The sequence below is a fragment of the Streptomyces sp. NPDC058000 genome, assembly GCF_042886435.1.
Lineage (GTDB): Bacteria > Actinomycetota > Actinomycetes > Streptomycetales > Streptomycetaceae > Streptomyces.
Genome location: NZ_JBHVQS010000013.1, coordinates 111410 through 160421 on the forward strand (window position 1 = coordinate 111410; position 49012 = coordinate 160421).

Below are 49012 nucleotides of genomic sequence, written 5' to 3' on the forward strand. Positions count from 1 at the left end.
CCGCGTTGTCCCAGTCCAGCAGCACCGGGCCGGCCGGCGAGAGCAGGACGTTGTTCAGCAGCGCGTCGCCGTGGCAGAACTGGCCCTGGGTGTGCGCGAGGCCGTGCAGCAGCTTCTGCAGGTCACCCAGATCGCGGTCGGTGAGCAGCCCCAGGCCGTGGTACCGCCCGATCCGGCCCGCGTAGTCCAGCGGGGCGTCGAACAGCCCGGCGGGGGGGCGCCAGGCGTTGACCCGGCAGATCGCCCCGAGCGCGGCCCGCACGTCGGCCCGCGGCGGCGCCTCGGAGGGGTGCCGCGTCAGGGCCGCCACCCGGCCCGGCATGCGCTCCACCACCAGCGTGCAGTTGTCGGGGTCTGCCGCCACCAGCCGCGGCACCCGAACCGGCGGACGGTGCCGGACGAATGCGCGGTATGCGCTTATTTCCTGCCGGAAGCTGTCGGCCCACGCGGGGGAGTGGTCCAGTAAACACTTCGCGACCGCGCTCATCCGACCGGTCGTCCCCAGGAGCAGTACGGACTTCCCGCCGCGGCGCAGCACCTGGACCGGGTTGAACTCCGGACAGATGCGGTGCACCGAGGCGACCGCGGCGCGCAGCTGGGCGCCCTGGGGGCCGGACAAGTCGAGTCTCCCGCTGAGCGGTTGGGTGCCCATCCCCTGTGCCCGCCGGTTCCGGCCGCCGGGGAGACCGGTCACCGCCCCCGCGGAAGGGGAGGGATCGAGATACGGCCCGCTGCCGGCAGGATGCGGGCGGTACGTCCGGGTGGGGGCGGTCACGGCGGACGATGCTGCATACATGGGTGAGACAGATCCCTTCGTGCGCCGACGAGTTGCGTGCGCTCCCGGCCCGGTGGCGGGAACCCGTGAACGGGCCCCGTACAGGCGGCCGATCCTCAGGTCCCCGTGCAGGGCACGCACCCTGGGGAATGCGGTCCCGCCACCGGGCCGGGGGCTGCACACCTACCGAACACGCGGCTGCGGGTGGCAGACCATCTGGCGCACCCTGGCGAACCCTGGCGAATGCTCGCAGCGCATGTCACCGGCCGTTACTGTCAACTCAGTCGAGGAACCTGGGGGCTTGACGTGAGCAGGGAGCCGAACACCCGTCTCGCGGACCTTTTCGGCCTGGCCGGCTGGTCCAAGGGAGAACTCGCGAGGCTGGTCAACCGGCAGGCGGCGGCCATGGGTCATCCGCAGCTGGCGACCGACACCTCGCGGGTCCGGCGCTGGATCGACATGGGCGAGACGCCCCGGGACCCGGTGCCCAAGGTCCTCGCCTCCCTCTTCACCGAGCGCCTCGGCCGTGTCGTAACCATCGAGGACCTCGGGTTCGCCCGGACCGGTCGCGCGGGGAAGCGGCAGGCCATGGACGGTCTGCCGTGGGCGCCCGAGCGGACCGCAGCGGTCCTCACGGAATTCACGGGAATGGACCTCATGCTCAATCGACGCGGCTTGGTGGGGGCGGGCGCGGCGCTCGCCGCGGGCTCCGCACTCACCGGCGCCATGCACGACTGGCTGCACACCGACCCCGCCCCGATCGCCCTCCGCCACGACGATCCGCTCGCCCACGAATCCCTGCACGAACTCGACCAGATCGGCCTCGACCGCTACGAGGCGGCCCCCGTGGGGTCACAGGAGATCGACGCCCTGGAGCACTCCGTCGACGTGTTCCGCCGATGGGACGCGGCCCGCGGCGGCGGCCTCCAGCGCAAGGCCGTGGTGGGCCAGCTCAACGAGGTCGGCGGGATGCTCGCCTACCGCCACCCCGACCACCTCCAGCGCCGACTCTGGGGCGTGGCCGCCAACCTCGCGGTGCTGGCCGGCTGGATGTCCCACGACGTGGGCCTGGAGCCCACCGCGCAGAAGTACTTCATCATCGCCGCCCATGCGGCCCGCGAGGGCGGCGACCGCCCGCGTGCCGGCGAGGCACTCTCCCGCGCCGCCCGCCAGATGGTCCACCTGGGCCGCCCGGACGACGCCCTCGACCTGATGAAGCTGGCCCAGTCCGGTTCCGGCCAGGAGACCCTGCCGCGCACCCGCGCCATGCTGCACACCATCGAGGCATGGGCCCACGCGTCGAAGGGGCACGGCCAGGCGATGCGTCGCACCCTCGGCGAGGCCGAGGACCTGTTCGTCTCCGACAAGGGCGACGTGCCGCCGCCAGCCTGGATGCAGATGTTCGACGAGGCGGATCTGCACGGCATGGAGGCGCTGGCGTTCCGCACCCTCGCCGAGCACGACCCGTCCGCCGCCAAGATCGCCCAGGGCCACGCCAAGCAGGCGCTGCAACTCCGCAAGAGCGGTCAGCAGCGGTCCCAGATCTTCGACTACATCTCGATGGCCTCGGCCTGTTTCCTCGGTGACGAACCCGAACAGGCAGACCGCTACGCCCGGCTGGCGCTGGTCTCCATCGGGGAGAACTCCTCGCACCGCACCTGGGACCGGCTACGGGAGATGTTCCGGCTCACCGGCCAGTACGCCGGGTGCGGCAAGATCCAGGACCTCCGCGAGGAGCTCCAGCAGGTCCTGCCGAAGCCGAGGCCCAAGGGGAAGGGAACGGCCTTGGGGCCGGGCCTCGGGCCGGATCTGGGGCCGAACTTCTCGGTCTGAGGGCCGTCCCGGCGCCCCCGCGTCCCGCCGGGACGGACCCACGCCCGCGAGCACGGCGACGACGGTGCGCCCGCACCTTCGATCGACCGAGCGCCGAACCGGCCCCGCCCATCGATGCCGACAGTCACTGCCCAACCCTCGATGCCCAGTGGAACACCCTGCCGACATGCCCGCCAACTGACCTCCATCAGCCGACATATGACATCCCGTCAGTAAATCCCGAGTCGCCGGGGTGGCCGGCGCCCCCGCAGCCGGTCCGCCCTCGACGGTCGCGCCGTGCGTCAGTCGCCGACCTTGGCGATCAGCACACAGGCGTCGTCCTCCCGCTCGGTGGCACCGAACTCCTCGACCACGATACGGACACTCTCCTGAGCACTGCGGGCCGCGCCGAACCGCGGCGCCAGGGCCAGGAGGCGCTCGGTGCCCTCATGGGCGCTGTCCGGGCCGTGGGTGCGGCGCGGGACCAGTCCATCGGTGTGCAGCACCAGCAGGTCGCCCGGCTCCAGCCGCTCGGCGTGCTGGCCGTAGCTGGCGCCCGTCGTGGCGCCGAGCAGCACGCCCGCCGGCGGGTCCAGGGCGCGCCCCGTGCCGCCGCGGAACAGCAGCGGTGCGGGGTGCCCGGCCTGGGCCCACTCCAGCGCCCGCGTCGCCGGATCGAACTGGCAGCACACCGCACTGCCCAGCGCTGGCTGGGTGGCGCTGTCCAGCAGCTGATTGAGGAAACCCATCAGCTGCCCGGGTCGGTGTCCCGCCACGGCCATTCCGCGCAGCGCGCCGAGCACCATCGCCATACCGGACGTCGCCGCGACGCCGTGCCCGGTGAGGTCGCCGACGCTCAACAGCGTGCGCCCGTCGGGGAGTTGGAGTGCGTCGTACCAGTCGCCGCCGATCAGGGCGGAGGTGCCGGCCGGCAGATAGCGCCCGGCCAGGTCCAGGGTGACCGGGCCGCCCTCGGGGAAGCGCAACGAGCCGCGCCAGGGCGGGAGTACGGCCTCTTGCAGCTCGACCGCGAGCCGGTGCTCGGTCTGCGCGAGGTGTCGCTGGCGCTGGAGCGAGTCACCGGTCTCGCGCACCGCCATCTGGCTGCGGCGCAGCTCGCTGACGTCGCGGAGGACGGCCCACATGCAGGCGGTGCTGCCGTCGGCGTCGAGCACTGGCTCGCCGACCATGTGGACCGTGCGGACGACGGAGTCGGCGCGCACGATGCGGAACTCGCCGTCGATCGGTCGGCCGTCCACCAGGCAGTCGGTGACCATCACGGCGAGCTTCTCCTGGTCGTCGGCGTGCACCAGGGACGGCAGCTCGTCCAGGGTCAGCGGGCCGTCGGCCGGCTCCCGGCCGAACATCGCGAAGAGCTCGTCGGACCAGGTCGCGTCGTCGGTGAGCAGATTCCACTCGGCGCTGCCCACCCGGCGCAGCAGCGCACCCCGCTCGGGCGCCTCAGGGCCGGGCGGGGCCACCGGCAGCTCGACGTGCGGCTCCGGGCCCTCGGCGAGCTCGGCGGGCAGGCCCTCTCTGAGCTGGTCGAGGTGACCGCCGAGGTCGTCCAGGTGGTGGACGGCGAGGTCGCACAGCGCCCGCTGCCAGCGCAGCTGCGGGTCGGCGGCGAGGTCACCGGCCACCGAGGACTCTCTGCGTACTGCGTCGAGACCACCGCGCAGGGTGCGGGCCTGCGAGATGAGTGCCTCGACCGTGTCACGCTCGGGGGTCCGATCGGCTGGGTGATCCGCGAAGAGAGGGGGCGGCATGACGTACTCCGTGATCAGGCGGCGCCGGAACGTATGGGCCGGTTACGACTCTTGCACAGGCTGCGACGGTGCGTAAGGGATTTGGCACTACCCGATACGGTGGTGCACCTGTCATATGCCATCGGCCTCCTTGTGGGAACCGGGCCCGAATCGGCGGAATCAAGGGTTCCACGCTAGGCTGCGGCCGCCGTACAGCTGTCTACCCCACCGATCCATGGTGGGAACGACGCATAGGGCCCGCGGTCACCGGCAAGAATGCCGGTCGGCGGAAATCCCGTTGCCAGCCTGTCCCCCGCACCGGATGCTGACCTCATGTTCGATCCAGACATAGCGCCCAGTGGCACCCTGCTCGGCCTCCTCCAGCGAGGCCGCGGCGACGGGACCCTGCATGCCCTCGCGGCGCCGCGGGCCGAGGCGCTCGCGGCACTCAATGACAGTGTGCTGCGCGATGCGCGCCGGGACTGGCAGGTGGAGAACCGCTCGCTCTACTACGCGCGCCTCTACATGCAGCTCGACGGCGGCCTGGAGGAGATCGAACGACACCTCTTCCACCCCGACGACCTCACCGACACCAGCGAGGAGCGCACCGGCCTCGCCCTCTCCGTCCTCGGCCACCTCGCCGCGTACGGCAGGGACGCCGCCCGGCTGCTGCTGCGCAGCTACGCCGCGGTCGGCAGCAACTGGCGCTGGGCCCTAGACGAGCTCGCGCTGCGTGACGACGATGCCGGGCTGATCGGCCTGGCGCCCGCCGTCCTGGCCCGCTTCCCCGAGACCCCGGAGGGCGACGCCCTGCTCGCCGCCACCGTGCGCGACGCCTTCGAGCCCCGGCCCTGGCGGCTGTGGGCCGAGGACGACCGTTACGGCACGCGGCTGGCCGCCGCCGACGAGCAGGGTTCCTTCGACCGCTGGCAGCGGCAGCTTCGACCGCGCGGCCCGCGCCCCGGTTGGAGTGTGGCCGAGGTGCTGGACTGGGCCCAACAGGAGCTCGAACCGCGTCCCGGGGAGCACCGTTACATCGCCGCCGCCCGCTGCCTGAGCGCCGTCGCCGGTCCCGAGGACCGCGCCGAGCTGCTGCGGGCCGGTCACGGCGGACCCGACGCGGCGCGCGCCGCGGTCCTGCACCATCTCGCCGAGCGCGGCGACCCGGAGGTCCTCGACCTCATCGAGGCCGCCGCCACCGACCCGCTCTCCGGCGAGCCGCTGGTCGCCGCCGGGCTCTCCGCCTACGAGCGGATGCGCAGCGTGGCAGCCGTCGAGCGGGCCCGGATCTGGGCCGCGCGCGCCGACCGGCTGGGGGCGTCCGCCGCCGCGGTGCTGGCCCGGCGCGGCGCCCGCCGCGACGCCGACCTGGTACTGGCCGCGCTGCGCCGCACCGTGCGGGAAGAGGGGCCGGACGCCTGCGCCCTCTGGGAGCTGGCGGACGGCGCCGGCCGCCTCGGGATCACCTGTGCCGCCCCCGTGCTGCGCCACCTCTATCGCGAGACCTCCTCGTCCCACCTGCGCGGACGGGCCGCCGCCGCGCTCGCCGCCACCGACCCCGGGTTCGCGGCCGGCTTCGCCGTCGAGTGCCTGTGGGACTGCGAGGAGACCACCCGGGAACTGGCCGCCCGGCACGCGGCCACCGGCGACGACCGGGTCGTCGAACAGCTCCGCCGCCTCGCCGCCGACCCGGCCGAGGAGGCCGAGGTACAGACCGCCGTACGCGCCCGCTTCGGACCGGACGCCTCGGCCGTATGAGGCCGCCCGGGCCCGCCTGACCGGGCGGATGGGCGAACGCTCATGGGACGTTCGCCGGTTGGAAAGATCCCTTTGGCCCGGTCCACGCTCGGTACGCCGACAACAGCGGTATGCGTGTCGCCCTCGTCACCGAGTCCTTCCCGCCCGACGTCAACGGCGTCGCGCACTGCGCCCTGGAGACCGCCCGCCACCTCGTCCGGCGCGGGCACGAACCACTGGTCATCGCACCGCTTGCGAACTCCGCACCGGCCGCCGCCCCACATGCGCAGGAGAGCCCGTGCCCGGTGGTGCGGGTGCCCTCGATGCCGTTGCCCGGATACCCGCAGGTGCGGATCGCGCTGCCCGGGCGGCGGCTGTCCGCGGCGCTGGACGGGCACCGGCCCGATCTCGTGCACCTGGCCAGCCCGTTCGTCCTCGGGGCGCGGGGCATGGCGGCCGCGGCCCGGCGGGGGGTGCCGGCGGTCGCGGTCTACCAGACCGATATGGCGCGGTACGCGCGCACCTACCTGGGGCGCGGCGGAGCGGCGGCCTGGCGGCGGATCCGGGCGGTGCACGCCGCCGCCGACCTCACCCTGGCCCCGTCGAGTGCGGCGCTGCTGGACCTGACCGACCACGGGGTACCGCGGGTGCGGCTGTGGCCGCGCGGGGTCGACTCGGCGCGGTTCCACCCGGGGCGGCGGGACGCGGTGCTGCGCAGCTCATTGCTGGCGGGGCGGGAGTTGCTGGTGGGCTATGTGGGGCGGCTGGCGCCGGAGAAGGACGTGCGGCTGCTGGCCGCGACCTCCCGGCTCCCCGGGGTCCGCACCGTGGTCATCGGGGAGGGACCCAGCGCCGCCGCCCTACGGGCGCAGCTGCCGGAGGCGCGGTTCCTGGGCCGGCGGACCGGCGATGAACTGGCGCGCCTGTACGCCTCGTTGGACGTGTTCGTGCACACCGGGCCGCACGAGACCTTCTGCCAGACCGTGCAGGAGGCGATGGCGGCCGGCGTCCCGGTGGTCGCGCCGGCCGCCGGTGGGCCGCTGGACCTCGTCGACCACGGACGGACCGGGCTGCTGGTCCCGCCCGGCGACGGCAGCGCGCTCCGGGACGCGGTCAAGATGCTGGGCGGCGATGCGGAGCTGCGGGTGCGGTACGGCGCCGCCGGGCGGCAGGCGGTCGTGACCCGCACCTGGGAGGCGGTCGGCGACCAACTACTGGGCTACTACGAGGACGTGCTGGCCGACCGGACGGCGGTGGCGGTGTGACCGCCCGCCGGATCCGGGACGCCCGGACGGGACTGCGGATCGTCCGGATCGCCAACTTCGTCACGCCGGCCTCCGGTGGGCTGCGCACCGCACTGCGCGAGCTCGGCGCCGGCTACCGGGCCGCCGGCCACGAGCCGGTGCTCGTCGTGCCGGGCCCGCCGGACGCGGTGGGCCCGCGCGGCATCCGGGACGAGGAGACCGCACAGGGCCGGGTGCTCACCCTCCCCGGGCCGCTGGTGCCCGGCACCGGCGGCTACCGGGTGCTGACCGACCGCCGCCGGCTGCAACGACTGCTGGCCGAACTGGCCCCGGACCGGCTGGAGGTCTCGGACCGGACGACGCTGCGCTGGACGGGGGAGTGGGCGCGTCGGGCCCGGGTCCCGGCGGTGATGGTGTCGCACGAGAGCGTGGACGCGGTGCTGCGCACCTGGGGCGTGCCGCGCCCGTTGGCCCGCACGGTCGCCGACCGGGCCAACGCCCGTACCGCGTACGCCTACAGCCGGGTGGTGTGCACCACCGAATGGGCGGCCGGGGAGTTTCTCCGGGCCGGGGCGCGGAACGTGGTGCGGGCGCCGCTCGGGGTCGATCTCGCCGCCCGGCACCCGGGCCTGCGGAGCGCCGACCTGCGCGGCCGGTACGCCGGACGGGCAGCCGTCCTGCTGCTGATGTGCTCCCGGCTGTCGACCGAGAAGCGGCCCGGCCGGGCCCTGGACGCGCTCGTCGAGCTGCGCCGGCGGGGCGTCGACGCGGCGCTGGTGGTGGCCGGCGACGGGCCGCTGCGGGCCCGGCTGGAGAGCCGGGCGCGGGCCGCGCGGCTGCCGGTGACGTTCCTCGGGCACCTCGCCGACCGGACCGGGCTGGCGGCGCTCCAGGCCGGCGCCGACCTGGTGCTGGCGCCCGGCCCGGCCGAGACGTTCGGGCTCGCCGCACTGGAGGCGCTGGCCTGCGGCACCCCGGTGGTCGCCAGTGCAGCCTCGGCGCTGGCCGGGCTGGTGGACGACGGCGGGGACACCGCCCTCGACGACGGCCTGTCCTTCGCGGACGCGGTGCAGCGGGTGCTGGCCCGGCCCGAGCCGGTCCGCCGGGCCGCCGCCCGGCGGCGCGCCGAGGGGTACGGCTGGCAGCCGGCGGTGGCCGCGTTCCTGGCGGCCCACGACGCACCCAGGCCGGCCGGTGGGCGGCGGCCGCTCACCGTGGCCGAGCCGCGGGCGGTGGGCCCCTGGAGCCGGCGGTGACGCCCCTGTTCGTGGCCCTCGGGGACTCGCTCACCGAAGGGCTCGGCGACCCGGTGGCGGGCGGCGGCTGGCGGGGCTGGGCGCCGCTGCTGGCCGACGCGCTGGGGGAACGGCCGGGGGACGTCCCCCTGGTGAACCTGGCGCGCAGCGGGGCGCTGGCGGCCGAGGTGGCGCAGGAGCAACTGCCGCGGGCCCGGGCGCTCGCCCCGCGCTTCGCGTCCGTCCTGGTCGGGGCCAACGACACGCTGCGCGCCGCGTTCGCCGTCGAGCGGGTGGCCGCGGCACTGGACCGGACGCACGGCACCCTGAGCGCCGGCGGGACGGTGGTGCTGACGGCGTGTCTGCCCGACCCCGGCCGGATGCTGGGGCTGCCGGCGCCACTGGCCCGCCCGTTGGCCCGCCGGATGCGCGCCGTCAACACCGTCGTGCACGCGGTCTCCGCGCGCTACGACGGCGTCCACGTCCATCTTGCCGACCACCCCTGGGTGGCCGACCGGGCCACCTGGAGCGTGGACCGGCTGCACCCCAGCGAGCGCGGCCACCGGCTGCTCGCCCGCGGCTTCCACACCGCGCTCGCCGCCCGCGGACTGACCGCCGGGCCGCCGCCCCCGCTCACCCTCGACGGCCCGCCGCCGACCCGGACCGGCTCGCTGATGTGGATGGCGACCCGCGGCACCCGGTGGGTGGCCGACCGGTGCACCGACCTGTTGCCGGGCCTGCTGGCGCTGGCCGTACAGGAGTGCCGGTACGGCCTGGCCGGGTCCGGGCGGCTGTTGGACGCCGCCGCCGAACGGGCCACCCGTAGCGCCCTCGCGGCCCTGTCGGAACCGGGCGGCGCTGCCACAATGGCGGGATGACCGGGCGCTGGGAGTTCTGGATCGACCGCGGCGGCACCTTCACCGATGTGGTGGGCAGACGGCCGGACGGGCGCCTGGTCACCGGCAAGCTGCTCTCCCACCACCCCGAGCGCTACCGGGACGCCGCGGTCGCCGGGATCCGGATGATGCTCGGGCTCGGCCCGGACGAACCGGTGCCCGCCGAGCGGGTCTCGGTCGTCCGGATGGGCACCACCGTCGCCACCAACGCCCTCCTGGAGCGCACGGGCGAGCCGACGGTGCTGCTGATCACCGAAGGGTTCCGGGACGCGCTACGGATCGCGTACCAGAACCGGCCGCGGATCTTCGACCGGCGGATCCTGCTGCCCGAGGCGCTCTACGACTGGGTGATCGAGGTGCCGGAACGGGTCGGCGCCCACGGTGAGCCGGTCCGGCCGCTCGACCGGGAGCCCGTCCGGCGGGAGCTGCGGCGGGCCCGCGCGGACGGCCTGCGCAGCGCCGCCGTGGTGCTGCTGCACGGCTACCGGCACACCGCGCACGAACGGGCGGTCGCCGAGCTGGCCGAGGAGGCGGGCTTCACCCAGGTCAGCTGCTCGCACGAGGTCAGTCCGCTGATGAAGTTGGTGCCGCGCGGGGACACCACGGTCGTCGACGCGTACCTCTCGCCGATCCTGCGACGGTACGTCGACGAGATCGCGGCCCAACTTCCCGGGATCCGGCTGCTGTTCATGCAGTCCAACGGCGGGCTGCGGGAGGCCACCCACTTCCGGGGCAAGGACGCGGTGCTGTCCGGTCCGGCGGGCGGGGTGGTCGGCATGGTGCGGACGGCCGCGGAGGCCGGTGGGCCGGGTCCGGACGGCGGCGCGGGCCGGGTGATCGGCTTCGACATGGGCGGCACCTCCACCGACGTGTCGCACTACGCGGGCGAGTTCGAGCGGATCTACGGCAGCGAGGTCGCCGGTGTGCGGATGCGCGCCCCGATGATGAACATCCACACCGTCGCGGCCGGCGGCGGCTCCGTGCTGCACTTCGACGGCCGCCGCTACCGGGTCGGCCCCGACTCGGCCGGCGCGGACCCCGGACCGGCCTGCTACCGCCGCGGCGGCCCGCTCACCGTCACCGATGCCAATGTGATGCTCGGCCGGATCCAACCGGACCACTTCCCGGCGGTGTTCGGGCCGGCCGGCGACCAGGGGCTGGACGCCGCCACGGTCCGCACCCGGTTCGCGGAGCTGGCCGCGCGGGCCGCCGCCGCGACCGGGGACGACCGCGGTCCCGAGGACGTCGCCGCCGGCTTCCTGGACATCGCGGTGCTCAACATGGCCAACGCGGTCAAGAAGATCTCCGTCCAGCGCGGTCGGGACGTCACCCGCTACGCCCTGGTCGGCTTCGGCGGTGCGGGCGGCCAGCACGCCTGCGCGGTCGCCGACGCCCTGGGCGTCGCCACCGTCGTGGTCCCGCCGCTGGCCGGGGTGCTCTCCGCATACGGCATCGGGGTCGCCGACGCCACCGCGATGCGGGAACAGGCCGTCGAGGAGCGGTTCGAGGAACCGGGGGCGGTGGACCGGGTCCACGCGGTGTGCGACGGCCTCGCCGTTCAGACCCGGCAGGAACTCCTGGACGACGGTGTGCCGGCGGCCTCGCTCACCACCCGCGCCCGGGTCCTGGTCCGCTACGCCGGGACCGACGCCACCCTCGGCGTCCCGCTCGCCGACGCCGCCACCATGGCCGCGGAGTTCGTCCGGGCGCACCGCGAACGGTACGCGTTCACCATGGACAAGCCGTTGGTCGCGGAGGCGGTGTCGGTGGAGGCGCGCGGTGCGGCCGGCGGTGCGGCCGACTATTCCGTTCAACTCGCCGAAAAGGAAGGGGAGTTGGCGGCGGTGGCGACCGTCCGGATGTACACCGGTGGGCGCTGGCGGGACACCGCGTTGTACCGCCGCACCGACCTGCGGCCGGGCGACACCGTCACCGGTCCGGCGATCATCGCCGAGGACGACGCCACGACCGTCCTCGACCCCGACTGGCGGGCCGCCGTCGGTGCGCGCGGCCACCTGCTGCTCACCCGGGCCCGGCCGCGCACCGGGCGGACCGCCGTCGGCACCGCGGCGGACCCGGTCATGCTGGAGGTCTTCAACAGCCTCTTCATGGCCATCGCCGAGCAGATGGGCGTCCGGCTGGAGAACACCGCGCACTCCGTCAACATCAAGGAGCGGCTGGACTTCTCCTGTGCGCTGTTCGACGCCGAGGGCAATCTGATCGCCAACGCACCGCACATTCCCGTGCACCTGGGCTCGATGGGGGAGTCCATCAAAGAGGTGTTGCGGCGGCGCGGTGACGCTCTGCGGCCGGGCGACGTGTACGCGATCAACGACCCGTACCACGGGGGGACGCATCTGCCGGACATCACCGTCGTCACCCCGGTGTTCGATCCCGACGGGCGCGAGCTGCTGTTCCTCGTCGCGTCCCGTGGGCACCACGCCGAGATCGGCGGCATCACGCCGGGCTCGATGCCCGCGTTCAGCCGCACCATCCAGGAGGAGGGCGTGCTCTTCGACAACTGGCTGCTGGTGCGCGACGGCCGGCTGCGCGAGCGGGAGACCCGCGACCTGCTCACCTCCGGGCCGTACCCGTCCCGTGCCCCGGACGCCAACCTCGCCGATCTGCGCGCCCAGATCGCCGCGAACGAGAAGGGCATCCACGAACTACGGCGGATGACCGGGCAGTTCGGGCTGGACGTCGTCCGGGCGTACATGCGCCACGTCCAGGACAACGCCGAGGAGTCGGTGCGGCGGATCCTCGGCCGGCTGTCGGACGGGAGCTACCGCTACGAGACGGACAGCGGGGCACAGATCCGGGTCGCGCTGACCGTCGACCGGGCGGCCCGCAGCGCCGTACTGGACTTCGCCGGCACGTCACCGCAGCAGCCCGGCAACACCAACGCGCCCAGTTCGGTGGTGATGGCGGCGGTGCTGTACGTGCTGCGGACCCTGGTCGCCGAGGACATCCCGCTCAACAGCGGCTGCCTCAAGCCCGTCGAGGTCCGCATTCCGGAGGGCTCGATGCTGGCGCCCGTCTACCCGGCGGCCACCGTCGCGGGCAACGTGGAGACCTCCCAGGCGGTCACCGGGGCGCTCTACGCGGCGCTGGGCATCCAGGCCGAGGGCTCGGGCACGATGAACAACCTCACCTTCGGCAACGAGCGGGTGCAGTACTACGAGACGGTCGCCAGCGGCTCGGGCGCCGGCGACGGCTTCGACGGGGCGGACGCCGTGCAGACCCACATGACCAACTCCCGGCTGACCGACCCCGAAGTCCTGGAATGGCGCTATCCCGTCCGGGTCGACGGTTTCGCCCTCCGTGACGGCAGCGGGGGGACCGGCCGCTGGCACGGGGGCCGCGGGGTGGAGCGCCGACTGCGGTTCCTGGAGCCGATGACGATCGCCCTGCTCTCCCACCACCGGCGGGTCGCCCCGTACGGCATGGCCGGCGGCGGGCCGGGCGCGCTCGGCGTCAACTTCCTTGAGCGGTCCGATGGTTCGCGGGAGCAGCTGCGGGGCTGTGACGCGGCGGAGGTCGGGGTGGACGACGTGCTGGTGATCCGGACGCCGGGGGGTGGGGGGTACGGGGTGGCGTAGCCGGCCGGCGCCCGGCCGGGGACACCGCTGTGTCCACGACCGGGCGTATCGGGCGCGGTGCGCCGCTACTTCTGCGCCGCGCGGCGGCACGCCTCGGCGGCGACCGTCGCCGGGACATAGTCCTGCCGCAGCTCGAAGTAGCAGGCCCGGAAGCTCTCCTGGCCGCCCTCGGCCCCGAGCTGACACGCCTGTTCGACCACTTCCGGACTGGCTTCGGGGTGCTTCTCCAGGACGGTGTAGAAGCATGCCTGCGGGGTGGCGTGGGCCGCCGGGGCAAGGGCGACGACGCCGCCGAGGGCGAGGGCGAGACCGCTGAGCGCGGCGGTGAGGCGCGGGGCGAGACGCATGGTGGTCACGGTTCCTTCCGTGCGGGAGCCCGAGCGGGTCGCTCGGCGCGGTTGATCCGCTACGGACTGTGCCCAACCGTGTTGTCGGCGACGCGGGGGTGGTCGAGGCGCCGGGCGTGAACGGCCGGCGCGTGGGGCGCACTTCGGGCGGTGGTGCGCGCCGCCGTCACCGGGCGGGTGCCGACCGGCCCGACCGCCGGCCGATGCGTACGAACCGGACCGGAGTCCCCGGTACCGCCTGCGCCGCCTGGGCCAGGAAGCGCTCCGGGACCACGCCGACGACCGGGTAGCCGCCGGTGGTGGGGTGGTCGTGCAGGAACAGCACCGGCAGGCCGTTCGGCGGGACCTGGAGGGCGCCCAACGGCATCCCCTCACTGGGGAGTTCACCGTCCAGGGCGCGCTCCAGGGCCGGTCCCTCGGTGCGCAGCCCGATCCGGTTGGACGCCGCGGAGACCCGGAACCGGCCGGTGGTCAGGGTGCGCAGCCCGTCGGCGGTGAACCAGGCGTCGCGCGGACCGGGCAGGAACGGCAACACCAACTCGGCCGCCGGCCCGGCGTGCGGGACCGCGTCGGCGCCCACCGACGGCCCGTACGGGGACCCCAGGGGGAGCACCGCGTGGTCCGCGAGCGGGTCCGGGCCGAGGCCGGAGAGCAGGTCGGCGGCGCGGCTGCCGAGCACCGGCTCGGTGGCGACACCGCCGGCGAAGGCGAGGTAGCAGCGCACTCCGTGGGTGGCCGGACCGGCCTCCAGCACGGCACCGGCCGGCACGTGCAGCGGGGCGCCCCAGGGGACGGGGCGGCCGTCCACCGTCACCGGGCAGGCGGCGCCGGTGACCGCGACGGCGGTGGCGGTGCGCAGTCGGACGGCGCAGCCGGTGAGGGTGGTCTCCAGGGTGGCCGCCGACGCGGGGTTGCCCACCAGGCGGTTGGCGAGCCGGTGCGCGGGCTCGTCCAGGGCCCCGGAGCGCGGCACCCCGAGATGGGCGTGGCCGGGCCGGCCGAGGTCCTGGACGGTGGTGAGCGCACCGGCCCGGACCACCGAGAGGGCGCGGTCGGTCATCGGACGGGCTCCTCGGGGACGCGGTCGGGGCGGGACGGGGCGGTGCGCGGGGTTGGTACGGGGGCGTCCGCGGGGACGAAGCGGACGGGGGTGCCGGGGGCCAGCAGGGCCGCCGGTTCGCGCCGGGGGTCCCACAGGACGGCGTCGGTGCGGCCGATCAACTGCCAGCCGCCGGGGGAGGAGCGCGGATAGACGCCGGTGTACGGGCCGGCCAGGCCGACCGCGCCGACCGGGACCCGGGTGCGGGGGGCCGCCCGGCGCGGGACGTGCAGCCGCTCCGGAAGCCCCGTCAGATAGCCGAAGCCGGGCGCGAATCCGCAGAACGCGACCCGGAAGGCGGTGCCGGAGTGCACCCGGACCACCTCGTCGGGGGTGACGCCCCACAGGGCGGCGACCTCGGCCAGGTCGGGCCCGTCGTAGCGGACCGGGATCTCGACGGGCGGGCGGTCACCGGCGGTCAGCGGCGGGATCGGCCAGCCGGCCAGCTCCGCGCCCAGCGCCCGGGGGTCGGTCAGGCCGTCGAGGAAGACCGTCCGGGCCGCCGGCACCATCTCGCGGACCGCCGGGAGCGTACCGGCCGCGGCGCGGCGCAGCAGCTCGGCGTGGAGCGCCTCGACGTCCTCGGCACTGGTCAGCTCGATCAGCAGCCCCTGGTCGCCGACCGGCAGTGCGCGCAGCGGCAGCGGCCCGGCGGCGCGCGGTGCGCCGCCGTCCGGCGTGGTGCGCGCCGGGGCCGGCGTCACACGAAGCTCCGGACGCGGACGCCGGCCGCGGTCAGCTCGGCCCGCACCCGCCGCGCCAGCTCCGCCGCGCCCGGGGTGTCGCCGTGCAGGCAGAGGGAGCGCGCGGCGACCGTGATCCGGGTGCCGTCGCGGGAGGTGACCGCGCGGTCGCGGGCCAGGCCCACCGCGCGCTTGACCACCGCGTCGGGGTCGTGGACGACCGCGCCCGGTTCCCGGCGCGGGACCAGGGTGCCCCGGTCGGTGTAGGCGCGGTCGGCGAACGCCTCGCCGACGACGGGGAGTTCGGCCTCCGCGGCGGCCTGGTGGAGCCGGGAGCCGGGCAGGCCGAGGACGGGCAGTCGGCCGCCGGCGGCGCGGATCCCGGCGACCACCGCGGCGGCCTGTTCGGCGTCGTGGACGCAGCGGTTGTAGAGCGCGCCGTGCGGTTTGACGTAGCCGACGCGGGCGCCGGCGGCGCGGGCGAAGACCTCCAACGCGCCGATCTGGTACGTGATCTCGTCGGCCAGTTCCTCGGGCGGTACGTCCATGGCGCGGCGTCCGAAGCCGGCCAGATCGCGGTAGGAGACCTGGGCGCCGATCACCACCCCGCGCTCGGCGGCCAGGGCACAGACCCGGCGCATGGTGGACGGGTCGCCGGCGTGGAAGCCGCAGGCCACGTTGGCGCTGGTGACGACGGACAGCAGGGCCTCGTCGTCGGTGAGGTGCCAGCGGCCGAACCCTTCCCCGAGGTCGGCGTTGAGGTCGATGGGGGGAGGGGCCGCCGGGTTGCTCATGGATGTCCGTTCCGGGTGCGGGGTGCAGTGCGGATGCGGGAAGTGGCCGCGGGGATGCCGAAGCGCAAGCCAACGTACAGATTGTTGAACGATCCGACAAGAGATGTGTTGTCCCGTCCCGTCATCTGGGATTGACTGCGGCTGACATCGCAGTGGGGCGGGCCTGGTCGGTCCGTCCGAACCGGACGGAGCGGACAGCGGTATGGCCGGCGGAGTGGCGAAGAACGATCAACGGCGGCTCGCCGAGGTCGCGGGACTGGAACGGGACCGCGCCCTGCTCGGCCGCGCCAGCACGGCCGAACGGGTCGCCGACATCCTGCGGGACCGGATCACCGAGGGCTATTTCTCGCCCGGCGCGCGGCTGTCCGAGGAGAGCATCGGCGGCGCGCTGGGCGTCAGCCGCAACACCCTCCGCGAGTCGTTCCGGCTGCTCACCCACGAGCGGCTGCTGGAGCACCGGCTCAACCGCGGGGTCTTCGTGCGGATGGTGACCGTCGAGGACCTCGACGACATCTTCCGGGTGCGGATGCTGGTGGAGTGCGCCGCGGTGCGCGGACTGGGGCCGGGCCCCTACGACGCCGCCACCGACGCGTCGGTGGCGGCGATCGAGGAGGCGGTGCGGGCCGGTGAGGAGGCCGCCGCGGCGCGGGTCTGGGAGGAGCTCTCGACCGCCAACATCCGCTTCCACCAGGCCGTCGTGGCGCTGGCCGGCAGCCCGCGGACCGACGAGCTGATGCGCGGCGTGCTGGCCGAACTCCGGCTGGTCTTCCATGTGATGGACGATCCGCAGCGCTTCTACGCGCCCTACCTGGTCCGCAACCGGCAGATCGCGGAGTCGCTGGTGGCCGGCGACGCGGCCGCGGCCGAGCGCTTGCTGCGCGCCTATCTGGAGGACTCGCGCGGCCAATTGTCGGCGGCGTACGCCCAGCGCATCGCCGAGAGGTAGCCGCGCTCCCGTTTCGTCGCCACCGACCCCTTGTCGGATCGTTGAACAATCGCATAGCCTCCGCAGCAATCTCCTGAGCAACCCCTCATCGCTCCCCAGGTACCTGCGGCCCGTCGATCCGTGGCACGCACCCGTTGGGGAACCCGTACGCGGAAGGCGGATCCATGATCGTGCTCCTCGGCGTGCTCGTGGTCGTGATCGGCTTCGCCACGAAACGCAATGCCCTGCTGGTCGTCGCGGTGGCCGGGATCGTCACCGGCCTCCTCGGCGGACTCTCGCCCACGAAGGTGCTGGCCGCCTTCGGCGAGGGCTTCGCCGGCAGCCGGGCGGTGACCATCTTCGCGATCACCCTCCCGGTCATCGGCCTCCTGGAGCGCTACGGCCTCCAGGAACAGGCCCGCACCCTCATCGCCCGGTTCGGGCGCCTCACCACCGGGCGCTTCCTCGCGCTCTACCTCGGCATGCGGCAGATCGGCGCCGCCGTCGGACTGACCAACGTCTTCGGGCACGCCCAGACCGTCCGCCCGCTCGCCGTCCCGATGGCGGAGGGCGCCGCCGAGCGCCGCTACGGCCCGCTCCCCGCCCGCACCCGGGAGAAGATCCGCTCGTTCGCGGCCGGCGCGGACAACGTCGGCCTCTTCTTCGGGGAGGACGTCTTCCTCGCCGTCGGCTCGATCCTGCTGATCACCGGCTTCGTCAACACCACCTACGGGACCCACCTCGAACCGCTGCAACTGGCGCTGTGGGCGATCCCCACCGCGCTGTGCGCCTTCGTCGTCCACGGCTGGCGGCTGCTGCGCCTGGACCGTCAGTTGGAGCGCGAACTGCTCACCGCCAACGCCCACCCCTCCACCGCAGCGGAGACCACCCGATGATCAAGGCAGAGTGGTTCTACTGGCTCGTCGGCCTCAGCTTCCTGGTGATGGCCGCCCAGATGGTCACCGACCGCGGCAACCCCAAGCGCTTCGGCACCGGCGCCTTCTGGGGCCTGATCGGCGCCGGGTTCATCTACAGCAGCTGGGTGGTCACCAAGCAGGCGCCGGCCGAGCCACTGGGCGCCGCCGTGCTCGTGATGGCCGCCCTGGCCGGCTTCGGCTTCACCGGGCGCGGCACCCCGCGCACCACCACCCCGGAGGAGCGCACCGCGAGCGCCGCCCGCCTGGGCAACAAGCTCTTCATCCCGGCCCTGACCATCCCGGTCGTCGCGATGGCCTGCGCCATCGGCGTCAAACACCTCTCCTTCGGGGGCGAACCGGTCCTCCAGAAGGGCAGCGAGACCATCCTCGGCCTCGGCATCGGCGCGGTCGTCGCGCTCGTCGTCGGCATGGTGATGCTGCGCGAGAAGCGACTCTCGGTGCCCGTCCAGTCCGGCCGCAGCATGCTGGAGGCGATGGGCTGGGCGATGCTGCTGCCGCAGATGCTGGCCACGCTCGGCGCCATCTTCCAGGTCTCCGGCGTCGGCGGCCAGGTCGGCAAGCTCGCCACCGCCGTGCTGCCCAAGGACTCCCTCTACGTCGCCGTCGTCGTGTACTGCGTGGGCATGTTCGCCTTCACGCTCATCATGGGCAACGCCTTCGCCGCCTTCCCCGTGATGACCGCCGCGGTCGGCTGGCCCGTCCTCATCGGGCACTTCCACGGCGATCCGGCCGCCGTCCTGGCCCTCGGCATGCTCGCCGGCTTCTGCGGGACGCTGGTCACCCCGATGGCCGCCAACTTCAACATCGTCCCGGCGGCGCTGCTGGAACTGAAGGACCAGTACGGGCCCATCAAGGCGCAGTTGCCGACCGCCGGCATCCTGCTGGGCTGCAACATCGTGATCATGGCGCTGTTCGCGTTCTGACCGGCCTGCCGGCCGCCCGCCGCCCGTCCCCACCCGAGCCGCTCCGAGAAGGACCCCATGACGTCCACCACCGCGCCGACCCGCGTCCTGTTCACCGGATTCGCACCGTTCGACGGCGCGGCCACCAATCCCTCCTGGCAGGCGGTGCGCACCGCGGCGGCCGCCCCGCTCGCCGGGCTCGCGCTGCACGCCGTCGAACTGCCCTGCGTCTACGGCGCCGCACTGACCGCCCTGCGCACCGCGATCGACGAGATAAGTCCCGACATCGTGGTATCCGTCGGGCAGGCGGGCGGGCGCCCGGACATCACCGTCGAGCGGGTCGCCCTCAACGTCGACGACGCCCGCATCCCCGACAACGCCGGCGCCGAACCGATCGACGAACCGATCGTGCCGGGCGGGCCCGCCGCGTACTTCTCCACCCTCCCCATCAAGGCGTGCGTGGCGGCCGTCCGCGCCGCCGGCCTGCCGGCCTCGGTCTCCAACACCGCCGGAACCTTCGTCTGCAACCACGTCTTCTACGGGCTCGCCCACCTCATCGCCACCGAACTCCCGCACGTGCGCGGCGGATTCGTGCACGTCCCGTACGCGCCCGAGCAGGTCACCGACCGGGCCCAGCCGTCGCTGCCGGTCGACGCGGTCGCCACCGCACTGCGGGAGATCGCCGCCACCGCCGCCCGGACGCGCACCGACCTCCGGGTCGCGGAGGGGGCCACGCACTGACCCGGCGGCGCCGCCGGTAAAATGACCAGCCGGCCGGCCCACGGGAGCGTCAGGGGACCCGGGCGTGTTCCGCCCCCGAGGCGATCCGCGCCGTTTCGTCCGTTGTCGGTGCCAGCGCCTACTCTGTGCGACGTGACTTTTTCCGCCCCGGGGGCCGCTGCGCCCCAGCTCAACGGCCCCAGCCGGCCCGCGCCGGGCCCGGCCGCCGACGAAGGACTGGCCCGCCGGCTGCGCGCGCTCGCGTGCACCGCGCCGCTGCACGACCTCGATGCGCGCAAGGCCAACCTCGCGGGCGAGTACGGGGTCTACGCGATGGCGGAGGTGGCGCTCGCCGTCATCGACCTGGTCACCCTGAACATGGACTTCGACACCGGCGCCGACCACGAGGAGATAGTGGCCAAGGTCCTGCCGCGGGTCGCCGCCCAGGCCCCGGACCGCCCCTCGGCGGAGCACGAGCGGGTCGCCCGCTGGGTGCTGGAGAATCTGATCAACGTCGGCAGCGTCGACCGCGGCTTCCGCGCCGTCTACGGCACCTTCACCACCGACGGCGAGTACGTCCGCCGCGACTACGACTTCAAGCTCGTCGAAGAGGTCCCCGGCCCCGGCGGCACCGTCTACCTCCGCGCCACCGACGAGGCGGTCAACGTCCTCGTCGGCGCCCTCGACACGGACGTCACCAGCGCCCAGATCGCCGCCGAGGTCAAGCTGGAGGTGCTGATCAGCCGCGGCCGGCTGGCCGATGCCCAGCTCGCCGCCGAGCAGGCCCGCTACCGCACCGTCCAGTACGCCGAGACCCTCCGCAAGACCCTGGAGGCCACCCGGCGCAACGTCCGCTCGGTCGACTGGCTGCGCACCGTCCCCGACATGATCAACGAGGCGCTGGACCACGTGGCGGACCGCTACCGCCACGAGAACGCCATCCTCACCAACATCCGCAAGGCCCGCGACGAGGCCGAGGCCGTCGACGCGAAGACCAGCGAGCACAAGCGGCGCGCCGCCGAACTCGTCGACATCGTCAAGGACTGCATCCGCCGGCACACCCAGCTCCAGTCCCGGCTCCTGGAGGCCGGCCCGCTCTTCCGCGCCGAGCAGGACCGCCAGGCGTTCGCCGCCCCCGCCGCCCGCACCGGCCTCGACCTCTACGGCCAGCTCGTCGCCCCGGTCCTCCCGCTCCCCGTCGAGCAGGCCACCCGGGTCACCGACGCCTTCTTCGCCCGCGGCACGGGGCTGCGCACCCCCGCCGCCGTCCGGGTCGCCGACCTCGTCGAGGTGCTGCTCACCCCGCCCATGGAGCGCGAGCACCTGGGCGCCGAGATGCCCGAGCCCGACCTGGTGGCCACGCCCGACGACAGTCGCTTCAGCGAGGCCCAGCTCGACGCCGCGATGGCTCTGCTCACCCTGCCCGCCGACGCCCCCCGCCGGCTCTCCGGCCTGCTCGCCGAGGCCCGCCGCAGCGACCCCGAACTCCCTTACCTGGTGGCCCTGTTGGCGGTGCACGCCGCCAGCCCCCCGGTCGGCACCGCCTACCGCCAGGGCGAGCAGCAGCTGCTCTTCGCCGTCGACGACGGCACCGAGCTGACCGACCCCGAGTTCGGCGGCGCCGACCTCATCGTCGGCACCGCCCTGCTGGACGCGGCCGGGATGGCCGCCGACCGCTCGGAGGCGACCTGATGCCCGCCGCGCGGCACCGCCGCCGGATAGCGGCCGGACCGCCCCCGCCCCCTTACGAGATACCCCCGACCGTCCCCCGCAAGGAGCTCCTCCCGTGACCCAGTACGACGCCGACGAGGTGCCGCAGCCCGACCCGGCGCCCGGCACCGGCGAAGCGGCCTGGGGCGCACCCGCCGACGCCCCCGAGCCGGCCCCGGCCGGCCCGTCGCCCGTCACCCCCGTCACCCCCGCCGACGCCGCCGACGCCGCCCGGCTGGTCTCCTTCGGCCTCCAACCCAAGCTGCTGCCGGCCCGGGACGCCGAATACGCCGAACTCCTCCGCCGCTATCGGGACGAGCCCCCCTTCGCCCGACTCGCCGACGCCGTCGCCAGCGGCCTCGGGCTGATCGTCCTGGAGGTCTCCACTCGCGCCGGGATGGCCGTCACCGCCGCCGAGGACTCCGTCTTCGCGGTCCGGATGGGCGACTACGCCCGCCGCGCCTCCGCCGACTCCGCCGACCGCTTCCTGCACGGTCTGGCCCACCTGGCCGTCGCCGCCATGTCCTTCCCGCGCCCCGAGGACCTCGCCGACGACGGCTACATCGGCCGGATCACCGTCAACGGCGTCGACGCCTTCGTCCGGCAGGCGTGCCGCCGCCTCACGGAGCAAGCCGAACAGGACGGCGAGAACACCGACCCGGTCACCGAAGCCCCCGGCCTGGAGTCCGCCTGGCGGGTCTACGCCCGACGCAGTGCCACCGGAGCCACCAAGGACGCCCGGCGGCTGGCCGGTTCGACCACCGGCATCATCGCCAAGGCCGTCACCTTCCTCGTCGACTCCGGCTTCCTCCAGCGCACCGGCGACGACGCCGGCGGCGCCTACCGCACCACCGCCCGCTACCAACTCCAGGTCCGCGACATGGCCGGCACCGCCGCCATGGCCGAGCTGCTGGAGCTGGGCATCGTCCCGGTCTCCGACGGCAGCGCCTCGTTGCTGCCCGGCGAGGAGTCCGACGACCTCGACCTGGTCGCCGAAGCCGGCCTGCCCTTCCACTCCGGCTGACCGCCCGCCCACCCCCGCCCACCGACCCACCCACACACCAACGAGAGTCCGCCATGTACGAGCTGTCCCGGGTCCGCCTCTACTCCATCGGGCCGGCCGGTGCGCGCTACGCCGACACCGTCCTGGACCTGCGCGGGGTCGGCGCGCCGGTGCCCCAGCCGGCCCCGGCCCAGGCGGACTTCTTCGAGGACGAACCGGTCGGCCCGCCGCGCCGCCCGGCCCCCGCCGGCGTGCTCTTCCTGGAGAACGGCGGCGGCAAGTCCGTCCTGCTCAAGCTGATCTTCTCGGTCATGCTGCCCGGCCACCGCAACACCCTCGGCGGCGCCAGCTCCGGCGTGCTCCGCAAGTTCCTGCTCGCCGACGACTGCGGCCACGTCGCCCTGGAGTGGCAGCACGTCGTCACGGGCGAGACCGTCGTGGTCGGCAAGGTCAGCGAATGGCGCGGCCGCCAGGTCTCCAACGACCCCCGCAAGTTCGCCGAAGCCTGGTACAGCTTCCGGCCCGGCCCCGGCATGAGCCTGGACTCCCTCCCGGTCGCCGAGGCCACCCTCGTCCGCCCCCGGACGGAGAACGGCGAGGGCGCCTCCGGCGCGCACGGCCGCCGCCGCACCATGAAGGGCTTCCGCGACGGCCTCACCGAGGCCGGCAAGAACTACCCCAACCTCGACGTGATCTGGGAAGAGGTCCACGAGCGCTGGAACGAACACCTCGGCGACCTCGGCCTGGACCCCGAACTCTTCCGCTACCAGCGGGAGATGAACGCCGACGAGGGCGAGGCGGCCGGCCTCTTCGCGGTCAAGAACGACTCCGACTTCACCGACCTGCTGCTGCGCGCCGTCACCGACACCCGGGACACCGACGGCCTCGCCGATCTCGTCCACGGCTTCGCCCACAAGCTCGGCCGACGCGCCGAGCTCACCGCCGAACGCGACTTCACCGCCGGCTCACTGGACCTGCTCTCCCGCATCGCCGAGGCCGCCGAGACCCGCGAACGGGCCCGCGAGGTGCACGCCGGCGCCGAGCGCCGCACCCGCGGCCTGGCCCAGCGGCTGCACGCCCGCGGCACCGAGGAGCGCGGCCGGGCCGCCGAGCTCGCCGAGGCGGTCGCCGCCGCCGCGCACCGGGTCACCGACGCCGACCGAGGCCGCGAGCGCCGCGCCCTGGTCTCCGCCGAACTCGCCTACCGGCACGCCTCGTTGGCACTGGCCGCCGCCGAGAAGGGCGCCGCCGCCCAACGCCGCGAGCTGAACGACGCCCGGACACTGCACAGCGCCTGGCAGGCCGCCGAGATCGCCCTGCGGCACCGCGCCGCCGCCGACCGCTCCGCGCGGGTAGCCGCCGCCATCCGGGAGGCCGAGCGGGACGCCGCCCCGGCGCTCGCCGCCCGCGCCACCGCCGCCGCCGACCTGGTACGCGCGCTGCACAGCGCCGCCGAAGCCAGTGAAGGTCTCGCCAACGAGGGCGAGGAGCGGTCCGCCGCCCTCCAGGAGACCGGCGAGTCCGCGCACCGCGACGCCACCGCCGCCGCCACCCACGCCCAGCGCGCCCGCAGCGAGTCCGACCACCTCAAGCAGCGGCTCGCCGAGGTCGCCGAGGAGACCGCGGAGGCGGTCCGGGCCGGCTGGCTCGATGCCACCCAGGGCGCTGCGCCGGACGCCGACCCGGCCCGCGCCGCGCTCGCCGCCTCCGACGCCGAGAAGACCGCCGTCGAGGCGTGGGACGCGGCCCGCGAGACCGCCCGGCAGGCCACCGACCGGGCCCGCGAGACCGCGGCGCGGCACTCCGCCGCCGAACTCGCCGCGGCCCGCGCCGAGGACGCCGCACAGGCCGCCGAGCGCGCCCACGACGCCGAGCGGCGGGCCGCCGAATCGATCGGCGCCGAGCAGCGGCTCACCGAACTCCTCGGCCTCCCCGAGGCGCCGACGCTCGCCCTGCCCGGCCCCCGTACGGCCGACGGCACCGGATCCGCAGCCCCGCGCCGCGCCGCCGGACCGCTCACCGCCGAGGAGCTGGACCGCAGCGCCGACGCCCTGCACGAGCTGCTGGAGGGAGGCGTCGCCGCCGCCGAGCGCCAGCTGTTCGACCTGCGGACGGCCGCCGCCGACGACGCCCGGATCCTGGGCGCGCTGGGCGACGGCGGGCTGCTGCCGCCGGGCCCCGACGTGCTGGCCGCGGTGGAGTATCTGGGCGAGCACGGCGTGCCCGCACTGCCCGGCTGGCGCTACCTCGCGCAGTCCGTCGACCCCGCCGACCACGCCCGGGTGCTGACCGCCCGCCCCGAGCTGGTCGACGGCGTGATCATCACCGACCCGGACACCCACGCCCGGGCCCGCGAGGTCCTCGCGCAGGCCGCGCTGCTGCCCCGCTCCGCCGTCGCGGTGGGCACCGCCGCCGCACTGCTGGCCCCCACCCCGGCCCCCGACGCCCAGGACAGCAGCGTCTCCGGCGTATTTCTCGTCCCGCCGAACCCGGCCATGCACGACGAGTCCGCCGCCGACGAGGAGCGCCGCGCACTGCGCGCCCGCGCCACCGAGCGCGACGACGAGATCCGGACGCTGGCCGCCCGGCTCGCCGGGGACCGGGCGCTCGCCGCCCGCCTCGGCTCCTGGCGCACCGGCTGCCCGGCCGGCCGGCTCGCCGAGCTCGCCGAGGCCGCGGAGACCGCCCGGACCGCCGCGGAGGAGGCCGCCGCGGAGCTGGCCGAGGCCCGGACGACCCGCGCCGAGGCCGACGAGGTCGCCACCGAGGCCACCCGGGTACGCGACGAGCGGCAGGAGGCCGCCCAGCGCGCCCGGCGCGCCGCCGACCTCCTCGCCGGCCTCGCCCACCGGCTCCGCGAACGCGCCGGCTGGCAGTCCCGGATGCGGGAACTCGCCGACGAGGCAGCGGAGTTCGAGGCCCGCGCCGAGGAGTGCGTGGACCGCGCCCGGGCCGCCGACGAGGACCGCAGGGCCGCCCAGCGGGCCGCCGACGACGCCCGCCGCACCGCCCGCGCGCTGCGCGCCGAACGCGCCGAGATCGCCGGCGTCCCCGACGACCTGGGCGAGGCCCCGCAGCAGCCGACCACCTCGCTGCCCGCGCTCCGCGAGGCGTACCGCGCCGCCTCCCAGCTCTACGAGAAGGTCGGCGTCGGCGCCGACCTCCGCGCCGAACAGGCCCGCGCCGAGGGCGACGAATCCGCCGCCCTGGCCGAGCTGAACCGCCTCACCAACAAGGTCCGCACCCGTGCCGAGCAGCTGTTGCAGAGCCCGGACGCCGCCGACGGCCCGTCCCGCCAGGCCGCCGCGGGCCGCGCCGAATCGCTGGTGCAGATGTTGGACACCCGCGCCGCGGCCGCCAGCGAGCAGCTGGGCCGGCTGCGCGGCGAGGCGGAGCGGCTGGCGCCCACCGATGGTGAGGCGCACACCGAACTGCCGGACGGCATGGTGCCGACCGGCGCCGACCGGGCCAAGGAACTGCTGCGCACCGCCAACGCCGAACTGGCCACCGCCACCGAGGCCCTTGAGGCCGCCCGCGCCGGGCACGAGGAGCTGCTGCGCGCCCACCGCGGCGCCGAGGACGCCGCCGGCGGCTTCGACGAGACCGCCGCGCTGCTGCGGGATCTGCTGCGGGACCACCCGGACGCCGAGAAGGGGGCGGAGGGCGAGGCCGCGTCGATCGAGCCGTACGCCGGCAGCCTCGCCGAGGCCCGGCAGGCCGCCGCGGAGTCCCGCCGCTCGCTGCGGGGCTGCGCCGCCGACCTCTCCGCCGCCGAGGCCGCGGTCCGCGAGGCTTCCGACGTCCTCGTCCGGCACGCCAACTCCACCCGCTACGAGCAGGTGCGCACCCCCGCCCGGCAGCAGATCCGGGAGCTGCCCGCCGCGGCGCTGCCGGACCACGCCGTCAAGTGGGCGGAGGCGTTCGCGCCCCGCCTACGGGTGCTCACCGACGAACTCGCCCAGCTGGAGCGCAACCGCGGCTCCATCGTCGACCGGCTCCGCGGTCTGGTGGAGTCGTCGTTGACCACGCTGCGCTCCGCCCAGCGGCTGTCCCGACTGCCCGAGGGGCTGGGGGAGTGGTCCGGCCAGGAGTTCCTGCGGATCCGCTTCGAGGACCCCGACCAGGCCACGCTCACCGAGCGGCTGGGCGAGGTCATCGACGAGGCGACCCGCGCGGCGGTCAAGAAGAACAGCGACCTGCGCCGGGACGGGATGTCCCTGCTGCTGCGCGGGGTGCAGGCCGCGCTCCAGCCGCGCGGGGTGGCGGTGGAGATCCTCAAGCCGGACGCGGTGCTGCGCGCGGAGCGGGTCCCGGTGGGGCAGATGGGCGACGTCTTCTCCGGCGGCCAGCTGCTGACCGCCGCCATCGCCCTGTACTGCACCATGGCGGCGCTGCGCAGCAACGACCGGGGCCGCGACAAGCAGCGGCACGCCGGCACGCTGTTCCTCGACAACCCCATCGGCCGCGCCAACGCCACCTATCTGCTGGAGCTCCAGCGCGCCGTCGCCGACGCCCTGGGCGTCCAACTCCTCTACACCACCGGCCTGTTCGACACCACCGCACTCGCGGAGTTCCCGCTGGTGATCCGACTGCGGAACGACGCGGACCTGCGGGCGGGCCTGAAGTACATCAGCGTCGAGGAGCATCTGCGCCCGGGCCTGCCGCAGGCGGACCCGTCCGGCGAGCCGGTGCACGGGCAGATCACGGCGACGCGGATGTACCGCCGCCCGGAGGAGCCGGCAGGGGCCGCGCCGGCAGGGGCCGCGCCGGCCGCCGGCTGAGCGGGCCGGCTGAGCGGGCCGCCCGGACGGGGCGGCCGCCGCGCCGGGCTCAGCCGCCGTACCCCATGCGGCGGGAGAGCTCGGCCGCGGCCTTCACCGCCGCCTTCGCCAGCTCCGGGAGGTGTTCGCGGGCCATGCGGTAGGCGGGCCCGGAGACCCCGAGCGCCCCGATGACCGTCCCGTCGTAGGCGTGGACGGGCGCCGCGACGGCGTTCAGCCCGGTCTCGAACTCCTCGGTGGTGCAGGCGAATCCGTCCTCCCGGGCGGCCGCCAGCTGTTCCCGCACGGTGGCCGGGGTGGTCAGGGTGCCGTCGGTGAACCGCGCCAGCTTGCGGCCCAGTAGTGCCTTCCGGCGCTCCCGGGGCAGGTGGGCCAGCAGGACCTTGCCGCTGGCGGTGGCGTGCAACGGGGTGCGCCGGCCCAGCCAGTTGAAGGCGGTCACCGCGGCGGAACCCCGGGCCTGCATGATGTTGACCGCGGCATCGCCGTCCAGCACCGCGATGTTGGCGGTCTCCCCGGTCTCGTCGGCCAGCGCCCGGCACACCGGCTGGCCCTCCTGCGAGATGTCCAGCCGGATCGCCGCGGCGCCGGCCAGCCGCAGCACCCCGGCGCCCAGGAAGTACTTGCCGCGCTCCTTCTCCTGCTCGACCAGGCCGCGGTTCTCCAGGACGCCCAGGATCCGGAAGGCGGTCGACTTGTGGACGCCCAGCTCGTCGGCGAGTTCGGTGACCCCGGCCTCGCCCAGCCGGGCCAGGCTCTCCAGCACGCTCACCGCGCGGTCCACGGACTGGACGGAGCTCGCCCCGCGTCGTTCCTCGGCGCGCTGGTCGGCCGCGTCCGCTGCGTCCGCCGCGTCTTTCGTGTTCGCCATGGCTTTTCGCCTCACCACCCGTTGCCCCCGACGGGCACGTCCTGGGGCCGCTCACCGGGAAGCCCTTGACGGGGCGCTCCCCGACTTGGATTCTGTTGCGCATCGCGAGATGCAATGCGCGATTCACAACGCCATGATACCGATCAGCGCGAGGGGGGCCAGATGTTTCCCGTCTGCCGCATCGAGGACCTGCCGGTCGGCGAGTCCGTCCGGATCGAGATCGACGACACCACACCCGCCATCGCCGTCTTCCACACCGAGGACGGGCTCTACGCCGTCGACGACACCTGTAGCCACCAGGACGCCTCCCTCTCCGAGGGCTGGGTCGAGGGCTGCTTCGTCGAATGCCCGCTGCACGCCGCCCTGTTCGACCTGCGCACCGGAGCGCCGACCTGCCTGCCCGCCCGCCGTGCCGTGCGCACCCACGAGGTCGGCGTCCTGGACGGGATGATCCACGTCCGGCCCGCCGTGCGCGAGGAGGCGGTGGCCTGACCGCGGCCCCGGCCGGGGCCCCGGCCCGTCAGGCCGCCGCGCGATCCGTCCGCGACGGCTCCTCCGACGGCCGCCGGCGCCCCTGCCGACGGGCCACCCGGCGCTCCCGGCGCAGTTGCCGGGCGGTGCTGCTCGGCTCGGACCGGACCCCGTGACGCTGGACCCAGACCTGGCGGGTCACCCACACGTCCAGCACCGCCCAGGTCGCGACGATCGTGCTGGCGACCGTGCACAGGACCGCGGGGAACGCGAACCAGGACCTTGCGAGCGTGCACAGGAAGGCCACCATGGCCTGGATCAGGGTGACCGCCACGATGATCACGGCGCGCACCGCCGCCGTGCGCACCGGGTCGGCCATCCGACGCCGGGTCACCGGCTCCTCCTGCCACAAAGGACGCCTGCCGCGGTCCATCGCGTCACACTCCCCGTACTCTCCCCGGACCCCGCCCCGGCTGTCCGACTCCTCGGTGGCTGCCCGGGTTTCACCGGATACATGCCACACGGACCGGGCTGCTGTCCACTCCACGTCCCCCTCCGTCACCACACACCGGGGCGCACGGACGTATCCGGGCGGGGGCGGAGCCGGTCGCACGCCCGGGTGGCCATAGCCACACTCGGCGGCCGACCGCCCGGGCATCGCCGGACAACTCGTGACGATCCCGCCCCTCCCGCGCCCCCCGCTGCCCCGCTGGGCCTCGGATCGATCCCCCGACAGTAGTAGGCTCACGCCGCTGTTGACGGAACACCACCCCCGTACGCGCGGGGTCGACGTAGGGGAGGCCATGCGCTTTCGCGGGAGGTCGGTCCGCCGGAAGATCGTGGCGCTGCTGCTCGTGCCGCTGGTGTCCCTGACGCTGATGTGGAGCATCACGACGTACGTCACCGGCCGCCAGGCCAACCAGCTCCTCGACGTCGGCACCGTCGTCCGGAACCTCGGCTACCCGGTCGAGGACACCATCCAGGCCATCCAGCGGGAACGCCGCCAGAGCCTCCTCTACCTCGCCGACCGCCGCGGCGCCAACGCGCTCGGCGAACTCCGCAACCAGACCCGGGCCACCGACGACGCCGTGACCCGGCTGCACGACAACGTGGACACCCCGGACGTCCGCGCGGACCTGGCCGGTTCGGCCGTCAGCCGGCTCGACGAGCTCGTCAAGGGCCTCGACGGCCTGGACGCCCTGCGCACCCAGGTCGAGGACAACCGGCTCAGCCGCGACGAAGCCATGGAGTCCTACAACGCCCTGATCGACCCCGGCTACGACCTGCTCGCCGCGTTCCACGCCCTGGAGAACGTCGAGATGGACAAGCAGGGCCGGGCGTTGGTCAACCTCACCCGGGCCCGCGAGGCGTTCTCCCGCGAGGACGCCCTGATGTCCGCGATCCTCACCTCCGGCAGCATCAGCAAGCGCGACCAGCGCGCCCTCTCCGACCGGGTCGCCGAGCGCCGCATCCTCTACAGCACCAACCTCCCGCTGCTGCCGGCCACCGACCGCGGCACCTTCGAGGACTACTGGCGCTCCGCCGGCGCCCGCGAACTCACCTCCTACGAGGACCGGGTGATCGCCGCCGACCCCGCGAGCGCCGCACACGCGGTCAACGCGGACCGCTGGAACACCGCCGCGGAGAAGGTTCTCGGCGACCTCGGCCGGTTGGGCAGGGAGGCCGGCGACCACTACCAGGAGCGGGTCGCCCCGATCGCCAGCCGGATCGTCCTCAAGGCCGTCGCCACCGGCGTCCTCGGCTTCATCGCGCTGCTCGTCTCGGTCATCGTCTCGCTACGCATCGGCCGCCGGCACGTCCGGGACCTGACCCGGCTCCGCAAGACCGCCCACGAGGTCTCCGGCGTCCGGCTGCCGAGCGTGATGCGCCGGCTGGCGGCCGGCGAGCGGGTCGACGTGGAAACCGAGGCGCCCCGGCTGGAGTTCGGCCCGGAAGAGACCGGCCAGGTCGGGCAGGCGCTCAACACCCTCCAGCGGGCCGCCGTCGAAGCCGCCGTCAAACAGGCCGACATGCGCCGCGGCGTCTCCGAGGTGTTCGTCAACCTCGCCCGCCGCAACCAGGTCCTGCTGCACCGTCAGCTGACCCTCCTGGACGCCATGGAGCGGCGTACCGAGGACACCGACGAACTCGCCGACCTGTTCCGGCTCGACCACATGACGACCCGCATGCGCCGGCACGCCGAGGGCCTGGTCATCCTCTCCGGCGCGGCCCCCTCCCGGCAGTGGCGCAAACCGGTCCAACTGATGGACGTGGTGCGCGCGGCGGTCGCCGAGGTCGAGGACTACGAGCGGATCGAGGTCCGCCGGCTGCCCCGGCTCGCGGTGGACGGCCCCGCGGTCTCCGACCTCACCCACCTGATCGCCGAACTCCTGGAGAACGCCACCGTCTTCTCCCCGCCGCACACCGCCGTGCAGGTACTGGGCGAACGGGTCTCCAACGGCTACACCCTGGAGATCCACGACCGCGGCCTGGGCATGGCCCCCGACCAACTGCTGGACGCCAACCTCCGGCTCGCCGAGACCCCCGAGTTCGAACTGTCCGACACCGACCGGCTCGGCCTCTTCGTCGTCAGCCGGCTCGCCCAGCGGCAGGGCGTCCGGGTCTCCCTCCAACCCTCCCCGTACGGCGGCACCACCGCCGTGGTCCTCGTCCCCGGCACGCTCCTCACCGACACCGGTGAGGGCGCCCGCGACGCCGGACGGGCCGCCGCCGACACCGCGGCCGGGTCCGAAAACCCTGCGAACCACGCGACCCCCGAGGCCCCGGCCCTCGACCCGCTCGCCCAGGTGCCGGTGCCGCTGCCCCAGCGCACCCGGCGCGGCGTCCTCGACGGCCCGGTCGAACTGGAGGCGCCGCTGTCGCCGGTCGAACGGGACCCGGCGGACCTCGTCGACGACGAGGGGAACGTGTTCCGCGACCGGGTGCGCAGCCGCGGGAACCGGGCACCGGCCGCCGCGCCCGGCGGCCCCCAGATCGTCCCGGAGCCCGCCGCCGACCCGTCCGGCGAACAGCACCAGCAGGCCGGCGACCAGGCGCCGACCGGCCGGCTCACCCCGCTGCCGCGCCGCCCCCGCACACCGGTCCTGGTCTCCGACCACGGCCGGACCGTGGACGGCGCCCGGACACCGGACGCCCCGCGCGGCAAGGACGGCCCGGCGGACCCCGCCGAACCGCCGGCCACCGCGCCGCACACCCCCAAGGGCACCCCCAAGGACACCCCGGCCGGCGGCACCCCCGCCCCGACCACCACCCCCAAGGGCCTGCCCCGCCGGGTGCGCCAGGCCAGCCTCGCCCCTCAACTCAAGGCCGACCAGGCCGCCGAGCCCCCGGCGGAGCGACCGGCCGCAGCGACCGAACCGGCCGCTGACGACCGGGACGCCGAGGCGGTCCGGGCCCGGATGGCCTCGCTCCAGCGCGGCTGGCAGCGCGGCCGCCGGGAGAACGGCGAGGCCCCCCACACCCCCACACCCCCGGACCCGGAAACCGGAGACGGCACCGCCGGGGGCGCAACAGCACCACGAACCACATCGGGAGAGGACGGTCCATGACCGCACCGAAGGCATCCGCTTCCACCGCAGCCTCGCCGCACGGATCCGGGGAGCTGAACTGGCTCCTGGACGAGCTGGTCGAGCGGGTCGGCAGCATCCGCAAGGCACTGGTCCTCTCCAGCGACGGCCTGGCCACCGGCGCCTCCAAGGACCTCACCCGCGAGGACAGCGAGCACCTGGCCGCGGTCGCCTCCGGCTTCCACAGCCTCGCCAAGGGCGTCGGCCGGCACTTCGACGCCGGGCAGGTCCGACAGACCCTGGTCGAGCTGGACGACGCGTTCCTCTTCGTCAGCGCGGCCGGCGACGGCAGTTGCCTGGCGGTCCTCGCCGACGCCGACTCCGACGTCGGGCTGGTCGCCTACGAAATGACCCTGCTCGTCAAGCGCGTGGGCACACACCTGGGCACCGCGCCCCGGTCCTGACCAGCCGGCCGACGAGTACGACTACGGTGACGCCATGACCGATCAGGAGGGCCGACCGACCCCGGAACGGCATCCGGCCCGTTGGTTCGACGATGAGGCAGGCCCGGTCGTCCGCCCGTACGCGATGACGCGCGGGCGCACCCGCACGGCCGCCGAGGGGCGACTGGACCTGATCGCGCTGGTGATCGCGGGGAGCCGGGGCGGGGAGCCGATCGCGGATCAGACGCTCTCCCCGGAGCACGTCGACATCGTCGACCTGTGCCGGGAGGAGCCGCAGTCGGTCGCCGAGCTGGCGGCCGAGTTCGACCTGCCGGTGGGCGTGGTACGGGTCCTCATCGGCGACCTGCTGGACGCCGGGCTGGTCCACGTCACCCGCCCGGTTCCCCCGGCCGAGCTGCCGGACGAACAGGTGCTGCGCGAGGTCATCGACGGCCTGCGCGCCCTGTGACGGCGCGGCCGGCCGCCGCCGCGGACCGCCCTGCAGCCCGCCCCCTTCCCGGGCGGGCGGCAGCCGTCACCGGCCCCGCGCCACCTTGTTGAGCGGGCGCTCACCGCCCGACTACGGTGGCAGTTGATCACCCGTCACCCAGCGCCGGCCGGCACTCCGTGCCTCGTGCCGTGGCCGGCCCCCGGACCCGAGGAGCCCCCCATGGCCGCCGACGACGCCCCCTTCGAACGCCTGCGGATCACCGCCGGCCCGTACACCTTCGACGCCCTGGCCAGCGGCCCGGCCGACGGCGAGGTCGTCCTGCTGCTGCACGGCTGGCCCGAGTTCGCCGACTGCTGGCACGCCGTCCTGCCCGCCCTGGGCGCCGCCGGCTACCGCGCGCTCGCCGTCGACCAGCGCGGCTACTCCCCGGACGCCCGCCCGCCGCGGATCGCCGACTACGCCGTCCCCGAACTCGTCGCCGACGCCCTCGCTTTCGCCGACGCCCAGGGCGCCGACCGCTTCCACGTCGTCGCCCACGACTGGGGCGGCATGGTCGCCTGGGCCCTGGCCGGCGCCCACCCCGAGCGGCTGGCGTCGCTGACCGTGCTCGCCACCCCGCACCCCGAGGCGCTCAACCGTGCCGCCGCCGGCGACCCCGAACAGCACCGCCGGCTGGACTACGTCCGCTTCTTCCGCCGCCCGGACGGCGCCGCCGAGTCCGCCCTGCTCGCCGACGCCGCGGCCCGCTTGCGTGCCGTCTACGGCGGCAAGGTCCCCGCCGAACTGGTCGAGGCCAACGTCCGACGGCTCGCCGAGCCCGGCGCGCTGACCGCGACCCTGAACTGGTACCGCGCCCCCGAGACGGTGATCTCCGTCCCCGCCGGGCGGATCGCGGTGCCCACCCTCTTCCTGTGGGGCAGCGAGGACATCGCCCTGGGGCGCGGTGCGGCCGAGTCGACGGGGGAGTGGATGGACGGCCCCTACCGTTTCGAGGCCCTGGAGGGCGCCAGTCACTGGCTGCCGGAAGAGGTGCCCGCACTGGTCACCCCGAAGATCCTCGGCCATCTCGCCGCCCACCGGCAGGGCTGATCCGCCCGTCGCACGGTCCTTTTGGGTCGGTTGGCGGCCTCTGCCCGGGGGCCCCGCACAATCGAGCCGCACCTCAAGTGGGCGCCGCACGACGCACGTTGTACGGTGCACTGGCGACCACCGTCGGTGGTCGCCCGCACACGGGACGCCTCGCGCTGCCCTCGTGTGCCCCGCATCCTCGGCAACCAGGAGAAGGAAACCCATGGTCTTCGGGCGTTCTGAGCGCCGTAGCCGGCCCATCCCGGCCGAGTCGGTGACGCTCAAGATCCTCGTCGCGGGTGGCTTCGGCGTCGGCAAGACCACCCTGGTGGGCGCGGTCAGCGAGATCCGGCCGCTGCGGACCGAGGAGCGGCTGACCGAGGCCGGCCGTCCGGTCGACGACCTCCACGGCGTCGAGGCCAAGTCCACCACCACCGTCGCGATGGACTTCGGCCGGATCACCGTCCACGACGCACTGGTCCTCTACCTCTTCGGCACCCCCGGCCAGGACCGCTTCTGGTTCCTGTGGGACGAGTTGGCCCGCGGTGCGCTCGGCGCGGTCGTGCTCGCCGACACCCGCCGCCTGGCGGACAGCTTCGCCGCCATCGACTACTTCGAGCGCCGCGACCTGCCCTTCGTCGTCGCCGTCAACTGCTTCGACGGCGCCGACCGCTACCCCGCCGACAGCGTCAAGGACGCCCTGGACCTCGACCCCGCGGTCCCGGTGGTGCTCTGCGACGCCCGCGAGCGGGACTCCGCGCGGGACGTGCTGGTCGCCGTCGTCGAGCACGCGATGCGGCGCGGCGCCCAGCGACGGGAGCCCGCCCTGCCCTGACCGGCGCCGCCCCGGCCCGCGCCCGCACGGCGCCGCCGCGGCCCCGGCCCGCGCCGCCCGGACCCGCGCTTCCCTGACAGGGCGCGGAAGTACGGCCCGTACCCCGCCGCCCGGGGTGCGGGCCGTACGCCTGCCGGCCCGCCGACTCAGGACGCGCTGCCGCCGTCCTCCGCCAGCCAGCCGAAGCTCCGCCGCACCGCCCGCCGCCAGTTGCCGTACTCGCGCTCCCGGGCCGCCGCGTCCATCCGCGGCGTCCACTCGGTGTCGGGCTGCCAGTGGGACCGCAGCTCGTCCAGGTCCTGCCAGACGCCGGTGGCGAGCCCGGCCGCGTACGCGGCGCCCAGGCAGGTCGTCTCCGGGACCACCGGGCGGATCACCGGTACCCCCAGCACATCCGCCTGATGCTGCATCAACAGATGGTTGGCGGTCATCCCGCCGTCGGCCTTCAGCCGGGTGATCCGCACCCCCGAGTCCTGGAACATCGCGTCCACCACCTCGCGGGTCTGCCAGCTGGTCGCCTCCAGTACCGCCCGCGCCAGGTGGGCCTTGGTGACGTAGCCGGTCAACCCGGTGATCACCCCGCGTGCGTCGGCCCGCCAGTACGGCGCGAACAGCCCCGAGAACGCCGGGACGACGTAGGCGCCGCCGTTGTCCGGGACGCTCGCCGCCAGCTCCTCGATCTCGGCCGCCGACCCGATCAGCCCGAGCTGGTCGCGGAACCACTGCACCAGCGCGCCCGTAATGGCGATCGAGCCCTCCAGGCAGTAGACGGGCGGCTCCCCGCCGAGCTGGTAGCCGAGGGTCGTCAGCAGCCCGTTCTTCGAGGTCACCGGCCGGTTGCCGGTGTTCAGCAGCAGGAACGAGCCGGTGCCGTAGGTGTTCTTGGCCTCGCCGACGCCGTAGCAGGTTTGCCCGAAGACCGCCGCCTGCTGATCGCCCAGTGCCGACGCCACCGGGACCCCGGCCAACTGCCCCACCGCCGTCCCGTACACCTCGGCCGACGACCTGATCTCCGGCAGCATCGCCGCCGGCACCCGCATCGCGGACAGGATCGCCGGATCCCACTGGAGGGTGGCCAGGTCCATCAGCAGGGTGCGGCTGGCGTTGGTGACGTCCGTGACGTGCACCCCGCCGTCGGTGCCGCCGGTCAGGTTCCAGATCAGCCAGGAGTCGACGGTGCCGAACGCGATCTCGCCGCGCTCGGCGCGGGCCCGCAGCCCCGGCACCTCGTCCAGCAACCAGGCCGCCTTCGGCCCGGAGAAGTAGCTCGCCAACGGCAGCCCGGTGGTCTCCCGGAAGCGGTCCTGACCGGCCGCGCCGCCCAGTTCGGCGCAGAGTCGGTCGGTACGGGTGTCCTGCCAGACCACCGCGTGGTGCACCGGCCGGCCGGTGGCCCGGTCCCACAGGACCGTGGTCTCCCGCTGGTTGGTGATGCCCAGTGCGCTCAACTGGTCGGCCCGCAGCCCCGCCCTGGCCAGCGCCCCCGCCACCACGTCCTGCACCTTCGCCCAGATCTCGGTGGCGTCGTGCTCCACCCAGCCGGGTCTGGGGAAGATCTGGCGGTGTTCCCGCTGGTCGACGGCGACCACCGCGCCGGCGCGGTTGAAGATGATGCAGCGGCTCGACGTGGTGCCCTGGTCGATCGCGGCAACGTACGCCCCGTCCGCCCCGTGCCGCCCGGCCGTTCCGGTGTGCTGGCTGGTCATCCGTGCCGCCTCCCGAAGTCGTGGCTGGTACTGGCCGATACCGGCCCGCTGTCCGACGGAACCCGCGCCCGGGTGCCGCCCGCCGTCAGAACACCGCCGTGTACACCAGCCCCGACAGCACCGCGCCCAGCAGCGGCCCGGCCACCGGGATCCACGCGTAACCCCAGTCGGACGGGCCCTTGTTGGGGATCGGCAGCACCGCGTGCGCGATCCGCGGGCCCAGGTCGCGGGCCGGGTTGATGGCGTACCCGGTGGGCCCGCCGAGCGACAGGCCGATGCCGACCACGAGCAGCGCCACCAGCAGCACGTTGATCCCGGAACCGTAGACGCCCACCCGTGCACCCGGCACCTGGCCGAGCCCGATGCCCTGGTTCCGGCCGAAGAACAACAGCGGCAGCACCAGCCCGACGGTGGCGATCACCTCGGTGACGAGGTTGGCGACCGGCCGGCGGACCTCCGGGGTGGTGGCGAAGACCCCCAGCGTCGGCTGGGCCTTGCCCGGCTCGGCGTTGGCGGCGAACTGCGCGAAGTACAGCGCCCAGGCCAGTACCGCCCCGAGCACCGCCCCGACCAGCTGCGCCAGCACGTACAGCGGCACCTTCGCCCACGGGGTGCCGCCGGCCACCGCCGAGCCCAGCGTCACCGCCGGGTTCAGGTGCCCGCCGGACAGCGGCGCCGCGGTGTACGCGCCGGCCAGCACACCCAGGCCCCAGCCGAAGGCGATCACCACCCAGCCGGCGCCCTTGGCCTTCGAGTGGTGCAGGGTGACCGCGGCGCACACCCCGGACCCGAACAGGATCAGGACCGCGGTACCGATCACTTCACCGACGACGATGTCCCCATTGGCATACAAGGCGGCTCCTCGGCCCTTGCCCGGGGGCGGGCCCCGGTCCTCCGTGCAGGGTGCGTGCCGTGCCTGGCCACGGCGGTGCCCGCGGGCATCCGGCGACCGGCACCCGGAAGTGTTCTCCGTGGCTGAGGGACCGTCAAGGTCGCGCACACGAAGGGAGTTGGGGGTTCCGGAGGTTCCGCCGGCCGACTGTCGGGCGGGGTCCGGCGGTCAGCCGCGGGCCCGCGCCCCCTCCTGCCCGGCGGGCGCACCGCCCCCGGCGTCCGACGCCTCCGCGGCCTCCGCGGCCTCCGCCTCGGGCGGTTCCGACACCCACGCGGGAGCCCCCCGCCGGACCTCCGTACGCGCCGACCCCGGCCGCCCGACCACCCAGCTCGCCCCCGGCAGCTCCTTGGCGGCCTTCTTCAACGGCGCCAGCGCGGCCGCCGCCGGACCGTGCCCGGTGACACTGCCGGGCGGGCAGACCACCGTCGCCAGCGACAGCGTCACCGGCATCTCACCCGCCGACCAGCCCACGTCCAGCAGTGCCTTCGCGAACGGCTCCAGCCCGTCCGGCTCGGCCAGCACCAGGAAGTCGTCCCCGCCGATGTGCCCCACCCGGCTGGCGGGCTCGTCCGCCGCCACCTCCGCCAGGGTCCGGCCCACCGCCCGGATCAGCTCGTCGCCCGCCGCGAACCCGGCCCCGTCGTTGACCTGCTTGAAGCCGTCCACGTCCAGCCAACTCAGGGCGAACTCCCGACCCTCGGCGATCCGCCGGTCCACCTCGCCGTTGACCGCGTCCGAACCGGGCAGCCGGGTCAGCGGATTGAGCCGGGCCGCCTCCTCCACCCGGCTCTCGGTCAGTGCCCGCAGGATGTCGGCGAGGTGCACCACTCCGATGCAACGGCCGTGTTCGTCCACCACCGCCACGTCGTCGCCGGTACGGTCCCGCTCCCCGTCGGCGATCATGTCCAGCACCTGCCAGGCGGTGGCGTCCGCGCCCACCGTCCGCGGCCGGTCCGCCAGCCGCAGCGCCGGCCGGTCCGCATACAGCGCGTGCCCGTAGCGACCGGAGAGCGACAGCAGGAAGCGGTCCCGGTCGATCGCCCGCACCGGCACCCCGTCCGCGTCCACCAGCAGCACCCCCGACACCTCCGGGAACCCGGTCAGATGGCTGCGCACCGCCCCCGCCGACGCCGACATCGGCAGCAGCGCCGCGGGTTGCAGGAACTGCGCCACCGGCGGCCCCGACGGCGGACGCTCGGCGACCGGCCGGCCGCTCGCCGCCGGCGGGTGCGCGGCCGGCACATACACCTCCGTCACCACCCGCCGCGACGGCGGCGCGAACAGATGCCCCTGTGCCAACTGCACCCCGGCCTCCCGCACCGCCGCGTACTGCCGCTCGGTCTCCACCCCCTCGATGGCCAGCAGTCCGCCCACCCGCTCGCACAGCTGCCGCATCGCGGCCACCGCCGCCTGCCGCCCCGGATCGCGTTCCAGCCGCGTACACAGCGAACGGTCCAGCTTGACCAGGTCCGGCATCAGCTCACCCAGCAGCCGCAGCGGAAGATCGCCGTCCCCGACCCCGTCCGCGCAGATCCGGTAGCCCTCGTCCCGCAGCCCCGCCACCGCGGCCAACAACTCCCGCTCCGGGACCGGGGCGAACGGCCCCACCAGATCCAGGGTGATCTCCCACGGCCGCCGGCCCGCGTCCCGCACCGCCTTGCCCAGTGACGTCAGCTCCGGCCGCCGCGCGACCGTCCCCGCGAACACGTTGACGTGCAGCGGTAGCAGCGTCTCCTGCTCCGCCGCGGCCCGCACGGCGAGCGCGGCCAGCTCGGCGTCCAGATCAGGGCAGCGACGTGCGCAGGTCAGCACGTCGACCTCGCCGTCCTCGGGTCTGGCGAGGGGCTCCAGCGCGGCGACCGAGCCGGTCGCGAGGTTCACCACGGGCTGGAATGCGAAGCGGAGCTGGTTCGTCCAGGCAGGCACGAGCAGCAGGATGCCGCTCCCGGGGCACCGACGGCGCCTCGTTCACGCACTGTTCACGCACCCTTCCGGAGCGTACGGCGGCGAAGGCCGCAACCCGAGCCGCCCAAACCGCCTCTGACGCTCCATCAGGAACGAGTGGCCCCGCCCGCCCGCCGCGCAACGCCGGTACAACCATCGCCGCGCAACACCGTTACAGCCACCGCCGTGCAACGCCGTTACAGCCACCGCCGCGCCCGCGCACAAAGGGACCCGCCCGAGCCCGGAGCCGCCCGCACCCGGGGCCACCCCCGGCTTTCAGTGCCGCACCAGCGAACTCCGCGCGATCGGGAAATCGAAATAGGTGTCCGGAAACGTCTCCGGCGAGAACGTGTAATGCCACCACTCGTCCGCGTAATTCACGAACCCGGCCCGCTCCAACCCCTCCTTCAACAGCAGCCGATGGGCCCGCTGCCTCCCCTTGATCCGCGGATCGAGAGTGTGCGCGAGGGTGTCGAAACAGTCGAAGCCGGTCCCCATGTCCAGCGAATTGTCCGGGAAACGGCTCGCCTTGGGCCCGAAACACGACGTCAACGGCTCCCCGGGCACATACGGCCGGGTCGGCACCGCCGGCAACCGGACCAGCGTCAGATCGACCGTACTGCCCCTGCTGTGCCCCGACTTCTCCGCGATGTACCCGTCCCGGAACAGCACCGACTTGTCCACCCGCGGATAGAACTCCGCCTTCATCCGCTGGTCGGACAGATCCTTCGCCCAGGCCACGAAGTGATCCACCGCCCGCTGCGGCCGATAGCAGTCATAGACCTTGAGGGAATAGCCGCGCCGCAGAAAAGCGACCTGCGCCCGGTGCATCGCCCGCGCCGCATCCCGGGTCAGAATGCACATCGGCTCGCGATAGCCCGTCACCGGCACGCCCATGAAATCGTGCGGAGTGGCGTAGCGGATCTCCTGAATGATCGTGGGATCGACATCGCGCAGTGCCACGAACTCCTTCGGCGCCTTGGGGTCGTCGGCCCCCGCGCCACCAGCGGCGCTGCGCGAGCGCGGCGGCGCCTCGGCGGTGCCCGCCACGGCGCTCGACGGGACGACGGTGACGGTGAGCAGGGCGGCGGCAGCGGCGGCCAGGCCGCGCCAGACAGCAGCAAGTCTCGGCATGCCACCTCGTCTACCAGGCGCGGCGGGTACGGGGAACCCCCTCGCCGGCCACCCGTATACCGCCGCACCCCCACATCGCACCCCCAACAGGCCGGCCCCGCCGCCCCGTTACCCGGCCACCGGCCCCGCCCCCTCCCCGGCCAGCCCCCGCACCCGCACCGGATACCCCGCCGGACCCCCGCCCCGCCGCTCCACGACCACCCGACCGCCCTCCCACCGGGTGGTGAACCGCTCCACCTCCGGCCGGCGCCAGCCGTCCCCACCGTCCGGCACCAGCACCCCACCGCCCGTACGCCCGACCGCCGGCGCCCACACCTCCAGCTCCGTCCCGCCGTCCGCACCCACCACCGGCAGCACCGCACCGGCCCGCGCCAACACCGGAATACGGGACAGCGGCGCGTCCACCCACACCCGGCCCGGCCCGTCGTACGCCCGCCCGGTCGCGGTGTCGTACCACCGGCCGCGCGGCAACCGCACCTCCCGCCGCACCGCCCCCGCCTCCAACACCGGCGCCACCAACAACGAGTCCCCCAACAGGAACGCGTCCTCACAGTCCCGCAGCGCCCGGTCCCGCGGCGCACTCCACCACACCGGCCGCACGTACGGCGCCCCCGACAGCCGCGCCAACTGCCCCAACGTCACGAAATACGGCACCAACCGGGTCCGCTCCCGCAGCGCCGCCCGCGCATGCTCCAGCACCTCGTCCCCGTACTCCCACGGCTCCCGCCGCCCCGCCCACAGCGCCGAATGCGTACGGAACAACGGCAGGTACGCCCCCAACTGGAACCACCGCAGATACAACTCCGGCGACGGCACCCCCGAGAACCCGCCCACATCCGGCCCGCTGTACGGCACCCCGCACAGCCCCAGCCCCAGCACCAGCGCCAACGACGCCCGCAGCCCCGGCCACCCGGTCGCCACGTCCCCCGACCACGTCCCCCCGTACCGCTGAAGCCCCGCCCAACCCGACCGGGAGAACAAGAACGGCCGCTCCCCGGGCCGCAGTTCGCACAGCCCCTCGAAGGCCGCCTGCGCCATCGCCAACCCGTAGACGTTGTGCGCCTCCCGATGGTCACCACCGCGGCCCTCCAGGTCGTGCCGCGCCGACCGGGGCAACGTCGACTCCCCGAACGCCGCGAACGACACCGGCTCGTTCATGTCGTGCCACACCCCCGCGAACCCCTGCGCCAACCGCTCCGCGTACAGCGCCCCCCACCACTTGCGCACCCGCGCATCGGTGAAGTCCGGGTACACCGACTCGCCGGGCCACACCACGCCCCGCACCGTCCGCCCCCGCGCGTCCCGCACGAACGCGTCCGCCGCCACCCCGCTGTCGTACACCGCGTTCCCCGGCTCCGCCTTCACCGCCGGATCCACGATCGACACCAACCGCACCCCCGCGGCCCGCAACTCCCCGGCCAACCCCGGCAGATCCGGATACCGCTCCCGGTCCACCGTGAACACCCGGTGCCCGTCGTAGTGGTCGATGTCCAAATGGACGGCCGACAGCGGCAACCCTCGCTCCCGATAGCCCGCCACCACCCGCCGCACCTCATCCGCACCACCGAACCCCCACCGGGCGTGCTGGTACCCCAGCGCCCAACGGGGCGGCAGCGCCGGCGCACCCGTCAGCACCGCCCACCCCAACAACACCCGGGCCGGCGTCCCCGCCACCACCCAATAGCGCAGCGGCCCGCCGTCCATCCGCAGCTCACAGGTGCCCGGCCGATCGTGCCCGGAACCGGCGCCCTCCACGCCTTCGTGCAACGACACCCGGCCGTCCCAGGAGTTGTCGTGGAACACCAGGTGCGTCCCCGCGTCCGCCACCACCAACTGCACCGGCATCGTCAGGTACAGCGGATCGTCCCCGGGCCCGAACGCGCCGCCCGGATCGGTGTTCCACAGCCGGTACACCCCGTCCCGCAACCGCGGACCGGCCGACCGGCCACCCAGCCCGAAGAACCGCGCGTCGGCCGCCACCTCCGACCGCTGCACCCACCGTGACGCCATCACCCCGGCGGGCCGCCCGTCCCCGTCCACACCGACGTCCTCCGCACCGCCCCCGGCGACACCGACCGCGCCGTCCACCGCACTGTCCACCGCGCCGTCCTCAGCCCGGTGCCACCAACGCGGCGGCAACTCCCGCCGCAGCAGCGCACCACCCGGCGTCCGCACCTCCACCGCACCGAACCGGGACACCACCACCAGCACCCGCTCCGAGACGATCCGCCAGCCACCCTCCTTATCCGGCTCCAGCACCACCCGCGGATCCACCGCAGGACACGCCCCGGCCAACGCGTACGAAGGCTCCGGCCCGGCCCCGTCCCAACCGCAGAACACCGCACCGCCCGCCGCGACCCGCACCCGCAGCGACGACCGCGCGAAACGGATCACCCCGCCGCCCGGCAACGGCTCCGCCCCACGCGCCTCACCCGGCACCCGCGCCCGCTCCGCCCCCCGGCGCGGCAACGCCCGCGCATCCGCTCTGCTCCGCCGCCACGCCGCACGCACGGACCGCAGCCCCTGCGCCGGCCCGACCGCCTTGACCATCCGTACCGACCGCACCAGATCACGCCCGTCCATGCCGGTCAGCCTGCCATTGACGAGCCCCCGGGCGGGAACCGTTCAACTGCCGTTCACCTGCACAGGGACAACCGGACACCTGCCGACCCCCGGCCCCCCTCACCCCACCGGCCGGAACCCCCTCACCTATGGCGGCCCCCACCACCCCCGAATGTGCGGATCCACCCTGGTGCACAAGTCGATCACATGGCATCGTCCAGGCAAGCCGGTCACGCGCACCGCCGGGGGACCCCCACCTCGCACGCGACCGCCGCCCACGACGCGTACCTGCCAGGAGCCGCATCATGACCACCGCACCGCACTCCGCCGCCCAACCGGCACCGGAACCCCTCTGGCAGCCCGGCCCGGACCGGATCGCCGGCGCACAGGTCACCCGCTTCCACGCCTGGGCCGCCACCCACCACGGCGCACCCGCCCCCACCCCCGGCGACCCCGCGGCCGGCTACGCCGCCCTGCACCGCTGGTCCGTCGACCACCTCCCGACCTTCTGGCAAGCCGTCGTCGAATGGTTCGACGTCCGCTTCGGCACGCCCTACGACACCGTCCTCGCCGACCGCACCATGCCCGGCGCCCGCTGGTTCCCCGGCGCCACCCTCAACTACGCCGAACACGCCCTACGCGCCGCCGAGGACCCCGCCCGCGCCGACACCCCCGCACTGCTCCACGTCGACGAGCGCCACCAACCCGCCCCCGTCACCTGGGCCGAGCTCCGCACCCAGGTCGGCTCACTGGCCGCCGCCCTCCGCCGCCTCGGCGTCCGCCCCGGCGACCGCGTCAGCGGCTACCTCCCCAACGTCCCGCAGGCCGTGATCGCCCTCCTCGCCACCGCCGCGGTCGGCGCCGTCTGGACCTCCTGCGCCCCCGACTTCGGCGCCCGCAGCGTCCTGGACCGCTTCCAGCAGGTCGAACCGGTCGTCCTGTTCACCGTCGACGGCTACCGCTACGGCGGCAAGGAACACGACCGCCGCGACACGGTCGCCGAACTCCGCGCCGAACTCCCCACCCTGCGCGCCGTCGTCCACGTCCCCCTGCTCGGCACCCCCACCCCCGAAGGCGCCCTCAACTGGTCCGACCTGACCTCGGACCTCACCGAACCGGTCTTCGAACAGGTCCCCTTCGACCACCCGCTGTGGGTCCTGTACTCCTCCGGCACCACCGGCCTCCCCAAGGCGATCGTCCAGTCCCAGGGCGGCATCCTCCTCGAACACCTCAAACAGACCGGCCTGCACTGCGACCTCGGCCCCGACGACCGCTTCTTCTGGTACACCTCCACCGGCTGGATGATGTGGAACTTCCTCGTCGGCGGCCTCCTCGCCGGATCCACGATCGTCCTGTACGACGGCAGCCCCGGACACCCCGACACCAGCGCCCAGTGGCAGGTCGCCGCCGCCACCCGCACCACCGTCTTCGGCACCTCCGCCGCCTACGTCATGGCCTGCCGCAAGGCCGGCCTGCACCCCGCCCGCGACCTCGACCTCTCCACCGTCACCTGCGTCGCCACCACCGGCTCCCCGCTCCCGCCCGACGGCTTCCGCTGGCTGCACGACAGCTTCGCGGAGAGCGGCGCCGACCTGTGGACCGCCTCGGTCAGCGGCGGCACCGACGTCTGCAGCTGCTTCGCCGGCGCCGTCCCCACCCTCCCCGTCCACATCGGCGAACTCCAGGCCGCCTGCCTCGGCACCGACCTCCAGGCATGGGACCCGCAGGGCGAACCCGTCATCGACGAGGTCGGCGAACTGGTCGTCACCAACCCCATGCCGTCCATGCCCACCCGCTTCTGGAACGACCCCGACGGCGCCCGCTACCACGACAGCTACTTCGACATGTACCCCGGCGTCTGGCGACACGGCGACTGGATCACCCTCACCTCCCGCGGCAGCGTCGTCATCCACGGCCGCTCCGACTCCACCCTCAACCGCCAGGGCGTCCGGATGGGCTCCGCCGACATCTACGAGGTCGTCGAACGCCTCCCCGAGATCCGCGAATCCCTCGTCATCGGCCTCGAACTCCCCGACGGCGACTACTGGATGCCCCTCTTCGTCCACCTCGCCCCCGGCGCCACCCTGGACGACGCCCTGCGCGACCGCATCAAGCGGACCATCCGCGCAGAACTCTCCCCCCGCCACGTCCCCGACGAGATCATCGAAGCCCCCGGCGTCCCGCACACCCTCACCGGCAAGCGCATCGAGGTCCCGATCAAACGGCTCCTGGCCGGCACCCCCCTCGAAAAGGCCGTCAACCCCGGCTCCGTCGACAACCTCGAACTCCTCCGCTTCTACGAGCGGATCGCCGCCGACCGCGCCAAGTGACCCCGCCCCGGCGCCGGCGGCACCCCGCCCCGGCGCCGGCCCCCTCCACCGCCGACCGCCCCACCGGCGCAGCCCCGCCGATGTCAGACCCCCCGATTACTCTCGGTGACAAGTGACGTCCGACCAGCGCACCCACCGAGGGGGAGCCATGACACCCACCACCCGCCCCACCCACCACCCCGCCGGCCATCCGCTCCGCCGCGACCTCCCCAGCACCGCCGCCGTCCTCGCCGACGCCCGGGACTTCGCCGCCATGCGCCGCTACCGCACCTTCCCGTTCGACGACCACCGCGGCTACCTCCAGCAACTCGACACCCTGCTGCGCACCCTCGCCGCCCAGGGCGTGCACACCACCCTCTGCCTCTTCGACCCGGCCGCCTACGCGCACTACTGCACCGACCACGGCCTCGACCCCGACGACCCAGGCAGCCGCAGCCGCTACACCGCCGCCGTCGCCTGCACCGGCGCCACCCTCGCCTACGACGGCACCCCGCTCGACCGGCTCCTCCCACTCCTCACCGAGGAAGCCGCCCGCCGAGCCTCCTGGGACCGCGCCACCGCCCTCCTCGCCCGCGCCGGCCGCTGCCCGGAGTGCGGCCAGGACCTCGCCCACGCGGCCTTCACCCGCGCCACCACCGCCCTCCAACACCTCCTCACGGCCCTGGGGGAGGGCACCCACCACCTCGTCTGCACCCTCCCCGACACCACCGGCTCGCTCCGCGCCTACGTCCAGGCCACCGCCGCCCCCGACGGCACCCCACCCCGCCTCCCCGAATCCGAGACCCTCATCTTCTGCACGGTCCTCGCCGCCGCCCTGGCCCGACCCACCACCGGCGCCCTCGTCTGCCGCACCACACCCGCCACCGACGCCCCCACCGCCACCGTCCGCGGCTGGCGCCTCCGCGACGCCTGGCCGGACCCCATCAGCGCCGCCGAAATCTTCGACGCCTACTGCACCGACCCCGAAACCGACGAACCCATCCCACCCGAGCACCGCGTCGACTACGCCCCCGGCCTGCCCCTCCCACCCCCACCAGGCCCGCACTGCCACCCCTGACCCCCACCGCCCGGGCCCCCGCACCCATGCGAACGGCCGCCCCGCCACCAGGCGGGACGGCCGTCCCCACACACCTCACACGGCGCCGCGCGCCAGCCGGATCACTCCCCGGAGAGCACCGCCTGCGCGGCCGCCCGGGCATCCGCAGCGGTGTCCGCGGCCCGCGCCGCGGCCGCCGCCCGCTCACACTGAGCCAGCGTGTGCTTGGCCAGCGTCGCCCGCACATACGGAATCGACGCCGCACCCATCGACAGGCTGGTGACCCCAAGACCCGTCAGCACGCACGCCAACAGCGGATCGGAGGCCGCCTCACCGCACACGCCGCAGCTCTTGCCCTCGGCCTTCGCCGCCTCGGCCGAAGCCGCCACGAGGTCCAACAGCGCCGGCTGCCAAGGGTCCTGAAGCCGCGACACCGCGCCCACCTGCCGGTCCGCCGCAAAGGTGTACTGCGCCAGGTCGTTGGTCCCCAGGGAAAGGAACTCCACCTCCTGGAGGATCGACCGCGCCCGCAGCGCCGCCGACGGAATCTCCACCATCGCGCCGAACTTCGCCCGCAGCCCGGCCTCCCGGCAGGCATCCGCGAACGCCTTGGCGTCGATCCGGTCCGCCACCATCGGGGCCATGACCTCAAGGTAGACAGGCAGCCCCTCGGCGGCCTTCGCCAGCGCCCGGAGCTGCGTCCGCAGCACCTCGGGGTGGTCCAGCAGGCTCCGCAGACCCCGCACCCCCAGCGCCGGATTCGGCTCGTCCGCAGGCGTCAGGAACTCCAGCGGCTTGTCCGCCCCGGCGTCCAGCACGCGCACCACCACGCGCCCCTCCGGGAAGGCTTCCAGCACCTTCCGGTACGCCTCGACCTGCTTCTCCTCCGACGGCGCCTGCTTGCTGTCGTCCAGGAACAGGAACTCCGTACGGAACAGCCCGACGCCCTCCGCACCGGCCTCCACCGCCGCCGGCACGTCCGCCGGCCCACCGACGTTCGCCAGCAGCGGCACCTTGTGCCCGTCCGACGTGGCGCCCGGACCGGACGACGCCGACAGCGCCGCCTTCCGCGCCTCGGCAGCCGCCGTCAGCTCAGCCCGCTTCTCCTCATTCGGGCTGACGAAGACCTCACCCGTGCTGCCGTCCACGGCGATCACGGTGCCCTCGGCAAGCTCACCCGCACCCGGCAGCGCCACCACGGCCGGCACCCCCAGCGCCCGCGCGAGAATCGCACTGTGGCTGGTCGGCCCGCCCTCCTCGGTCACGAACCCGAGCACCAGCGTCGGGTCCAGCAACGCGGTATCGGCCGGCGCCAGGTCCCGCGCGATCAGCACGTACGGCTCATCGCTGTCCGGCACGCCCGGCATCGGCACACCGAGCAGCCGCGCAACGATCCGGTTCCGCACGTCATCGAGGTCGGCCACCCGGCCCGCCAGGTACTCACCCGCCCCGGCCAACAGCGCCCGGTAGGCCGCGAACGCGTCGTACACCGCGCGCTCGGCCGTGCTGCCCACGGCGATCCGCCGCTCGACGTCGGCCATCAGCTCGGGGTCCTGGGCCATCATGGCCTGGGCCTCCAGCACGTGCTGCGCCTCGCCGCCCGCCAGGTTGCCCCGCGCGATCAAGTCGGCAGCCACAGCTTCCACGGCCTGGCGCGCGCGCCCCTGTTCGCGCTCCGCCTCCTCCGTCGGAATCTGCTTGGCCGGCGGCTCCAGCACCGCCGTCCCCATATGCCGAACCTCGCCGATGGCCACGCCGTGGCTCACCCCGACGCCCCGCAGCGTTGTCTCCATGTCACCCGTCTCCGGTCGTTGCGGCGGGCCCGGCCGCCGCGGTGGATGTCGTACCTGCCGTCTCGCAACGGCGTCCGGCTGCTACTGCCAGGAGAAGAGCGCGTCGCCGGCCTTGAGGGCGCCGTCCTCGCGCACCTCGCCGAGCGAGTCCGCAGTGGCCTCCAGCGCAACGACCGGGCACACCGGCGACTTACCGGCCTCCTCGACCGCGGCCGGGTCCCAGCGCACGACGGCCTGTCCGCGAGTAACGGTGTCGCCCTTGTTCACCAGCAGCTCGAAGCCCTCGCCATTGAGCTGCACGGTGTCGATGCCGAGGTGCGTCAGTACGCCGTGTCCCTCGGCGTCCACAACGACGAACGCGTGCGGATGCAGCGAGACGATGACGCCGTCCACGGGCGATACTGCCGCCGACGGCTCACGGACCGGGTCAATGGCGGTACCGGGACCCACCATCGCGCCGGAGAAGACGGGGTCCGGCACTGCCGCGAGCCCGATTGCGCGTCCTGCAAGAGGGGACGTCACGGTGGTCATGGGAAACCTCCCAGGGGTGAAGATTCATCAGGTCGCCGTCACTACCTGTCCCGGACGGCGCACCGTTGAGAAGCGTAAGTCATAAGAACTGACGGTTCCGCATGACAGAGCCCAGTTGTGCCCCGCCCAGGTGCGGAATCGATTTGCCTCGCCCACCGGCCCCCTGTACTGTCTGAGATCTGCCCCGGACAGACAGGAAGCGTTTCGACGCAACTGACTGAGTGGGCGGCACTCCTTCAGAGTCATGATCCAGATTCTCGAATCATGCGCTTCTGCATGCTTGCAGAAAAGCGGTGGTCCGAAGGCCGGAAAAGCCCTGATAGAGTGTGAAACACCGAAGGGAAGCGCCCGGCGGAAACCCGAGAGGGAATCCAAAGGAAGCGTCCGTTCCTTGAGAACTCAACAGCGTGCCAAAAGTCAACGCCAGATATGTTGATACCCCGTCTCCATCATGGAGATGAGGTTCC

At 74.3% G+C, this 49012-nt stretch carries 36 protein-coding genes (1 of these 36 only partly in view); 21 read left to right on the top strand and 15 right to left on the bottom strand.

Going from position 1 to position 49012, the window contains the following annotated elements; all coding sequences use genetic code 11:
• On the bottom strand, positions 1–796 hold the 5' portion of the coding sequence (locus ACFVT2_RS16500; RefSeq protein WP_390017758.1) for a phosphotransferase. It extends 338 nt beyond the left edge of the window; 796 of the gene's 1134 nt are visible here — the first part of the coding sequence; the start codon lies at positions 794–796; the stop codon falls past the left edge of the window.
• A gap of 285 nt (positions 797–1081) precedes the next feature.
• On the opposite strand from ACFVT2_RS16500, the gene ACFVT2_RS16505 reads away from it, so the two are divergent.
• The gene (locus ACFVT2_RS16505; RefSeq protein ID WP_390017760.1) at positions 1082–2608 is read left to right on the top strand and encodes a hypothetical protein; all 1527 of its coding nucleotides are present in this window, start codon (positions 1082–1084) and stop codon (positions 2606–2608) included.
• A gap of 281 nt (positions 2609–2889) precedes the next feature.
• Here ACFVT2_RS16505 and ACFVT2_RS16510 read toward each other — a convergent pair whose 3' ends face one another.
• On the bottom strand, positions 2890–4356 hold the full coding sequence (locus tag ACFVT2_RS16510; protein WP_390017763.1) for a PP2C family protein-serine/threonine phosphatase: 1467 nt from the start codon (positions 4354–4356) through the stop codon (positions 2890–2892).
• Between the two features lie 312 nt (positions 4357–4668).
• On the opposite strand from ACFVT2_RS16510, the gene ACFVT2_RS16515 reads away from it, so the two are divergent.
• From ACFVT2_RS16515 to ACFVT2_RS16535, 5 genes are all read left to right on the top strand, one after another.
• The gene (locus ACFVT2_RS16515) at positions 4669–6093 is read left to right on the top strand and encodes a HEAT repeat domain-containing protein (protein ID WP_390017765.1); all 1425 of its coding nucleotides are present in this window, start codon (positions 4669–4671) and stop codon (positions 6091–6093) included.
• A 110-nt stretch (positions 6094–6203) separates the two neighbouring features.
• The gene (locus ACFVT2_RS16520) at positions 6204–7337 is read left to right on the top strand and encodes a glycosyltransferase family 4 protein (RefSeq protein ID WP_390017768.1); all 1134 of its coding nucleotides are present in this window, start codon (positions 6204–6206) and stop codon (positions 7335–7337) included.
• Positions 7334–8572 (top strand): glycosyltransferase, encoded by a 1239-nt coding sequence (locus tag ACFVT2_RS16525; RefSeq protein ID WP_390017770.1) that lies wholly within the window; start codon positions 7334–7336, stop codon positions 8570–8572. Before ACFVT2_RS16520 ends, ACFVT2_RS16525 begins: the two co-directional genes overlap by 4 nt.
• Positions 8569–9429, top strand: coding sequence for an SGNH/GDSL hydrolase family protein (locus tag ACFVT2_RS16530; RefSeq protein WP_390017772.1), 861 nt, complete (start codon positions 8569–8571; stop codon positions 9427–9429). Before ACFVT2_RS16525 ends, ACFVT2_RS16530 begins: the two co-directional genes overlap by 4 nt.
• On the top strand, positions 9426–13046 hold the full coding sequence (locus ACFVT2_RS16535; protein WP_390017774.1) for a hydantoinase B/oxoprolinase family protein: 3621 nt from the start codon (positions 9426–9428) through the stop codon (positions 13044–13046). The genes ACFVT2_RS16530 and ACFVT2_RS16535 overlap by 4 nt, the downstream gene beginning before the upstream one ends.
• A 65-nt stretch (positions 13047–13111) precedes the next feature.
• On the opposite strand, the gene ACFVT2_RS16540 is transcribed toward ACFVT2_RS16535, so the two are convergent.
• The 4 genes from ACFVT2_RS16540 to ACFVT2_RS16555 all read right to left on the bottom strand — a co-directional run bounded on the left by ACFVT2_RS16540 (position 13112) and on the right by ACFVT2_RS16555 (position 15969).
• On the bottom strand, positions 13112–13393 hold the full coding sequence (locus ACFVT2_RS16540; protein WP_390017843.1) for a hypothetical protein: 282 nt from the start codon (positions 13391–13393) through the stop codon (positions 13112–13114).
• Positions 13394–13559: 166 nt separating this feature from the next.
• Complete coding sequence (locus ACFVT2_RS16545) at positions 13560–14453, bottom strand: biotin-dependent carboxyltransferase family protein (RefSeq protein ID WP_390017776.1); 894 nt, start codon at positions 14451–14453, stop codon at positions 13560–13562.
• Positions 14450–15136 (bottom strand): 5-oxoprolinase subunit PxpB, encoded by a 687-nt coding sequence (gene pxpB, locus ACFVT2_RS16550; RefSeq protein WP_390017846.1) that lies wholly within the window; start codon positions 15134–15136, stop codon positions 14450–14452. Before pxpB ends, ACFVT2_RS16545 begins: the two co-directional genes overlap by 4 nt.
• A gap of 56 nt (positions 15137–15192) precedes the next feature.
• Entirely contained in the window at positions 15193–15969 is a 777-nt protein-coding gene (locus ACFVT2_RS16555; protein WP_390017778.1) for a LamB/YcsF family protein, read from the bottom strand.
• Positions 15970–16171: 202 nt separating this feature from the next.
• Between ACFVT2_RS16555 and ACFVT2_RS16560 the strand changes: the two genes are divergently transcribed.
• From ACFVT2_RS16560 to ACFVT2_RS16590, 7 genes are all read left to right on the top strand, one after another.
• Positions 16172–16915 (top strand): GntR family transcriptional regulator, encoded by a 744-nt coding sequence (locus ACFVT2_RS16560; protein ID WP_390017780.1) that lies wholly within the window; start codon positions 16172–16174, stop codon positions 16913–16915.
• Between the two features lie 164 nt (positions 16916–17079).
• Positions 17080–17790: a DUF969 domain-containing protein gene (locus tag ACFVT2_RS16565; RefSeq protein WP_390017783.1), complete on the top strand. Its 711-nt coding sequence runs from the start codon at positions 17080–17082 to the stop codon at positions 17788–17790.
• Positions 17787–18755: a DUF979 domain-containing protein gene (locus tag ACFVT2_RS16570; protein WP_390017786.1), complete on the top strand. Its 969-nt coding sequence runs from the start codon at positions 17787–17789 to the stop codon at positions 18753–18755. The genes ACFVT2_RS16565 and ACFVT2_RS16570 overlap by 4 nt, the downstream gene beginning before the upstream one ends.
• A gap of 57 nt (positions 18756–18812) precedes the next feature.
• Positions 18813–19475 (top strand): pyroglutamyl-peptidase I, encoded by a 663-nt coding sequence (pcp, locus tag ACFVT2_RS16575; protein WP_390017788.1) that lies wholly within the window; start codon positions 18813–18815, stop codon positions 19473–19475.
• Between the two features lie 132 nt (positions 19476–19607).
• Complete coding sequence (locus tag ACFVT2_RS16580) at positions 19608–21146, top strand: hypothetical protein (RefSeq protein ID WP_390017790.1); 1539 nt, start codon at positions 19608–19610, stop codon at positions 21144–21146.
• Between the two features lie 94 nt (positions 21147–21240).
• Positions 21241–22188: a hypothetical protein gene (locus ACFVT2_RS16585; protein ID WP_390017792.1), complete on the top strand. Its 948-nt coding sequence runs from the start codon at positions 21241–21243 to the stop codon at positions 22186–22188.
• A 53-nt stretch (positions 22189–22241) separates the two neighbouring features.
• The gene (locus ACFVT2_RS16590) at positions 22242–26948 is read left to right on the top strand and encodes a hypothetical protein (protein ID WP_390017795.1); all 4707 of its coding nucleotides are present in this window, start codon (positions 22242–22244) and stop codon (positions 26946–26948) included.
• A gap of 49 nt (positions 26949–26997) precedes the next feature.
• Here the strand turns inward: ACFVT2_RS16590 and ACFVT2_RS16595 are convergent, their stop codons facing one another.
• Entirely contained in the window at positions 26998–27819 is an 822-nt protein-coding gene (locus ACFVT2_RS16595) for an IclR family transcriptional regulator (protein WP_390017797.1), read from the bottom strand.
• A gap of 162 nt (positions 27820–27981) precedes the next feature.
• Here ACFVT2_RS16595 and ACFVT2_RS16600 point away from each other — a divergent pair, with 162 nt between their 5' ends.
• Positions 27982–28311: a bifunctional 3-phenylpropionate/cinnamic acid dioxygenase ferredoxin subunit gene (locus ACFVT2_RS16600; protein WP_390017800.1), complete on the top strand. Its 330-nt coding sequence runs from the start codon at positions 27982–27984 to the stop codon at positions 28309–28311.
• A gap of 28 nt (positions 28312–28339) precedes the next feature.
• On the opposite strand, the gene ACFVT2_RS16605 is transcribed toward ACFVT2_RS16600, so the two are convergent.
• Positions 28340–28837, bottom strand: a complete 498-nt coding sequence (locus ACFVT2_RS16605; RefSeq protein ID WP_390017802.1) for a hypothetical protein — start codon at positions 28835–28837, stop codon at positions 28340–28342.
• Positions 28838–29093: 256 nt separating this feature from the next.
• On the opposite strand from ACFVT2_RS16605, the gene ACFVT2_RS16610 reads away from it, so the two are divergent.
• The 5 genes from ACFVT2_RS16610 (at position 29094) to ACFVT2_RS16630 (ending at position 34614) form a co-directional block, all read left to right on the top strand.
• Entirely contained in the window at positions 29094–31859 is a 2766-nt protein-coding gene (locus ACFVT2_RS16610) for a nitrate- and nitrite sensing domain-containing protein (RefSeq protein WP_390017804.1), read from the top strand.
• Complete coding sequence (locus ACFVT2_RS16615) at positions 31856–32281, top strand: roadblock/LC7 domain-containing protein (protein ID WP_100604147.1); 426 nt, start codon at positions 31856–31858, stop codon at positions 32279–32281. The genes ACFVT2_RS16610 and ACFVT2_RS16615 overlap by 4 nt, the downstream gene beginning before the upstream one ends.
• A 34-nt stretch (positions 32282–32315) precedes the next feature.
• Entirely contained in the window at positions 32316–32729 is a 414-nt protein-coding gene (locus tag ACFVT2_RS16620; RefSeq protein WP_390017806.1) for a DUF742 domain-containing protein, read from the top strand.
• A 201-nt stretch (positions 32730–32930) separates the two neighbouring features.
• On the top strand, positions 32931–33800 hold the full coding sequence (locus tag ACFVT2_RS16625) for an alpha/beta fold hydrolase (RefSeq protein WP_390017809.1): 870 nt from the start codon (positions 32931–32933) through the stop codon (positions 33798–33800).
• Between the two features lie 202 nt (positions 33801–34002).
• Positions 34003–34614 carry an ATP/GTP-binding protein gene (locus ACFVT2_RS16630; protein WP_390017811.1) on the top strand — a complete coding sequence of 204 codons (612 nt, stop codon included), beginning with the start codon at positions 34003–34005 and terminating at the stop codon, positions 34612–34614.
• Between the two features lie 146 nt (positions 34615–34760).
• Here ACFVT2_RS16630 and glpK read toward each other — a convergent pair whose 3' ends face one another.
• From glpK to ACFVT2_RS16655, 5 genes are all read right to left on the bottom strand, one after another.
• Entirely contained in the window at positions 34761–36320 is a 1560-nt protein-coding gene (glpK, locus tag ACFVT2_RS16635; protein WP_390017814.1) for a glycerol kinase GlpK, read from the bottom strand.
• 85 nt (positions 36321–36405) lie between these two features.
• The gene (locus ACFVT2_RS16640) at positions 36406–37173 is read right to left on the bottom strand and encodes an MIP/aquaporin family protein (RefSeq protein ID WP_390017816.1); all 768 of its coding nucleotides are present in this window, start codon (positions 37171–37173) and stop codon (positions 36406–36408) included.
• A gap of 207 nt (positions 37174–37380) precedes the next feature.
• Positions 37381–39141, bottom strand: a complete 1761-nt coding sequence (locus ACFVT2_RS16645; RefSeq protein ID WP_390017818.1) for a GGDEF domain-containing protein — start codon at positions 39139–39141, stop codon at positions 37381–37383.
• A gap of 294 nt (positions 39142–39435) precedes the next feature.
• Positions 39436–40293: a M15 family metallopeptidase gene (locus ACFVT2_RS16650; RefSeq protein WP_390017819.1), complete on the bottom strand. Its 858-nt coding sequence runs from the start codon at positions 40291–40293 to the stop codon at positions 39436–39438.
• A gap of 108 nt (positions 40294–40401) precedes the next feature.
• Positions 40402–42876, bottom strand: a complete 2475-nt coding sequence (locus ACFVT2_RS16655) for a glycoside hydrolase family 31 protein (protein WP_390017822.1) — start codon at positions 42874–42876, stop codon at positions 40402–40404.
• A 284-nt stretch (positions 42877–43160) separates the two neighbouring features.
• Between ACFVT2_RS16655 and ACFVT2_RS16660 the strand changes: the two genes are divergently transcribed.
• Both ACFVT2_RS16660 and ACFVT2_RS16665 read left to right on the top strand, forming a co-directional pair.
• A complete protein-coding gene (locus ACFVT2_RS16660) occupies positions 43161–45185 on the top strand; it encodes an acetoacetate--CoA ligase (protein WP_390017825.1) in 2025 nt (674 codons plus the stop codon).
• Between the two features lie 148 nt (positions 45186–45333).
• Positions 45334–46242, top strand: coding sequence for a hypothetical protein (locus tag ACFVT2_RS16665; protein WP_390017828.1), 909 nt, complete (start codon positions 45334–45336; stop codon positions 46240–46242).
• 101 nt (positions 46243–46343) lie between these two features.
• Here the strand turns inward: ACFVT2_RS16665 and ptsP are convergent, their stop codons facing one another.
• Complete coding sequence (gene ptsP, locus ACFVT2_RS16670) at positions 46344–48014, bottom strand: phosphoenolpyruvate--protein phosphotransferase (RefSeq protein WP_390017831.1); 1671 nt, start codon at positions 48012–48014, stop codon at positions 46344–46346.
• Between the two features lie 81 nt (positions 48015–48095).
• Entirely contained in the window at positions 48096–48545 is a 450-nt protein-coding gene (locus ACFVT2_RS16675; protein ID WP_390017834.1) for a PTS glucose transporter subunit IIA, read from the bottom strand.
• Positions 48546–49012 lie beyond the last annotated feature (467 nt).

What these genes read in the sequence shown, in the direction of transcription:
- ACFVT2_RS16510 (WP_390017763.1), bottom strand. Translation starts at nt 4,356, where the DNA reads ATGCCGCCCCCTCTCTTCGCGGATCACCCAGCCGATCGGACCCCCGAG.
- ACFVT2_RS16515 (WP_390017765.1), top strand. Translation starts at nt 4,669, where the DNA reads ATGTTCGATCCAGACATAGCGCCCAGTGGCACCCTGCTCGGCCTCCTC.
- ACFVT2_RS16520 (WP_390017768.1), top strand. Translation starts at nt 6,204, where the DNA reads ATGCGTGTCGCCCTCGTCACCGAGTCCTTCCCGCCCGACGTCAACGGC.
- ACFVT2_RS16535 (WP_390017774.1), top strand. Translation starts at nt 9,426, where the DNA reads ATGACCGGGCGCTGGGAGTTCTGGATCGACCGCGGCGGCACCTTCACC.
- ACFVT2_RS16540 (WP_390017843.1), bottom strand. Translation starts at nt 13,393, where the DNA reads ATGCGTCTCGCCCCGCGCCTCACCGCCGCGCTCAGCGGTCTCGCCCTC.
- ACFVT2_RS16545 (WP_390017776.1), bottom strand. Translation starts at nt 14,453, where the DNA reads ATGACCGACCGCGCCCTCTCGGTGGTCCGGGCCGGTGCGCTCACCACC.
- ACFVT2_RS16555 (WP_390017778.1), bottom strand. Translation starts at nt 15,969, where the DNA reads ATGAGCAACCCGGCGGCCCCTCCCCCCATCGACCTCAACGCCGACCTC.
- ACFVT2_RS16560 (WP_390017780.1), top strand. Translation starts at nt 16,172, where the DNA reads ATGGCCGGCGGAGTGGCGAAGAACGATCAACGGCGGCTCGCCGAGGTC.
- ACFVT2_RS16565 (WP_390017783.1), top strand. Translation starts at nt 17,080, where the DNA reads ATGATCGTGCTCCTCGGCGTGCTCGTGGTCGTGATCGGCTTCGCCACG.
- ACFVT2_RS16570 (WP_390017786.1), top strand. Translation starts at nt 17,787, where the DNA reads ATGATCAAGGCAGAGTGGTTCTACTGGCTCGTCGGCCTCAGCTTCCTG.
- pcp (WP_390017788.1), top strand. Translation starts at nt 18,813, where the DNA reads ATGACGTCCACCACCGCGCCGACCCGCGTCCTGTTCACCGGATTCGCA.
- ACFVT2_RS16590 (WP_390017795.1), top strand. Translation starts at nt 22,242, where the DNA reads ATGTACGAGCTGTCCCGGGTCCGCCTCTACTCCATCGGGCCGGCCGGT.
- ACFVT2_RS16595 (WP_390017797.1), bottom strand. Translation starts at nt 27,819, where the DNA reads ATGGCGAACACGAAAGACGCGGCGGACGCAGCGGACGCGGCCGACCAG.
- ACFVT2_RS16600 (WP_390017800.1), top strand. Translation starts at nt 27,982, where the DNA reads ATGTTTCCCGTCTGCCGCATCGAGGACCTGCCGGTCGGCGAGTCCGTC.
- ACFVT2_RS16610 (WP_390017804.1), top strand. Translation starts at nt 29,094, where the DNA reads ATGCGCTTTCGCGGGAGGTCGGTCCGCCGGAAGATCGTGGCGCTGCTG.
- ACFVT2_RS16615 (WP_100604147.1), top strand. Translation starts at nt 31,856, where the DNA reads ATGACCGCACCGAAGGCATCCGCTTCCACCGCAGCCTCGCCGCACGGA.
- ACFVT2_RS16620 (WP_390017806.1), top strand. Translation starts at nt 32,316, where the DNA reads ATGACCGATCAGGAGGGCCGACCGACCCCGGAACGGCATCCGGCCCGT.
- ACFVT2_RS16625 (WP_390017809.1), top strand. Translation starts at nt 32,931, where the DNA reads ATGGCCGCCGACGACGCCCCCTTCGAACGCCTGCGGATCACCGCCGGC.
- ACFVT2_RS16630 (WP_390017811.1), top strand. Translation starts at nt 34,003, where the DNA reads ATGGTCTTCGGGCGTTCTGAGCGCCGTAGCCGGCCCATCCCGGCCGAG.
- glpK (WP_390017814.1), bottom strand. Translation starts at nt 36,320, where the DNA reads ATGACCAGCCAGCACACCGGAACGGCCGGGCGGCACGGGGCGGACGGG.
- ACFVT2_RS16650 (WP_390017819.1), bottom strand. Translation starts at nt 40,293, where the DNA reads ATGCCGAGACTTGCTGCTGTCTGGCGCGGCCTGGCCGCCGCTGCCGCC.
- ACFVT2_RS16655 (WP_390017822.1), bottom strand. Translation starts at nt 42,876, where the DNA reads ATGGACGGGCGTGATCTGGTGCGGTCGGTACGGATGGTCAAGGCGGTC.
- ACFVT2_RS16660 (WP_390017825.1), top strand. Translation starts at nt 43,161, where the DNA reads ATGACCACCGCACCGCACTCCGCCGCCCAACCGGCACCGGAACCCCTC.
- ACFVT2_RS16665 (WP_390017828.1), top strand. Translation starts at nt 45,334, where the DNA reads ATGACACCCACCACCCGCCCCACCCACCACCCCGCCGGCCATCCGCTC.
- ptsP (WP_390017831.1), bottom strand. Translation starts at nt 48,014, where the DNA reads ATGGAGACAACGCTGCGGGGCGTCGGGGTGAGCCACGGCGTGGCCATC.
- ACFVT2_RS16675 (WP_390017834.1), bottom strand. Translation starts at nt 48,545, where the DNA reads ATGACCACCGTGACGTCCCCTCTTGCAGGACGCGCAATCGGGCTCGCG.